The sequence below is a fragment of the Helicobacter cappadocius genome (assembly GCF_030688855.1).
Classification (GTDB): domain Bacteria; phylum Campylobacterota; class Campylobacteria; order Campylobacterales; family Helicobacteraceae; genus Helicobacter_J; species Helicobacter_J cappadocius.
The window spans coordinates 115,344-173,014 of record NZ_JAUYZK010000001.1; the positions used below are offsets into that span (position 1 = coordinate 115,344).

57 protein-coding genes and 1 pseudogene (2 of these 58 cut by a window edge) are annotated in these 57,671 nt (G+C 33.8%); 13 read left to right on the plus strand and 45 right to left on the minus strand.

What is annotated here, in order from left to right; genetic code table 11:
- The 5 genes in view from bamA to Q5I06_RS00555 are tightly spaced (at most 10 nt apart) and all read left to right on the plus strand, a layout consistent with a single transcriptional unit that may run on beyond the window.
- Nucleotides 1-280, plus strand: partial view of an outer membrane protein assembly factor BamA gene (gene bamA, locus Q5I06_RS00535; protein ID WP_305516248.1) — the 3' end only. The gene continues 2,150 nt to the left of window position 1, outside the view; only the last 280 of its 2,430 coding nucleotides appear in the window; its start codon lies off the left edge, out of view; it ends in the stop codon at nucleotides 278-280.
- Between the two features lie 10 nt (nucleotides 281-290).
- Nucleotides 291-1,337, plus strand: coding sequence for a dehypoxanthine futalosine cyclase (locus tag Q5I06_RS00540; protein ID WP_305516249.1), 1,047 nt, complete (start codon nucleotides 291-293; stop codon nucleotides 1,335-1,337).
- Nucleotides 1,338-2,657, plus strand: coding sequence for a M16 family metallopeptidase (locus tag Q5I06_RS00545; RefSeq protein WP_305516250.1), 1,320 nt, complete (start codon nucleotides 1,338-1,340; stop codon nucleotides 2,655-2,657). It abuts the gene before it with no gap.
- A complete protein-coding gene (gene gatB / locus Q5I06_RS00550) occupies nucleotides 2,654-4,081 on the plus strand; it encodes an Asp-tRNA(Asn)/Glu-tRNA(Gln) amidotransferase subunit GatB (RefSeq protein ID WP_305516251.1) in 1,428 nt (475 codons plus the stop codon). Before Q5I06_RS00545 ends, gatB begins: the two co-directional genes overlap by 4 nt.
- The gene (locus tag Q5I06_RS00555; RefSeq protein ID WP_305516252.1) at nucleotides 4,082-4,417 is read left to right on the plus strand and encodes a YnfA family protein; all 336 of its coding nucleotides are present in this window, start codon (nucleotides 4,082-4,084) and stop codon (nucleotides 4,415-4,417) included.
- Between the two features lie 9 nt (nucleotides 4,418-4,426).
- Here Q5I06_RS00555 and Q5I06_RS00560 read toward each other — a convergent pair whose 3' ends face one another.
- The 37 genes and pseudogenes from Q5I06_RS00560 to ribD form a co-directional block, all read right to left on the minus strand.
- Nucleotides 4,427-5,617 (minus strand): type II secretion system F family protein, encoded by a 1,191-nt coding sequence (locus Q5I06_RS00560; protein WP_305516253.1) that lies wholly within the window; start codon nucleotides 5,615-5,617, stop codon nucleotides 4,427-4,429.
- Nucleotides 5,617-7,218, minus strand: coding sequence for a GspE/PulE family protein (locus Q5I06_RS00565; RefSeq protein WP_305516254.1), 1,602 nt, complete (start codon nucleotides 7,216-7,218; stop codon nucleotides 5,617-5,619). The genes Q5I06_RS00560 and Q5I06_RS00565 overlap by 1 nt, the downstream gene beginning before the upstream one ends.
- Complete coding sequence (locus tag Q5I06_RS00570) at nucleotides 7,202-7,777, minus strand: hypothetical protein (protein ID WP_305516255.1); 576 nt, start codon at nucleotides 7,775-7,777, stop codon at nucleotides 7,202-7,204. Before Q5I06_RS00570 ends, Q5I06_RS00565 begins: the two co-directional genes overlap by 17 nt.
- The gene (gene mshL, locus Q5I06_RS00575; protein WP_305516256.1) at nucleotides 7,774-9,273 is read right to left on the minus strand and encodes a pilus (MSHA type) biogenesis protein MshL; all 1,500 of its coding nucleotides are present in this window, start codon (nucleotides 9,271-9,273) and stop codon (nucleotides 7,774-7,776) included. The genes Q5I06_RS00570 and mshL overlap by 4 nt, the downstream gene beginning before the upstream one ends.
- Entirely contained in the window at nucleotides 9,273-9,662 is a 390-nt protein-coding gene (locus Q5I06_RS00580) for a hypothetical protein (protein WP_305516257.1), read from the minus strand. The genes mshL and Q5I06_RS00580 overlap by 1 nt, the downstream gene beginning before the upstream one ends.
- Nucleotides 9,650-10,207 carry a hypothetical protein gene (locus Q5I06_RS00585; protein WP_305516258.1) on the minus strand — a complete coding sequence of 186 codons (558 nt, stop codon included), beginning with the start codon at nucleotides 10,205-10,207 and terminating at the stop codon, nucleotides 9,650-9,652. The genes Q5I06_RS00580 and Q5I06_RS00585 overlap by 13 nt, the downstream gene beginning before the upstream one ends.
- A complete protein-coding gene (locus tag Q5I06_RS00590) occupies nucleotides 10,197-11,465 on the minus strand; it encodes a hypothetical protein (protein WP_305516259.1) in 1,269 nt (422 codons plus the stop codon). Before Q5I06_RS00590 ends, Q5I06_RS00585 begins: the two co-directional genes overlap by 11 nt.
- A gap of 75 nt (nucleotides 11,466-11,540) precedes the next feature.
- Nucleotides 11,541-11,921 (minus strand): hypothetical protein, encoded by a 381-nt coding sequence (locus Q5I06_RS00595; protein ID WP_305516260.1) that lies wholly within the window; start codon nucleotides 11,919-11,921, stop codon nucleotides 11,541-11,543.
- 43 nt (nucleotides 11,922-11,964) lie between these two features.
- Nucleotides 11,965-12,462: a hypothetical protein gene (locus Q5I06_RS00600; RefSeq protein ID WP_305516261.1), complete on the minus strand. Its 498-nt coding sequence runs from the start codon at nucleotides 12,460-12,462 to the stop codon at nucleotides 11,965-11,967.
- Complete coding sequence (locus Q5I06_RS00605; protein WP_305516262.1) at nucleotides 12,449-12,769, minus strand: hypothetical protein; 321 nt, start codon at nucleotides 12,767-12,769, stop codon at nucleotides 12,449-12,451. Before Q5I06_RS00605 ends, Q5I06_RS00600 begins: the two co-directional genes overlap by 14 nt.
- A complete protein-coding gene (locus tag Q5I06_RS00610) occupies nucleotides 12,750-13,421 on the minus strand; it encodes a hypothetical protein (protein ID WP_305516263.1) in 672 nt (223 codons plus the stop codon). The genes Q5I06_RS00605 and Q5I06_RS00610 overlap by 20 nt, the downstream gene beginning before the upstream one ends.
- 41 nt (nucleotides 13,422-13,462) lie before the next feature.
- Nucleotides 13,463-14,059 carry a hypothetical protein gene (locus tag Q5I06_RS00615; RefSeq protein WP_305516264.1) on the minus strand — a complete coding sequence of 199 codons (597 nt, stop codon included), beginning with the start codon at nucleotides 14,057-14,059 and terminating at the stop codon, nucleotides 13,463-13,465.
- A 124-nt stretch (nucleotides 14,060-14,183) separates the two neighbouring features.
- A complete protein-coding gene (locus Q5I06_RS00620; RefSeq protein ID WP_305516265.1) occupies nucleotides 14,184-14,384 on the minus strand; it encodes a DUF4006 family protein in 201 nt (66 codons plus the stop codon).
- 10 nt (nucleotides 14,385-14,394) lie between these two features.
- A complete protein-coding gene (ccoP, locus tag Q5I06_RS00625; RefSeq protein ID WP_305516266.1) occupies nucleotides 14,395-15,309 on the minus strand; it encodes a cytochrome-c oxidase, cbb3-type subunit III in 915 nt (304 codons plus the stop codon).
- Between the two features lie 10 nt (nucleotides 15,310-15,319).
- Nucleotides 15,320-15,529, minus strand: a complete 210-nt coding sequence (locus tag Q5I06_RS00630; protein ID WP_305516267.1) for a cytochrome c oxidase, cbb3-type, CcoQ subunit — start codon at nucleotides 15,527-15,529, stop codon at nucleotides 15,320-15,322.
- 10 nt (nucleotides 15,530-15,539) lie between these two features.
- Nucleotides 15,540-16,223, minus strand: a complete 684-nt coding sequence (ccoO, locus tag Q5I06_RS00635; protein WP_305516268.1) for a cytochrome-c oxidase, cbb3-type subunit II — start codon at nucleotides 16,221-16,223, stop codon at nucleotides 15,540-15,542.
- 14 nt (nucleotides 16,224-16,237) lie between these two features.
- Nucleotides 16,238-17,704 carry a cytochrome-c oxidase, cbb3-type subunit I gene (gene ccoN, locus Q5I06_RS00640; RefSeq protein WP_305516269.1) on the minus strand — a complete coding sequence of 489 codons (1,467 nt, stop codon included), beginning with the start codon at nucleotides 17,702-17,704 and terminating at the stop codon, nucleotides 16,238-16,240.
- A gap of 111 nt (nucleotides 17,705-17,815) precedes the next feature.
- On the minus strand, nucleotides 17,816-18,847 hold the full coding sequence (tilS, locus tag Q5I06_RS00645; protein ID WP_305516270.1) for a tRNA lysidine(34) synthetase TilS: 1,032 nt from the start codon (nucleotides 18,845-18,847) through the stop codon (nucleotides 17,816-17,818).
- 3 nt (nucleotides 18,848-18,850) lie between these two features.
- A complete protein-coding gene (rimO, locus tag Q5I06_RS00650; RefSeq protein ID WP_305516405.1) occupies nucleotides 18,851-20,173 on the minus strand; it encodes a 30S ribosomal protein S12 methylthiotransferase RimO in 1,323 nt (440 codons plus the stop codon).
- Nucleotides 20,167-20,628: a phosphoribosyltransferase gene (locus Q5I06_RS00655; protein WP_305516271.1), complete on the minus strand. Its 462-nt coding sequence runs from the start codon at nucleotides 20,626-20,628 to the stop codon at nucleotides 20,167-20,169. Before Q5I06_RS00655 ends, rimO begins: the two co-directional genes overlap by 7 nt.
- 8 nt (nucleotides 20,629-20,636) lie before the next feature.
- Complete coding sequence (locus Q5I06_RS00660) at nucleotides 20,637-21,746, minus strand: pyridoxal-phosphate-dependent aminotransferase family protein (RefSeq protein WP_305516272.1); 1,110 nt, start codon at nucleotides 21,744-21,746, stop codon at nucleotides 20,637-20,639.
- Nucleotides 21,747-22,224: 478 nt separating this feature from the next.
- On the minus strand, nucleotides 22,225-23,772 hold the full coding sequence (locus Q5I06_RS00665) for a class I SAM-dependent methyltransferase (RefSeq protein ID WP_305516273.1): 1,548 nt from the start codon (nucleotides 23,770-23,772) through the stop codon (nucleotides 22,225-22,227).
- Between the two features lie 169 nt (nucleotides 23,773-23,941).
- On the minus strand, nucleotides 23,942-25,072 hold the full coding sequence (locus Q5I06_RS00670; protein ID WP_305516274.1) for a glycosyltransferase: 1,131 nt from the start codon (nucleotides 25,070-25,072) through the stop codon (nucleotides 23,942-23,944).
- Nucleotides 25,065-25,523: a PaaI family thioesterase gene (locus tag Q5I06_RS00675; RefSeq protein ID WP_305516275.1), complete on the minus strand. Its 459-nt coding sequence runs from the start codon at nucleotides 25,521-25,523 to the stop codon at nucleotides 25,065-25,067. The genes Q5I06_RS00670 and Q5I06_RS00675 overlap by 8 nt, the downstream gene beginning before the upstream one ends.
- Nucleotides 25,516-26,436 carry a tRNA 5-methoxyuridine(34)/uridine 5-oxyacetic acid(34) synthase CmoB gene (gene cmoB, locus Q5I06_RS00680; protein ID WP_370690897.1) on the minus strand — a complete coding sequence of 307 codons (921 nt, stop codon included), beginning with the start codon at nucleotides 26,434-26,436 and terminating at the stop codon, nucleotides 25,516-25,518. The genes Q5I06_RS00675 and cmoB overlap by 8 nt, the downstream gene beginning before the upstream one ends.
- A 10-nt stretch (nucleotides 26,437-26,446) precedes the next feature.
- Entirely contained in the window at nucleotides 26,447-27,448 is a 1,002-nt protein-coding gene (locus Q5I06_RS00685) for a hypothetical protein (RefSeq protein WP_305516277.1), read from the minus strand.
- A gap of 1 nt (nucleotide 27,449) precedes the next feature.
- A pseudogene (metG, locus tag Q5I06_RS00690) lies at nucleotides 27,450-29,363 on the minus strand (methionine--tRNA ligase); the annotation flags it as partial.
- A 34-nt stretch (nucleotides 29,364-29,397) separates the two neighbouring features.
- On the minus strand, nucleotides 29,398-30,546 hold the full coding sequence (locus Q5I06_RS00695; protein WP_305516278.1) for a glycosyltransferase family protein: 1,149 nt from the start codon (nucleotides 30,544-30,546) through the stop codon (nucleotides 29,398-29,400).
- Nucleotides 30,546-31,262 (minus strand): pilus assembly FimT family protein, encoded by a 717-nt coding sequence (locus Q5I06_RS00700; RefSeq protein WP_305516279.1) that lies wholly within the window; start codon nucleotides 31,260-31,262, stop codon nucleotides 30,546-30,548. The genes Q5I06_RS00695 and Q5I06_RS00700 overlap by 1 nt, the downstream gene beginning before the upstream one ends.
- An 8-nt stretch (nucleotides 31,263-31,270) precedes the next feature.
- The gene (locus tag Q5I06_RS00705) at nucleotides 31,271-32,554 is read right to left on the minus strand and encodes a glycosyltransferase family 39 protein (protein WP_305516280.1); all 1,284 of its coding nucleotides are present in this window, start codon (nucleotides 32,552-32,554) and stop codon (nucleotides 31,271-31,273) included.
- Nucleotides 32,554-33,765: a threonine ammonia-lyase gene (ilvA, locus tag Q5I06_RS00710; RefSeq protein WP_305516281.1), complete on the minus strand. Its 1,212-nt coding sequence runs from the start codon at nucleotides 33,763-33,765 to the stop codon at nucleotides 32,554-32,556. Before ilvA ends, Q5I06_RS00705 begins: the two co-directional genes overlap by 1 nt.
- On the minus strand, nucleotides 33,766-34,173 hold the full coding sequence (locus Q5I06_RS00715; protein ID WP_305516282.1) for a CoA-binding protein: 408 nt from the start codon (nucleotides 34,171-34,173) through the stop codon (nucleotides 33,766-33,768).
- The gene (locus Q5I06_RS00720) at nucleotides 34,166-35,074 is read right to left on the minus strand and encodes a DMT family transporter (RefSeq protein ID WP_305516283.1); all 909 of its coding nucleotides are present in this window, start codon (nucleotides 35,072-35,074) and stop codon (nucleotides 34,166-34,168) included. Before Q5I06_RS00720 ends, Q5I06_RS00715 begins: the two co-directional genes overlap by 8 nt.
- Before the next feature lie 284 nt (nucleotides 35,075-35,358).
- On the minus strand, nucleotides 35,359-36,114 hold the full coding sequence (locus Q5I06_RS00725; RefSeq protein ID WP_305516284.1) for a HugZ family heme oxygenase: 756 nt from the start codon (nucleotides 36,112-36,114) through the stop codon (nucleotides 35,359-35,361).
- Nucleotides 36,115-36,239: 125 nt separating this feature from the next.
- On the minus strand, nucleotides 36,240-38,627 hold the full coding sequence (locus tag Q5I06_RS00730) for a heavy metal translocating P-type ATPase (protein WP_305516285.1): 2,388 nt from the start codon (nucleotides 38,625-38,627) through the stop codon (nucleotides 36,240-36,242).
- Nucleotides 38,624-39,379 carry a tRNA1(Val) (adenine(37)-N6)-methyltransferase gene (locus Q5I06_RS00735; protein ID WP_305516286.1) on the minus strand — a complete coding sequence of 252 codons (756 nt, stop codon included), beginning with the start codon at nucleotides 39,377-39,379 and terminating at the stop codon, nucleotides 38,624-38,626. The genes Q5I06_RS00730 and Q5I06_RS00735 overlap by 4 nt, the downstream gene beginning before the upstream one ends.
- Nucleotides 39,361-40,374 carry a bifunctional diaminohydroxyphosphoribosylaminopyrimidine deaminase/5-amino-6-(5-phosphoribosylamino)uracil reductase RibD gene (ribD, locus tag Q5I06_RS00740; RefSeq protein WP_305516287.1) on the minus strand — a complete coding sequence of 338 codons (1,014 nt, stop codon included), beginning with the start codon at nucleotides 40,372-40,374 and terminating at the stop codon, nucleotides 39,361-39,363. Before ribD ends, Q5I06_RS00735 begins: the two co-directional genes overlap by 19 nt.
- Before the next feature lie 191 nt (nucleotides 40,375-40,565).
- Between ribD and Q5I06_RS00745 the strand changes: the two genes are divergently transcribed.
- Nucleotides 40,566-42,044 (plus strand): SulP family inorganic anion transporter, encoded by a 1,479-nt coding sequence (locus Q5I06_RS00745; RefSeq protein ID WP_305516288.1) that lies wholly within the window; start codon nucleotides 40,566-40,568, stop codon nucleotides 42,042-42,044.
- A gap of 34 nt (nucleotides 42,045-42,078) precedes the next feature.
- On the opposite strand, the gene gltS is transcribed toward Q5I06_RS00745, so the two are convergent.
- A complete protein-coding gene (gene gltS, locus Q5I06_RS00750; protein ID WP_305516289.1) occupies nucleotides 42,079-43,308 on the minus strand; it encodes a sodium/glutamate symporter in 1,230 nt (409 codons plus the stop codon).
- Nucleotides 43,309-43,465: 157 nt separating this feature from the next.
- Here gltS and Q5I06_RS00755 point away from each other — a divergent pair, with 157 nt between their 5' ends.
- The gene (locus Q5I06_RS00755; protein ID WP_305516290.1) at nucleotides 43,466-44,665 is read left to right on the plus strand and encodes a saccharopine dehydrogenase family protein; all 1,200 of its coding nucleotides are present in this window, start codon (nucleotides 43,466-43,468) and stop codon (nucleotides 44,663-44,665) included.
- Between the two features lie 26 nt (nucleotides 44,666-44,691).
- Here Q5I06_RS00755 and Q5I06_RS00760 read toward each other — a convergent pair whose 3' ends face one another.
- The gene (locus Q5I06_RS00760) at nucleotides 44,692-45,858 is read right to left on the minus strand and encodes a cyclopropane-fatty-acyl-phospholipid synthase family protein (RefSeq protein ID WP_305516291.1); all 1,167 of its coding nucleotides are present in this window, start codon (nucleotides 45,856-45,858) and stop codon (nucleotides 44,692-44,694) included.
- A gap of 157 nt (nucleotides 45,859-46,015) precedes the next feature.
- Between Q5I06_RS00760 and alaS the strand changes: the two genes are divergently transcribed.
- From alaS to Q5I06_RS00785, 5 genes are all read left to right on the plus strand, one after another.
- Entirely contained in the window at nucleotides 46,016-48,589 is a 2,574-nt protein-coding gene (gene alaS, locus Q5I06_RS00765) for an alanine--tRNA ligase (RefSeq protein WP_305516292.1), read from the plus strand.
- Nucleotides 48,586-49,137, plus strand: a complete 552-nt coding sequence (maf, locus tag Q5I06_RS00770; protein ID WP_305516293.1) for a septum formation inhibitor Maf — start codon at nucleotides 48,586-48,588, stop codon at nucleotides 49,135-49,137. The genes alaS and maf overlap by 4 nt, the downstream gene beginning before the upstream one ends.
- Nucleotides 49,134-49,355, plus strand: a complete 222-nt coding sequence (ccoS, locus tag Q5I06_RS00775) for a cbb3-type cytochrome oxidase assembly protein CcoS (protein WP_305516294.1) — start codon at nucleotides 49,134-49,136, stop codon at nucleotides 49,353-49,355. The genes maf and ccoS overlap by 4 nt, the downstream gene beginning before the upstream one ends.
- Entirely contained in the window at nucleotides 49,339-50,298 is a 960-nt protein-coding gene (locus tag Q5I06_RS00780; RefSeq protein ID WP_305516295.1) for an NAD(P)-binding domain-containing protein, read from the plus strand. Before ccoS ends, Q5I06_RS00780 begins: the two co-directional genes overlap by 17 nt.
- Nucleotides 50,299-50,403: 105 nt before the next feature.
- Entirely contained in the window at nucleotides 50,404-50,628 is a 225-nt protein-coding gene (locus tag Q5I06_RS00785; RefSeq protein ID WP_305516296.1) for an HP1242/YdcH family protein, read from the plus strand.
- A gap of 22 nt (nucleotides 50,629-50,650) precedes the next feature.
- Here Q5I06_RS00785 and Q5I06_RS00790 read toward each other — a convergent pair whose 3' ends face one another.
- Both Q5I06_RS00790 and Q5I06_RS00795 read right to left on the minus strand, forming a co-directional pair.
- Nucleotides 50,651-51,073, minus strand: coding sequence for a thiamine-phosphate pyrophosphorylase (locus Q5I06_RS00790; RefSeq protein WP_305516297.1), 423 nt, complete (start codon nucleotides 51,071-51,073; stop codon nucleotides 50,651-50,653).
- Complete coding sequence (locus Q5I06_RS00795) at nucleotides 51,057-51,752, minus strand: Bax inhibitor-1/YccA family protein (protein ID WP_305516298.1); 696 nt, start codon at nucleotides 51,750-51,752, stop codon at nucleotides 51,057-51,059. Before Q5I06_RS00795 ends, Q5I06_RS00790 begins: the two co-directional genes overlap by 17 nt.
- A 151-nt stretch (nucleotides 51,753-51,903) precedes the next feature.
- On the opposite strand from Q5I06_RS00795, the gene gap reads away from it, so the two are divergent.
- On the plus strand, nucleotides 51,904-52,914 hold the full coding sequence (gene gap / locus Q5I06_RS00800; RefSeq protein WP_305516299.1) for a type I glyceraldehyde-3-phosphate dehydrogenase: 1,011 nt from the start codon (nucleotides 51,904-51,906) through the stop codon (nucleotides 52,912-52,914).
- A 62-nt stretch (nucleotides 52,915-52,976) separates the two neighbouring features.
- On the opposite strand, the gene Q5I06_RS00805 is transcribed toward gap, so the two are convergent.
- The 4 genes in view from Q5I06_RS00805 to Q5I06_RS00820 are tightly spaced (at most 56 nt apart) and all read right to left on the minus strand, a layout consistent with a single transcriptional unit that may run on beyond the window.
- Entirely contained in the window at nucleotides 52,977-54,524 is a 1,548-nt protein-coding gene (locus Q5I06_RS00805; protein WP_305516300.1) for a phospholipase D family protein, read from the minus strand.
- A gap of 56 nt (nucleotides 54,525-54,580) precedes the next feature.
- Nucleotides 54,581-55,327, minus strand: coding sequence for a fumarate reductase iron-sulfur subunit (locus tag Q5I06_RS00810; RefSeq protein WP_305516301.1), 747 nt, complete (start codon nucleotides 55,325-55,327; stop codon nucleotides 54,581-54,583).
- Nucleotides 55,324-57,309, minus strand: coding sequence for a fumarate reductase flavoprotein subunit (locus tag Q5I06_RS00815; RefSeq protein WP_305516302.1), 1,986 nt, complete (start codon nucleotides 57,307-57,309; stop codon nucleotides 55,324-55,326). Before Q5I06_RS00815 ends, Q5I06_RS00810 begins: the two co-directional genes overlap by 4 nt.
- A gap of 3 nt (nucleotides 57,310-57,312) precedes the next feature.
- Nucleotides 57,313-57,671 carry the 3' end of a fumarate reductase cytochrome b subunit gene (locus tag Q5I06_RS00820; RefSeq protein WP_305516303.1) on the minus strand. It continues 403 nt past the right edge of the window, so 359 of the gene's 762 nt are visible here — the last part of the coding sequence; the start codon falls outside the window, past its right edge; its stop codon occupies nucleotides 57,313-57,315.

The window sequence follows — 57,671 nt, forward strand, 5'->3', positions numbered from 1 at the left end:
AGAAGCGGCAAAAATGAGAATTTCTGCCTATTTTGACTATGGATTTTTAACTTACAAGGGCTATGATAAAGCAGGAAGACCTGATATTGCAGATTTTCAAAACTATGGGATACCCGGAAAAGGTATAGAACATTTAGAATGGAGAGCAGCAACTGGACTTGCCCTAGAGTGGGTATCTCCGATGGGTCCTATCGTGCTTGTCTTCCCGATAAAAGTTTTCAATAAACAGCCCGGAGATTACACTTCAAATTTTGAGTTTACGATGGGAACGAGATTTTAAAGGATAAAATATGGAACGAATATCTAATGAACAAATACTAGATATGATGAAAAATGCTTCACTTAAAGAACTAGGCGAGATGGCGAACCGCAAAAAACAAGAGCTTCACCCTGACAAAATCACGACTTTCATCGTCGATCGCAATATCAATTACACCAATATTTGTTGGGTCGATTGTAAATTTTGTGCTTTCAAAAGACGTTTGAATGAAGAAGGTGAATATATACTAAGCTTTGAAGAAATCGATCAGAAAATCGATGAACTTATCGCGATTGGAGGCACACAAATTCTCTTTCAAGGTGGCGTTCATCCAAAACTCAAAATTGACTATTATGAAGATTTGGTCTCTCATATTGCCAAAAAATATCCTGAAATCACAATTCATGGCTTTTCTGCTATTGAAATCAACTATATTTCTCAAATATCTAAACTGAGCATTCCTGAAGTTCTCACTCGCTTAAAAGCTGCGGGTCTTAGCTCTATTCCAGGTGCTGGGGCAGAAATACTGAGTGATAGAGTACGTGATATTATCGCTCCAAAAAAGCTAGATTCTGATGAATGGATAGAAGTGCATAGACAAGCCCACAAGCTTGATATTAAAAGTACGGCAACGATGATGTTTGGAAGCGTGGATACAGACGAAGATGTGGTGGAACATTTTGATAGAGTACGCAAACTTCAAGATGAAACTGGTGGATTTCGAGCCTTCATTCTTTGGAGTTTTCAACCTAATAATACTCCTCTTCAAAAAGAACTTCCAGATATTAAAAAAGCTTCTAGCAATCGTTATTTAAGATTACTAGCCTGTGCTAGATTGTACTTAGATAATGTCAAAAATATCCAAAGCTCTTGGGTTACTCAAGGTTCTCATATTGGCCAACTTGCATTGCTTTTTGGTGCAAATGACTTGGGTAGCACAATGATGGAAGAAAATGTAGTGGCCGCTGCAGGAGCAAGTCATTGTATGAACGAAGAGCAGATGATAAAACTCATCAGAGATATTGGTGAATATCCTGCAAAAAGAAACACTGCTTATGAAATCCTCAAAAGGTATTGAATGAAAAATCTAGTTCTTGTTTTATTATTATTTTTAGGAGTTCAAATGAATGCGAGTACGCCAAAAGATGCCATTAAGTTTTATGATATAAAAAATGTCAAAATTCCTGTTGTTTATGAACAATCCAATCTATTGCCTACAGGATTTGTTCAACTCGTATTTATAGGTGGCGGAAATGTGAATGATGGAAATAAAATTGGGCTTTCAAAAATAGCTTCAAGCATCCTAAATGAAGGGACAAAAGAACTTGGGGTAACAAAGTTTGCTGATTTGCTAGAGCAAAAAGCAATTAATCTCAATGTTCGCACCGGATTAGAAACGCTTAATTTTGAACTAGATTATCTCAAAGATGAGCAAAATACAGCTATCAATCTGATGAGCGATCTATTGAAATCTCCAAATCTCACAGAAAATGCCCTCAAAAAAGTTCGCACCCAAATCACTTCTGCACTGCTAAATAAACAAAATGACTTTGATTATATCGCTAGTGTGAATTTATCAAGTCTTTTGTTCAAAAATACACCTCTAGCAAATCCTGCACTAGGAACTATTAAAAGCATTCAAAATATCTCTTTAGATGATGTCAAAAAATACCTTAAAGAAAATCTAACCCTAAAAAGACTTATCATCATCTTAGGTGGAGATATGGATATAGATAAAACACTCGCACTTCTGAAACCCGTCTTATCTACATTGGAAGTAGGTGAAAAAGCACAAACCCATCACTATGAGGCCAATGATAAATCTCAAGAAAAAACCATCTACAAAGATACGCAACAAGCTTATATTTATTTTGGTAGTCCTTTTAGTTTAAATGACCTAAAAACAGAGGCTTATAAGGCAAAAGTGATGAGTTTTATATTGGGTTCTAGTGGATTTGGCTCAAGACTGATGGAAGAGATTAGAGTCAAAAGAGGACTAGCGTATTCAGCATATTTGAGAATCGCTACAAGCAATATTGCCAATTACACCACAGGATATTTACAAACCAAAATAGAAAATCAAAAAGAAAGTATAGAGTTAGTCAAAAAAGTCGTAGATGACTTTATCAAAAATGGAGCTACTCAAGAAGAGCTTGATAGTGCAAAAAGTTTCCTCTTAGGATCTGAACCACTTAGAAATGAAACTCTCTCTCAAAGACTCTATACAAAATTTTTCAATTTTTATTTGGGATTACCGCTTGATTTTGAAAAAATCCAACTCAATCAAATCAAAAATCTAACACTAGATGAACTCAATAGCTATATCAAATCTCATACAGAAATCAAAAATCTCACTTTCTCCATCGTCACTCAAAAAAGCCAAAAGGATAAGAAATGAGCGATTTTGAAACCGTTATTGGGCTTGAAGTTCATGTTCAGCTAAACACTGCAACCAAAATATTTTGCTCTTGTGCTACAAGTTTTGGTGAAGCTCCCAATACAAATGTTTGTCCAACCTGTCTAGGACTTCCTGGTGCTTTGCCAGTACTAAATCGCGAAGTGGTCAAAAAAGCTATTCAGTTTGGAACTGCTATCAATGCACAAATCAATCAAAATTCAATCTTTGCAAGAAAAAATTACTTTTATCCTGATTTGCCAAAAGCCTATCAAATATCTCAGTTTGAGATACCTATCGTAGGTAAAGGTAGCATAGAAATAGAAGTTAATAATCAAAAACGAAATATTGGTGTCACCAGAGCTCATATGGAAGAAGATGCAGGAAAAAATATCCATGAAGGGGATTATTCCAAGGTCGATCTCAACCGTGCCTGTACTCCCTTATTGGAAATAGTGTCTGAACCTGATATGCGTAACAGCGATGAAGCAATAGCGTATTTAAAAAAACTTCATTCTATTGTACGATTCATTGGAATCTCTGATGCAAATATGCAAGAAGGGAGTTTTCGATGCGATGCCAATGTTTCCATCAGACCAAAAGGTGATGAAAAACTCTACACGCGAGTAGAAATAAAGAACCTCAATAGCTTTAGATTTATTCACAAAGCTATTGAATATGAGGTGCAGCGTCAAATTGATGCGTGGGAAGAAGGAAAATACGAGCAAGAGGTTAAACAAGAAACTAGATTATTTGACACCGAAAAAGGTATCACAAGATCAATGCGAGGAAAAGAAGAATCTGCTGATTACCGTTATTTTCCAGATCCTGATCTTTTGCCTGTATATATTGATGAAGAACTATTTAAAGAAGGTAGAATCATAGCTGAACTTCCTGATGAAAAAAGAGCACGTTATGTCAATGAATTAGGCATCAAAGAAAATGATGCAGAAGTGCTCACGAGTGATTTGGAAATGGCAACTTATTTTGAGGAAATGATAGCACAAGGAGCTAGTGCAAAAGGTAGCGTTACTTGGCTTAGTGTAGAGTTATTAGGACGTCTTAAAGGTGAAGCAACTCTCCATAATTGTGGCATTAGCTCATCTACACTTAGTTTGCTAGTAAAACGCATTGATGAAGGCAAAATCAGTGGCAAGGGTGGTAAAGAAATATTAGATGTTCTTATTGAACAAAAAGACGCGGATGTAGATAAACTCATACAATCTCTAGGTCTAGAACAAGTCAATGATGATAATGCAATCATCCAGATTATTCAAGCTGTACTTGATGAAAATCCTGAAAAAATTGCTGAATACAAAAGCGGAAAAGATAAACTATTTGGATTTTTTGTCGGTCAAGTGATGAAAAACTCCAAAGGAGCTAATCCTACTCGCGTAAATGAACTATTAAAAGAAAAACTCGGTTAAATGCTTATCTTAAAGTCCCTTTTTATTTTTATACTCGCCTGTGTTTTTGAAGTGGGCGGTGGGTATTTGATATGGTTGTGCATAAAAGAAAATAAGCCATTATGGGTAGGCATACTAGGTGCGATAGCATTGATCATTTATGGAATACTAGCCACTCTTCAAGTGCAAAGTTTTGGAAGAGTTTATGCTGCTTACGGTGGAATATTTATCGCATTCTCTCTTCTATGGGCATTTTTTCTTGATGGATTTAAACCAGATAAATATGATATTATCGGGGCTTTTATCGCTATAATTGGTGCATCTATAATGATGTATGCCCCAAGAAATCTTAATTAGAGAAATCTTTTACAAAACTGCACTATTTAAATTCCACATCGGCATCAGTATGCCTAAGGCAAACCACAGAACAAGCAATCCAACAAAAACACTCATCAATGGTTCTAACCATCTGCTAAAGCTTTCTAAGCTTTGACTATATAAATGCTCATAATGCCTGTGAGCCATTTGGAGTATTTTTTCTAAATTTCCACTTCTCTCTCCTGAAACAATAAGTCCCTGCACCATAGTATCAATAATCCCTATCTTGCAAAGAGCACTACTAAGACTCTCTCCTTTTTCAATCCAAACCCCTACTTGTTCAAATTTTGTCTTTAAAAATACATTATTTACAGAAGAATGAGCATTTTTTAAAGATAATTTGATGTCAAGTCCAGCTTTTTCACAAAAATAAAACCCTAAAAAATACCGATATAGATCTCTATGCAAAAGTATTTTCCCCAAAATAGGAACTTTTAAAAAATATTGATGAGATTTTTCCCTGAAAACTTTGGATTTTCTAGGGAGTTTTTTCACAAAAAAACCCATACCTATCATCAAGAATAATACAGGAATACCCCATTTTGAAAAAAACTCACCACTAAAAATCAGAGCTTTTGTGCAAAATGGAAGCTGAACGGACATTTCTTCAAAAAGTTTTACAAATTCAGGCAAAACTCTAGCATTCAAAAATCCAAAAGCTAAAAATGTGCAAATAAATACAAGGCAAGGATAAAAAAGTTTCTTTTTAAATTCTATAAGTTCTTTTTGTTTTTGTGTTATTTCCTGTGCTAAAATCTCAAAAACCTCTGAAAGATTTCCGCTACTTTCCCCTATCCCTATCATTGCAACCCTTAAATCTCCTATAATAAAACTGAACTTCGAAAATGCACTGCTTAAAGAACTACCTTGAAGTAAAGATTTGAGAATATCTTCATACATTGATTTTATTTTCGGATGAGAAGAACTCATTATACACTGCTGGATGATTTCATCAATAGCAATAGCACTCTTAAACATAAAAGATATCTGCTGAAAACTCAAAAGAAGTTCTTGATCGTAGGAGAAAAGTGATTTGATACAAAAAGATTCTATAGGGGTGATTTCAATAGGCATTATGCCCAAAGTTTGTGCCTTGTGATGGGCTCGTTTTATGGTATCTGCTTTGATTGTTTTATTGATATGTTTGGAATTCCTGATTCCTGATATTTTGAACTTCATTATACTCTTGTCAAACGATAGATTTCTTCAACACCAATAACACCTTCTGCAGCTTTGCTCATGCCATCATCAAACATCGTTCTAAAACCAATCTCTTTTAAATAAAAGGGTATCTCTAAATGGTTTTTATTAATCATTTTTTTTAACTCAGGAGTGATTTCTAATACCTCCATCAATGCTTCTCTACCCAAAACTCCCTGCATATTACACTCCTTGCAACCGCTAGAAAAATAGGACTTTTCAATATTTTTTAAAGAAGAATCAAATTGGCTAGATACCTTTCTGCATTTTGGACACAGTTTTCGTGCAAGTCTTTGTGAAATAACACCAATAAGACTTGAACTAAGCAAATAAGGTTCAACTCCCATATTAAGCAACCTATCAATAGTGCTTATGCTATCATTTGTATGTATAGTAGATAAGACCAAATGCCCAGTTAGCGAAGCCTGTAATGCAAGTTGAAAAGTTTTTTGATCTCGAATCTCACCCACCATAATAATATCTGGATCTTGACGCAAAATCGCCTTGAGTGCTTCTGAAAAACCAAAACCATAATCAGGATTTATCTGAATCTGTGTGGCGAGATTGATTTGATATTCAATAGGATCTTCAATGGTAATGAGCTTTTTGTCATTTGATTTCAAAGCCTCCAACATAGCATACAAGGTGGTACTCTTGCCACTTCCAGTTGGTCCAGTTATCAGAATAATACCACAAGGGGCGTGTAATATTTTTTTAATGGTTTTAAGATTACTAGGCGTGAGATTGAGATAATCTAGGCTAATTACATCTGTACGTGTATCTAATATTCTTATTACAATGCTTTCTCCATATTGTGTAGGCATACAGGATATCCTAAGATCATAATTAACATTATTAACCAAAAAACTATAACGACCATCTTGAGGCAAACGTTTTTCACTGATATCAAGCTTGGATTCAAGTTTGATTTTATTACAAAGAGCATCAAAAAATTCTGTATGAATTCGAGCAATCTCTTTTATTTTCCCATCTTGACGTATTTTAAAACTACCATAAGAAGCTTTGGGTTCTAAATGTATATCACTTGCTTTTTGAAAAATAGCATTTTCTATGATAAGGGTATAAAGATTAGAAATTCCGTCTTCTTGATGATTGTAATGAATCTGACGATGTATCTGTTCTTGGATTTTTAGATTTTCCAAATGAGCATAAAAATCTTTTAATCCCGTGAGTGCGAACTCAATCTCACAAATAGGATACTTGTTTTTGATGAGTTCTTTGAGCAATTCAATATTTTTAGCATTAAATGGCTCTAGGGTAATAAGGGTTATTTTTTGTGTATCTACACAATAGGCAAATGTTTTAAGCTTAAAAGCCACTTCATAAGAAATAAGTGAGCAAGATTTTTCATCACTAATATAATTTTCTAAAGCAATGAATCTCATATTTGAAGCTTTTAAAATACCTTCATAGCATTCTGGAAACTCTATCAATGTCTCTTCAAAAGATTTTTCACAACTACGAATATAATCTATTAGCATCTTTGATTTCATATCAAAAGAACAATCATTCTGTGAAATCCCACGAGTTTTCAAAAAATCTTCAAAATCCTTTTTCATCTGTCCTCTTAGAAAAATAATTTTTGATTTGCTGCATCAGATATTGAGCTTTCTTTATTTCTTCATCCGTACCTATTTTTTCCAAACTTTTCGTATAAATTTCCCAACTTTTAATATCTTTTGGATTAATTTGGTTTGCTCTATATGCCCAAACCATAGCACTCTTGTAAGATTGTTTGTCATAGTAAGATTGTGCAATATCAATAGCGTGAGCATAACTTAGAGTGCCTTCTAATTTTGGTATATAAAGTTCTGGTTTCTCCATCAATGGCAACACACCTTTTGAGAGATTGGAATACAACCCCTCAAGTATACTGAGTGATTGTGATAGCTTTTGTATTTTCGCATTACTTTGTGTTGTGACCTGTTCATACGCTTTTGTATAGCCCTTATCATACCCTTTTGTATATCCACTACAATAAACGTCATGGAAAATTAGAATTATTTCTACACCTATAAGCATAAATGCGATCAACCTAATCAATCCTATTTTTATATATATCTGATGAAGCTTATTTGTAAAGATTTGTATTTTGTCCTTAAAAATAGGGGTTTTCATTTTTTATCCTTCTGAAAAGAATCATATCCCAGATCTTGCATATCTGGAGAAATAGATGAGATGATTCTTGGCGTAATAATAATCACCATTTCTTGCGTTTGTTTGAGTTGTTTTTTATATGAAAAAAGATATTTTAGTATAGGTATCGATCCTAAAATAGGGAGCTTTTTTTCAACTACAGAGTGAGTTTTATGAATAAGTCCTCCCAGAATGATTTTTTGATTATTTTGGAGTTTTACAATAGAAGAGAGTTGATTAGTAGATAAATTTGGGGGTGATTTTAAGGCATTGGGTTGGTTTTCTATTGTTGCATCTTTTGCACTTGTGATAGATGGATTGATTTTTAAAATCACATAGTCTTTTGAAATAGAAGGGGTAACATCTAAAAGCACACCTGAAAACACCGTAGGGAATTGTTCGCCAGTATTTTGAACGACTGCAGTATTAGTGCTATTTTGATAAACCAGATTTTGTGAATATCTCAATACATTACCCACAGAAATAATGGCGGGTTGATTATTGATGGTCAAAACTTTTGGATTTGAAACAGAACTAACCTTGCCATAGGTTTTTAGAAATTGCAAAATCTTTCCTATAGTGAGTTCTTGAGGAAAAATATTTACGCCATAAGTAAGACCATTTTGAGTTAATGAAAGAAGATTCTCGCCTTCTGATTTTATGCCTAGATTGTATATTTCTGCCCAATTTACACCTGCTGTATCAATATTATTGTGAGAAACAGTCAAAATATTGACATCAATAAGAACCTGAGCTTGTATCTTTTCATTCAAAGAATGAATATATTCTCCTACACGTTTGATTTGAGAAGGAGTAGCAGTTATGGTGACCAATCCTGCACCCTTGTTAATAATGATAGATTTTTTATTATTTTTGACAGGTTGATTAGAATCTACAAACCGATAGGTAATCGCAAAAAGCTCACTCTCAAGCTCTCCCCAAAAATTCAACTCATCAATAGAATAGATTTTAGTTCCACTTCTCCCGATATTGAGCTTGGTTTGATCTGTGCCTATAGAGAGTGCTTTTTGGTGTGCGTCATCTTGAAAGTCTGAATTTCCATAGAATTGATTTTGATAAAAATTCTGTGTATCTTGTGAAAAAATCACATCTGTATTGCTAGAACCTACTCGAGAGGTGGCAACATAGTCTATATGAAAAGTTTTGGTGAGAAATCTTTGAAATTTGATATAGCCATCTTTAATTTGATAGCCTACATCTACGCTATCAGAGAGAATATTCAGAAGTGCTTCTAATTTTTGAGATTTTATATTTAAAATAAGTTTTTGATTTTTTAAAAGTTCTTTGATTTGCGAATCTCCATAAACAATACTGAATGAACATTCATTAGCAACCTCTTCAATAATCTCTTGAGCAGACATATCTTGATGTGTAGAAAGGCTAAATTCCTTATCATTACATAAATCTAAGGCCGATGAAAATGACAATAAAAGTCCTAAAAATAAGATTTTTTTCATCACTCCCCTTTTATAATAGGATTTTTATTTATACTAAATAATGCTCTGCTGTTTTTATTTCTAGCGGATTGCACTTTAAAGAGATTAGATTTTTTGGGGTTAATATATAATCGCAAAACATCATTAGAGCTTTTAATCACAACCAAATCGTTAGCTATCTCAGATATTTTATATTTTAGAAAATAATCACCCTTTTTATACCACTTTCCATTAATCTTTGCCTTTTTGTTGAATATCATTTCTAAGAAAATTTTTTGAGTGATATTTGGACTAAAAAAATTCTGTATTTTTTGTGGCACAATCACAATAGCAGGAAGCTCAAACTCTTCTCCCGATCCAGCAGAAACACCGATCAAACACAAAATAAAAATATTTCTTAAAGATTCCACAATAAAGTTCCTAAATTTGCTAGATGAAGGGTGCAATCAATCCTTTCATTGTTGGGTTTGAGCTCAAGGTCTTGAATAAAAACAAAGTAATGCTCTTCAATAAGACGAATAAATTCGACAATATCTTCAAATTTTCCATTTATTGTAAATACAATATTCTTATCCTCTAAGATCATATCAGAGACAATATCTAGTTTTAGATCTTGAGTAAGTCTTGTAATAATACCGAGTATATCGTAGTCTGTTTTTGAAGCCTGTTTGAATACAAAAAGATTTTTTTGTAGGGCTTGAGTTTTACTAACAATATCTTCTTGAGATGCACTAGGAGATATTTTTTTAAGACGTTGGACATTTTGAGAAAAAATAAATTTTGCTTGTTCATAAGCGTTTTTTTTATTATTCAAAAAATCAGCGCTAGGTGGAATGATACAAAGATAAACGATACAAAACATAACTCCAATCGCACTAATCAAAATCAAATAAAGTTCTTTTTTTGTCCGTGCATCAAGAAATGCATCTAAGTATTTCAAAAAACTATAGAACATTTGAAATCCACACAATCTTTGTCATAAGTGCTTGATTGTTTTTAAAAATTCCATTGCTATATATTTTTTCATTTTGAAGGGGGGATTTTGTGTTCACTAAAATCAAAGGAGTATTGCTCAAGTCCTGCATAAAATCAACAAGATCTTGTTCTGACTTACTAGCAATATCAAGCTCTAAAACCTGAATATTTTCCACAATATCGCTTGTGAAATAAAATTTTTTTACAAAGATATCTTTCCCTGCCAAACGTTTGGATATCTCTGCAATTATATTATAACGTGGGGTATAGGAAGTCTGGATTTTTTGCAAAGAATGGAGATGATTTTGTAATTGATTTTGAGCTTTTGTTTGCTCAAAAACAGTCGTATTATTTTTACTAGAAGTATTTATGGATTGGAGAATTTGATTGTTTTGTAATTGGAGGGATTTAATTTGATGATTGAGATAAATTCCATAACCTATTTTGCCCAATGGCAACAATAACATCAATCCAACAAAACAAGCAATCTTTATTAGCATTGAAAATGTTTTACTTCCTTTTAGAGGATGATTATCCAAGCAGTGCAAAATTGGCAAATCTTGACTTTTTTGTTTTTGAAAATATTCAAAACAAAGATATGGCAATGGGTGAGAACTTTTGGTAATTTCGCTCAAGGAATATATCGGAATATCTGCCTCAAAATTCTTACTTCCATTGCAAACAAGTAGAGATATTTTTGAATAGATCGTTTGAATATAATGCAATGCCCTATCAATATCTTCTTGTCCGACAATAAAAGTATGATAAACAAAATTACCTTGATAATAAAAAACAAGACTATCTTCAAATAAAAATAGGCTCGATTCCCTATATTTATCTTCCAAAGCCATAGGCAAAAAAATATCAGGAATAAAAAAACTAACTGGAATATCTAAGTCGTGTTTGATGGTATTTTTCTCATATCTAATTTCTTGATTTTTTGCATAGATATGATAGATAAACTCTAAGGACTTTTCTTCTACAATATAACTAAAAATATAGTCTTTTTGTGGTTGAAAAAAACCTTCTTGAATACATTTAGCATATAAATAGTCTCTTATATTTGAGACTTTAAATAAGTCAGTTTTTTTGATATTTAACTGATATTTTAAAAGCTCTCTAGCCTTTATGTCGGTGATAAAGACATCATTTTTAGAAATTTTCGCAGGATTTAAGTCAATATCAAAATATAAGTTAGTTTGTTTTTCTAGATAAATAATATTACTTTTTTTATTCATAGGAATCATTATGATAATACCTTATAATAAAATCAATTCAGTATTATTTCAATTTTTTACTTAAAAATATATATTTTACAAATCTGGTTTTTTCTCTGTAAGTAAATACGTTCTAGCCAATGTCCTTTGGACTTGTGATGTTCGGAGATTTATAGCTTGTATATAAATATGTATCTCATAGCCATCATCTATGTCAAAAAGATTGTATCCTCCCTTATATTCTTTATCAAATATAAACTCATCATTATCACATTGTTCTTTGGTCAAAGTCTTTAGACATAATTTTGCCATTTCTAAAATACTTTGAACATAAAGGGATGACTGATACTTTAAATGTGAATTACTCATAGCATCTATACGTACTCCTTGCATTCTTAGTGAAGCCGTAGAAATATAAGCAACTGCCAACAAAACCATCAAAGCATAAAAAAGTCCTTGTGCCTTTGAATATTTCAAAAAACCTCTTGAATAAAAAAATTTCTTGAATAATTTCATTTCTTCAAAAATAAAGCAATCGAATAAATTTGTATCTACACAATGTTTTTTTCTTTGGCTTTGTACACAATCTGATTTTAAATATATTATCCATCCGCATAATTTCAAACTCATCTACTCCATCAAGCATCAAAAATCCATCAAAATACAAAGAATTTTGATTCAAAGTTAATGTGTGAGAAGTTTTAAGTGAAGATCCTAAGGTATCTTTCAAAGAGGGTTTTGAATCCAAAAAATCACTATCCCAAGACATAAAATTTTTGCCATAACTGATAGAGTTTTTTGACGCTTCCAAAAGATAAGCCTCTAGTGCATCAAGAGTATTGTTCATTTGCAACTCAAGACTTAGAGCACGTGAATGCTTTATATTGTCTTCTTGGATGTAAAAAAGTATTTTTGCACTCAAGATCAAAACCACTCCCAATACCATAAGACCAAGCACAATCTCGACCAAAACAAAAGCACCACGAATTCCTGTAGATGCCCTATCATAGATTATCATTTGTTTTCTCTAAGATAATATTAGGAATAAAATACTGATAGGTTATACCTATTGTAGGTGATTGTATCAAAACCCCTTTATAAATATACCCATTTTTCGACTCTATTGAAAAATCATTTGCATTGGTTTTTGAGATAATAGCTTCTTCCATCAGTTCTTGTGCTTGATACAAAGGGCTCTGATTAAAGACATTATTTTTGATTCTTTGCTGATAAATCTTATAAAATAAATTAAATCCTATACCTAAAATAACAATAGCCATCAACAATTCAATAGTAACATAGGCTTTATGGATGTTTTGCTGCAAAGAACTCTTTTTCCAGAGTGATTGTTTTATCCACTCCATCTTGATTATATGATATTTCTAAACTCACACGCCATCTACCCTCCAAAATCTGCTTAGAATCTTTTGAGAGTGTGAGATTAAAATCCCTGCTCACACAACTCATTTTATCACACTCCAACTCCCCTATATCCATTTTTTCTTTAGCATAATAACGTTGCAAAAAAACTATTGTTCTTATATTTGAAATAGGAGAAGATGAGAAGTCCCCAGATGTAGAATTTTTAGAAGACTTTGATACCGCTTTTGGAACAAAATCTACATAGATTTTATTGGGCTTATCAGTAAATAACTGTGCTTTTTGATTTTTCTTTTCATCAGCAAGTCTTGAACCATTCCCTTTTATTTCATAATTCATTAGTGGCTGATTTTCCAATCTAGCTAGAGGCTTTTGATTTACATCTATGTAGATAGAATATTGAGCCTGAAACGCTTTAGTATTCTTTATGATTGGGTTAATATCTTTTTCAACCTGTTGATATTTTTTTCCACCATAAGCAATTTCTTCAAGATCTGGATGCCCAGAAGACAAAACCACAAGTCTCACCAATAAAACCACACCAATAACAATCACTGCCAAAATACCAAAAGGCCATAAATTAAGTTTCTTTTTCATTTTTTCCTCAATGAATGAATTTTAACACAAAAAGCAAAACTTCAAGTTTTTTTCTTTGTGCTACCAAAAAAATAAGCCCACGCAAACAAACCAATCAAGGCAATCAACATTGCCCATATGATATAATGTACTATCTCTCTAGATTCATCTTTGGGAAAATTTTCATCAAATTTTATGCCATATTTATCGCTGATTTTATCAGCAATAATCGAATACACATTCAAAATAGCTGCAGAGATAGAATTAGGGGTAAATTCAGAATCTTTCTTGGGGTCGGGTAAAAGAGGAGCCATATATTCAAAAAACATTTTTTCAGTATCAAAAGTAGATCTAGCATCATCACTTAAAACTATATCAACTTTTTTTGACTTGGCAAAAAAGAATATAACACTATAAGGAGGAGTTAGTTTTGAGAGAATATGATCTTGATATTCCATCCTATCTTTTTTTGTAGAAAGTTCAACCGTATCAACCACATCTACATACAGAGAAAAGCCCGTTTTATGCTTTATTTCAGTGGAAAGCTTATTGACAAAATCTACTGATTTTGGAACAAAAAGACCACCCTGATTATCTAGAACAAAGACTTCCCCCATAAGAGGGAAAAGTAAAAAACAGACGAGCCAAAATATTTTCACTTGTTGCTATACCAAGAATAAAAATAAATTTGGGACAAAAGGAATGACGATTGCCATAATAATGGTTAAAACAATAAAAAAGGCTAAGATTTTTTCAAGTCCTGTGAATTTCATCATTTACTCCTTATTGCTCTATTTTGTAATGATTGACATTTTCTTTGCTTTTCATCTTAATACTGGCTTGATTGTCAATTTTATAATAGTTGGTAGCTTGAGATTTTTGAACATTTACTGCCGCATAACCAAGTCCAACGGCTAAGCCTACAACCAAAAGAACAGCGACTATATACCCTAATAATCCATTGATTCCAAATAGTCCATTCATCATTTACTCCTTACTCATCACTTAAAGGTTGCAAAGAACCTATATAAGCAGCAATTGCCTTTATCTGTGTATCTGTAAAATTTCGATACGCAAAAGAAGGCATTTCGCCTATATTTCCTTTTTTGCCGTGTTCTAAAACATTTTTAACAAAATCAAAAGTTCCATATTTTCTCAAATCAGCCGCAAATCCATCGATTCCATTGGCATTTCCGCTACCATCAGGTCCATGACAACTCGCACAATTATCATCAAACGCTTTTTTGCCTTTTTTAATTTCATCTTGAATGGCTAATTTTTTATCAGAATCTTTAATGTCATTGATATTTTTCTTCTTATCAGAGAGTACATTCATCACATAAACAGCTATAGCTTTTGCATCTTCTTTGCTAATAGCTCCTTCAAAAGATGGCATATCTCCTGCCATATATCCCAATCCTGCACTTCCATGCTCAATGGTGTAAATAATGCCTTCTTCCTTGCCCCATCGATGAAGATTTTGAGCCTTCCCATGCATTCCTTCAGCATCAATGCCATGACACTGAGAACACTGAACCAAAAATATACCTTCACCCATTTGCACAAGATCGGTATTATCTAGATTTTGCCATTTTTCTTCAAACTTTTTGTTATGAGCATCAACCTGTTGATTATAATCCCCAATCTGAGAATAAGAATTCAAAGGATACCCCACAAATATATACCAAAAACCCCAAACAATCAAAGCTAAAAAGCACACAGCCCATCCAACAGGAAGATTGTTTTTAAATTCTGCAATCCCATCCCATTTATGATCTGTTAGCTCACCTTCAGCCTTTGAGTCACGCATTTTCTTTATCAACGAACCAGCGATAAATATGGTTAATACCAAAATAACTATCGCGGCAATTAATGCAAATAAATTTACATTATCGCTTAACCATCCCATAATGTCTCCTTTAATTGTTTTGTTTGTTTTCCCTTGGCTCTATCAATTCATCATCCAAGTTATCTTTAAGTGCTAAATCTGCATATCTCTCATAATCTACAATACCCTTTTTTTGTTTGACATACATACTTACGATATATGTATATAAAAATATTACAAGCAAAATAGTAGCCACAAAATATGCAATAGCCCTTATAGACTCAAGAGATTCGAGATTCATCACATTCTCCTTATTTTTTTATCCTGGACTGACCAAGACTATTGAGATAGGCTATAAGTGCAACGATTTCTTTGACTTCACCTTTTTCATAAGCTTCTTTGACTTGTTGGTTTTTCATATGACTTACAATATCACCTGCTTCTTTCATAAACTCTTCTTTTGCTTGAGTAATATTGCCCAAAGGAACACCATTTTCAGTATCATAAGGAACTCCAAATACAACTTTTTGTGTATAAGCTTCAGCATAAGCTGTATCAAAATCCACATCTTTTTTAAAGAGATAATGATATGCAGGCATAATAGAACCCGGAACTACGCTCGTAGGCTGCCACATATGATTTTCGTGCCAATCTGTTGTCCTACTATCGCCCACTCTATGGAGATCAGGTCCTGTTCGTTTAGAACCCCATAAAAAAGGTCTGTCATAAGCATATTCACCACTAAGGCTATAAGCTCCATATCTATCAGTCTCTGACTGAAAAGGTCTAATAAGCTGTGAATGACAATTGTAACATCCTTCAGAAATATAAACTTGTCTTCCTGCAGTCTGCAACACGGTATAAGGTTGCAAACCTTCTATAGGTCTTGAAGATTTCATAAAATCAGGCAAAATCTCTACCAATCCAGCTACAGAAAATACCAGCAAAAACGCCACCGTAAAAAAGAATGGATTTTTTTCTAACCAACTAAACATAATTTACCCCCTTATCAAGAAGCCATAGGTGAGGCATAATTTGGCTCACGATCTAGCTCTTTTGATGCAGTGATAGTCATCACAACGTTATAAATAAACATAATAAATCCTAACAAATACATCGTACCTCCAATACTTCTTATCAAATAATAAGGATGTAATTCTTTTACGGTATCAATGAATTGATAAGTAAGATTTCCATATTGATCCACATCTCTCCACATCATTCCTTGAGTGATACCAGCTATCCACATACTAGAAAAATAAAGCACAATACCAATGGTCATAATCCAAAATTGAATATCCATAATTTTTTTGGAATAAATCTCTCTTTTATACATTCTAGGAAGCATATGATAACAAGCTGCGATAATAGTAAATCCTACCCAGCCCAAAACACCGTCATGAACATGTCCAATAATCCAATCAGTAAAGTGTGCCAAAGCATTTACAGATTTGATAGCTTGAATAGGACCTTCAAGAGTTGCCAACATATAGAATGTAGAGGCCAGAACGAGGAATTTAATCAATGGAGATTCCTTAAGTTGATGCCACTGACCTCTCATTGTCAAAAGCATATTGATAGCTGTTCCCCAAGAAGGCAATATCAAAATAACAGAAAATACAGATCCAAGAGTTTGAACCCAATCAGGAACGGTTGAATAAATAACATGGTGACCACCAGCCCAAATATAAACAAACATCAAACTCCAAAATGAAAATAATGTTAGTTTATAAGAAAAGATGGGCTGACCTGATTCTTTTGGTAAAAAATAATAAATAATACCGATGATTCCAGAAGTCAAAACAAATGCAACTGCGTTATGTCCCCACCACCACTGAATCATCGCATCATTACTACCTGCATACATTGATATAGAATGCCAAAAACTCCCCATACCTGCAACAAAATAAGTTGGAATAGCGAGGTTGTTAAATATATAAAGCACGGATATAGCAGTAAATGTAGCGATAAAATACCACAAAGAAATATAAATGGTTTTTTCTCTTCTCACACCCATACTCCCGAACATGCTCACGCCCCAAAGTACCCACACTACGACTACTAGAATATCTAAAGGCCAGATAAGTTCAGCATATTCTTTAGATTGAGTAAGACCAGCTAAAAGACTTATAACAGCCAATATAAGTAGCACGATATAAAGCCAAAAATGCAAGTAGCCTATAAATTTTAAAAATGGGTGTTGATGATAGGTGATCTTAAGAACCCTCTGTCCCAAATAATACCAAGCCGCCCATATTCCACTCAATGTAAAACCATAAATAACACCATTGGTGTGAAGAGGTCTCAATCTACCAAAAATCCCATATTCTCCCGCGATATAGTTCAAATCCGGAAATGCCAATTCAAATGCCAATACAACACCAATTAGCATACCTATAAACCCAAATGCCATCGTTGAATACAAAAACAACTTGGCAATAGAGTAGTCATACTCCAAAGTAGCACTATTTTGCATCTATTCTCCTTTTTGCTTTGTCCTATTAGTTTAGAACCAACCTTTTAATTTTAACCTTTTAACTTAATTTGCACCTTAAAAAAAATCAAATAGCAACAAAATATAAATAGATTATTGACAATGCCTTGATGATTGGATAAATTTACCCTCCAAGTAATAATTCATATCATTAAATGGTATATTTTCGCTCTGCATATGGCTGTAAATTTCCATTCTGATTCGCTTAGGAATAGCGTTTTTACGGGCAATATCTTTGAATTTTTTGGGCAATATCAAATCATGAGTGTATATTTTTGAAACAAATATATAATTTTTATTATTATCTATGATATACCTACCTGCAATCTCGCAAGAAAAATTTCTCTTTGAAATTTCTCCTCTCTGCGAGGCTGAAAGCACATATCCCATCTTTTTCATAATTTTGTCAATCTGATAGAGATTTTGATGTAAAAAAGACTTTTGAAAATAAGCAATTTTGCCTAAGTAAAAAACCTCAGAATCTTCATACAGGAGTTTTTTTTCCTCCTCCAGATATTCAAAAGATTTAGTGATGCCCTTAGCATATTTTTCTATCAAATCATTGGCATAAAAATGCCGGAATTTATTGCGTTTATAACCATTGTCTGTGTTGGTTGAATCTTCATAGAATTTATAGTTAGAGCAATATTTATAAATCTCCATTTTTGTAGTATTTATAAAAGGTCTTATAATTTGATAGCCTTCCCTTTGTTCTATTGCTTGAAATCCTAAAATCGTATTCAGCCCCGAACCCTTTGTGAGTTGCATCAAAAACCATTCTAATTTATCATTAAGATGATGGGCTAAAATCAAATTATCATAACCATTTTTAGCAATCACATCTTCAAAAAAATCATACCTTATTCTTCTCGCTTGAGATTCAAAATTAGATCTTATTGCTGGTGCTTTGAATATAAAACACTTTTTATTATATGTTTGACATAAACTTTGTGCATAATCACTCTCTTCATCGCAAGTATCTCTAGTGCCATAATTTACAATCGCTATATCAAATTCAATTCCTGCTTTCTGCAGGGAAAAGAACATAGCCACAGAATCTACTCCCCCTGAAAAAGCCAAAAGATTTTTAGCCTTTTTAAGTACATCAAGAAAGTACAGCTCCATTGTTTAAATTTTACTCATCACTTTTCCAAATAAAAAACCGTCTTTAAGCTCACTCAAAACTGCTTGATAATAGCCTGGTTTCAAAACCATATCATCTAAATCACTATCATTAATAAGTATCTCTCCATCAACCTCAGGTGCCCATTTCACATCTCTAGCACTATAAAAATATTCACTAATCTGACTTTTACCTTCCAAAATAACCTGATGGGGTTGATGCAACATTTGATGTTTGATTTTTTTCTGTTGGGAATTGATGATTTTGTTGATAATATTGATTCTTTTGTTGATAATTCTAGAAGGAATTTTATCTTCCATATTGTAAGCTGATGTCCCCTCTTCAGCAGAAAATGCAAAAATATTAAGTCTATCAAAAATAAAATTTTCTAAAAAATCACACAATTCTTGAAATTCTTCTTCGCTCTCGCCTGGATGTCCTACAATAATGGTACTTCTTACAAAACTTCCTTCAATATCCCTCATTGCTCTTAATAACTCAATATGTTTTTGCTTATTTGCTCCGCGCTTCATTCGCTTGAGCATTGCATCGCTGATATGTTGGATAGGCATATCAAAATAATTTTGAAAGATTTTAGAATCCTTGATTTTTTTGATAAGTTCTAAGCTTGTGCTTGAAGGATAAAGATACAATATCCGTGCAGTTTGAGCGAGATTTTGTGCATCAATGGATTCAATAAGCTCTATGAGTCCTTGATTGTTTTTTTTATCTCTTAGATACGAGCTAGAATCCTGTGCAATAAAAGTAAAATCACGATAACCTTGAGAGCTCAGATTTTCAATCTCTCTGAGAACAGAATCGACATTTCGGCTTTGTAATTTTCCCTTAAAACTAGGAATGGCACAAAAACTACAGTTTTGATTACATCCTTCAGAAATTTTGATATAAGCGTGGATATTAGATCCTGTAATCACTCTTTTGTTAGACTCATCAGCTAGAAAGACTGATGGGGTTAGTTGATTGTTTTTAGAATGTAACATCTCATCAATCCTATCAAAATCCCCCACCCCTGCAATAATATCAATTTCAGGGATAAGCTCTTTAAGCTCTTCTTTGTAGCGTTGGGTGAGACAACCACTAGCAACCAATAAAGCACCCTCTTTACGAGCAGAGGCAGCATTCAGGATTGTTTGTATGCTTTCTTCTTTTGCTGACTGGATAAACCCACACGTATTCACAATGATAACATCAGCAAACTCGGGAGTATCGATTATTTCATAATCTGCCAATCTCCCTAACATCACTTCAGAATCTACTAAATTTTTAGTACAACCTAATGAAATCAAATGCAATTTTCTACTCAAGATCGTTTCTCCAACATATCTACTTCCCAAAAGAAATCAATCCACTCTAATGAGGGGGGTTTGACATAAAAATCAGCAAATATTTTTGCATTCGTTCTTTGAAAAATAACAGCAGAGTAAAATTCGGCTTGTGGATTTCCGCTTCTTAATTTTTGCAGGATTTCTTCCAAACTTTTTCCACTATCAACAATTTCATCAACAACTAAAATTTTTTTGTGTTCTGGCTTAATATTGGGCATATTCTCGATAATCAAAGAACTCTGAACATTTTGATCGCTATAGGAGATCGCATTGAGCGTGTATATAGAACGTAGATTCCAAGCCAAAGAAAGCATATGACTCATTACCATCCCCCCTCTAGCAATGCAAACAATCGCATCAGGAATGCCAATGTTTTTCTCAACCTTTGTCCTTAAAGCTTTTAAATCCTCTAAAAAATCAGCATAAGAATAATACATTACCTCTCCTAACTATAATAAGACTCTAAAAATCTAATATTCGCACTTCCATCAAACTTCCTAACACCTAATCTATCTAAGATTAATTCAATAGCATTTACAACCCACAAAGCTTCATTTACAGGTATAACTCCCATATGATTGATACGAAAAATAGAAGTTTTGAGATGATCTTGTCCACCGGCAATATTGACATCAAAATCACTTTTTAAAATCTTACGAATACTACTAGCGTTAGCCTCATCAATAATGGTTGTCATAGACAAAGCAGGATTTTTAGGATAAATCTTAAGCCCAATAGATTGTAGGGCTTTTTGCGTAGCGATTGCTCTTTTTGTCGTTTGCCTATAAATCTCACTGATTCCTCCAAGTGCTTGAACAATCTCAAAATATTTCACAAGCCCAATAATGATGGTAGTAGGAGCAGTCCAAGCGGTAGTATTGGCGATTTGATTTTTGAGCTCTGTTTTGAGATTAAAATAAAACCCAATATCTCTAGCATTAATCAAATCAACTGCCTTTGTACTCAATCCGATGATACTCATACCCGGTGGCAACATAAATGCCTTTTGGCTTCCTCCAATAAGGGCATCAATATGACGAGTATCTATATCTTCTACCCCCATTGCAGTAATCGCATCTGCGATAACAATAATCTCTGGATTATAAGCCTTGATAGCTTGGGCAATTTTCTCTACCGGATGACGCAACCCTCCTGCAGATTCACAAATCTGTATTGCTATAGCATCAATACCGCTATCACTTTTTATAATCTCTAATATCTCTTCTACTTCCACAGGAGTATCCCAATCGTGCTTTATCTCTATATTTGGAATATTATATGCCTTTGCGATTTTTCCAAATCGCTCTCCAAACTTACCGCTATTGACACTCAAAAGCTTACTTACACAAAATGTCCTCACACAAGCTTCCATTGCACCAGTGCCACTACTTGAGAGCATCAAAACCTCAGGCATTTTTAAAAGATCTCTCAACGATCTTCTTGCACTCGCAAAATACTCTTCAAACTCAGGAGTTCTGTGATGTATGGTAGGCTTTGCCATCTGAATGCGAATATCTTCTGGAATAGGTGTAGGACCTGGAGTGAAAAGCAACATTTTGTTCTTCCTAAGGTTTAAAATTGATCATATTATACAACAACGGCTTTTAGAAAATAATAAATCAGTAGTTGTAGTCTTTTCTTCTTATTTTTCATTGCTGTGATGCGTAAATTTATCAGTAGCTCTATGAAAGAGAGTAATGATTTTGTTTGAGGCTTTGATTGAATCCTTTATTGGCTACATCTTGAATTTTAATAGATATATTGAGAAAAGCATCAAACACTGATGGCTCTTTTTATCTTCGTTCTGAAGAAGAGAAGCTTCTTTTAGGGTTTGATTAGCAAGAGAGGTTCTAATTAACTATAAAGGATTAAAATTTAGTATTATAAAATCATAATTATTAAAAATAAATAACCAACATTTGAGAGATTATTGTGAATACAGTATTCACAATAATAAATTGAGATTAGAAGATAAGCTTATAGCCTAGCATTTAGATCAAGCTCTATAAATTATAAATGTGTAAAACCCTTTTTCAAATCCCTCTTAATATTTTAAGATTTTTCAAAATAGGAAGTTTTTTTTCAAAATCTCTTACTAATGCCTCGATTTCCTTAATATTATCTTCCTCGCTTTCTATAACTTCACCCTTTTTAATTATTTTTTGATTTTGAGACTTTAGTGTTTCCCATATAAATTCAATATATTCTTTAGATGTCTTTTTTCCCTCTAAAATGGATAGTAAAGCTAACTGTTCGAGTCGATTAACTTGAATCCCTTCACCCAAAAGAGCACTTGCAAGTACAGAAATTTCTCCTTTTGACTTGGCTTTTTGCAATATTTCAAAGTTCAATCTATGTGTTTTGTTGATAGCAAGACTTACTTCTTCATCTGGTTGTGCATAATGAAGCACTCCTTTAATATCCAATACCGTGACAACTTCAATGACTTGTTTAAAATTATCAAGTTTGCCATTTGCATTTTGTTGAATCTCTGCAATCGTTTTTGGTTGATAATCACTCAAAATATCCAAAAAAGTTCCATAGAGTTCTTTTTGCAAATTAAATGTCTGTCCTATTCCAGCTGCGGAAAGCTCAAAAGAAAAATCTATCTTTTCTCTAGGTTCAATCAAAACAACTCTGATTTCTTCTAATAGCTTTTTTTGTTCTGCTTCACTTAAGGGTTGAGCACCTTTAATCCAATAGTCTTTTCTAAAACGATTATTATTGATTAAATCTTTGATATATTCTTGAAAATAAATATTATCTATGCCATCTAATAGCTTTTTTTGACTATCGGTATAAATCATATGCTGCCACATTGATTTAAAATGTGCTGGGAAAGCAAAATTAATTTTTGATCTTGATAATTCCTTATGAATCTGCAAAAAATCCATTATTTCCCAACTTTTATTCATAAATTCGTGTGCAAGATAGGATCTATCCAAATCTTTCATCTGTTGAACTTGAGATTTTAATGCTTCATTTTTAGCAATAAAAGTAGCGTCTACATTGGCAAGTTGTTCAAAAAATTCTAAACTATCATTTAGTTTAGAAATGGTACTTTTTGACTCAGGAAGCATAAAATCCGCATAATTTTTTAAAACATTTCTAAAAGGAAGCAGTTCAAGAAATCCAGGTAAAACATTATAACTAATATAAACTCCTCCACCAACCCTTAATTTTCTCTCAATAAAGTCACATAAATAACCTCTATTTTTTTTATCTACCCAACTATATATCCCATGAAGTCCAATAAAATCAAAATCTGGTAAATCTTTTTGATGCAAAAAATCCAAAAAAGAATCTTCATATATCTTTGATTCATTTTCAGCGACAGATGCAAATTGGTTCGCAAAATTTGCATGAGATGGATTAAAATCCGTTCCCCACCACTTCACGCTTGAGGCACTCGAATGAACATTGATACTGATTCCATTTCCATATCCCAATTCACAAGCTGAAGAAATTTTAGGGGGTTTTATTCCTCTTATCAAACAAGAAATCTTAAATGCAAGTGGAGAAAGTTCTCTATAATAGCCATAACTATAATTAACATCTATATTGTAACCATCTGTGTTCATTCTATACCTCAATATTATTTCTTTTATTATAGTGTAAAAAATAGATATCTAATATAAAATTTATTTCTATTTGGTAATATCTAAAAGTTGCTTGTGAATTCTGTATATAAGAGATATTGTATATATCAATAGAATATTTTAATAATGTTTAATTAATATTATTATTTATTTATTTATTAAAATATTCTATAACTTCTTGATACATTTTTTCTGCTTTCGCGATAGATTTATCCAACGTATAGTTTGAAGCACTTTGAGCATAAATCTTTCCCATTTTTTCTCGCTCATCTTGATTCTCTATCCAATAATCAATCTTTTGAGTCAGATCTTTCCAATTTCCTGCTTCAAACAAGGATCTGTTATCTAAAGCAAACTGACCTGTAGCAGATACCCTGCTATCAGAAATAATCGGAACAACGCCACAAGATATTGCCTCCAAACAAGCAATAGCTTCTCCCTCAACATCTGCACTATGAACATAAATATCTGTTTTATGCAAAATTTTTAACAATTCATTTGATGAAACAAAACCAAAATCAACCTCATTGGGCAGCATTCTAGCCAACTCTTGAAGTTTCTTTTCAGTAGGACCAATACCTTTTAGATGAAGTTTTATTTTTGAAACATAACGGCTATGTGCTATTGCTTTGATAAGAATATCTTGACGCTTTTCATTTGAATAGCGTCCTACCATTGATATGTGTATGAAGCCATCACCTATAGGCTTATTTATGGGTGGGGAATAAATCTTGTCAAATCCATTTGAAATAATATATTTTTTTGCCTTATAGCCATTTTTATTAATTTCATCAGCAATAAGCTTAGAAGGACAGTGAATATGATGGATATGACGATAAAATCTAAACTTGAACAACCAAAAAATAAACTTATTTAATATTCCTAATTTCTGAAGCTTTATATTATAAGTAATATGCTCTGGTTGCAAATGAAATGCTGCCATGTAAGGAATTTTCATCTTTTGTGCTATTTTCATCGCTACGATTTCTAGCTTGAATGGCAAAAATAAATGCACCACATCTGCACCCTCAAAGGCTTCCATCAAAACTTTTTTTATAGGTTTTCCAAAAATCATATGCTGTTTATGCGAAATCTCCGTAACAAGTGGAATATATCTCTCAGGGATATTATAGTATCCATCTCCATCAATATGCGGAGCTACAATTCTAACCTGATGACCTTTTTCCTTCAGAGCTTGAGCAAACCTATAAGCTGTCATTGAAGTACCATTGCTTTTATCTGCAAAACTATCTACCACTAACACAATGATTAATTTACGCATCCTGATTTTTATCCTTGAGCCTTAGCTTGAATAACTTTTTATCAAAAATCACCACATAAAAAGTTCCATCAAAAATCTTAATATCAAGCAAGAAACCTTCAACTTTTACTTCAGTTTTTTTAGACTCACTTTGAATTGCATTGGCTTGAAAAATAATTTCGTGTCCCAGCTCAATAGGTGCGAAAAATTTCACTTCAGATCCGATAATAATGCTATTTTTTCTATTAATGGCACAAAGCGCAGCATAAGAAGCGGCATTAAAAACAAATCCATTATGAATCATATTTTCATCTGAAATCATTGATTCTTTTGGAATAAAAACACTTTGGGCACTGTTTTTAGATAAGGAAGTCAATTCTCCGCACAAGGATGTATCAATTTTATTACAAACAATCCTTTCTTGGGCTGCATTCGTTGCGTTTTGTTCTGTTTCTGCAATCTGTTCATCCATTTTTTGTCCTTTTTACCCTGAAATATGCTCTTTTGGGAGCTGGATAACCCTCTATTGTCTTGGAATGATCCTCTGGATCCAAAAATGACTCCAAGCTCATTCCATCTATCCATTGCGTTTTTCGCTGTTCTAAAGGGGTGGTATCTTTAATTGCGAGTATTTCTATCTCTGCAAAACCAGCCCTAAAACACCATCCTTGTAAAGTTTTGATTGAAGGGATAAAATAAACATTGGGCATTTTAGCATAACTTGTTTTGGGACAAAGGGCTATATCTAAATCAGAATCAATAATAAGAGTATCTGCTATCAATTCACCATCTTTTTTTAGAGCACTATAAAGATATTTTAGAGCCACAATCGGATCGCTGCGATGATACAATACCCCCAAACAAAAAATAACATCAAATTTTCTATCATAAATCTTCAAATGTTCAATTCCTAAGAGCTCATAATGAATATTTTGTCGCAGGAAAAAATTAATAAAATCAAACTGGCATTTGTATAGACCACTTGGATCAAATCCCGTAAGGGTTGAAGGCTTGAGTTTTGCCATCTCAAACATATAGTAGCCATTATTACACCCCACATCTGCAACATCTTTACCCTCTATATTCACATAAGGAGCAATCAAATTCCACTTTATAAAACTTTTCCACTCACTATCAATAAATAAATCCCCTAAATAAAAAGGACCCTTTCTCCAAGGTTTAAGCTTAAATGCCAATTCTGTAAAAAATTCTAATGCTTGTTTCTGAATAGGCAAATCAAAATCAATCCTAATTCCCTCCACGCATTTATAACTGCACTTTATATCAGCAAATCTTAAAGATAAATCAGTGATAGAATTCACAAGAGGAACAACCGTCTTTGAAGAAAGCAACTTTAATGCTTCTTTTCTAGCAACTTCAAGCATCACAAACCAATCAAAATAATGGCAAAACAGGATCTAAATAAGGCGTGGTAAGTAAATCTATCAAAGCTGCATTATCCATTCCAAACACAAGGGCAAAATTATAATTTTGAGTCTTAAGTAAATGATCTAGATCGGTTTTATCTTTATAAATTTCATTCTGGGCTACCATATCAAAAACTCCTTCATAGCCCTTAGGTAAAAGCAAGATTAATTTTCCCCATTTAGCATGCATGGCGATATAAGTTGTGTATTTTTTAAATCTTTCTATATCTTTTTCGGTTATAACCACACGATCGGTTTGTCCATATTGTACGAGCTTGGCACGAATATTGATGAAATTTGGTTGCATATAAGAAATGGAAGAAAAATTTCTCAAATCAAAGGCAATTTTATTGCTCATAAACAAATCAATCACACTGGCAAGTTCGGGCAAGAATAAACTAGGTAGCTTTAGATTGTATTGTGAAATCTTATAGCTGATTTTAACATCAAACAATGTCCCAACAAGAACATCAAAGGGATAATTCTGAGGAACAATGGCTTGAACATATTCCAACGCGAGATCCAGAAGTGTCTTATCTTTGATAACAATCCCTCTTATATCTGGGTTTTTGGCCATAAAACTCAAAAATTCTGATAAGTCTTGATCAAAAAAACCTATGGATTCATCTATATTTATCTGGTGAGCAATCTGATACTCAACCTCAGAAGTAAAAAAAACTTCGATTTTTTCCCTCAAAAGCTTATATCGTATCAAACGAATCATTGCATCATAAATAGAAGAAACCTTTATCCATGCAATCTCCCCATCAATCATTTGGACATATTTATCATACACCACTCCATAAGCACCCAAAGCAACCGCACCATCAATTTCATCAGGATTTCTTGCGACAAAAAGACACCCTCTTTTAACTTCATCAATACGAGTGGCCACGCCATTAAAAGAGCTAATAGATGGGGTGCTGGCTAATTCCCCGTTGATAACCTCAACAGCTTCATTCACTTTCACTCTAGCTTACCTTACTTCCATTTTTTTTGGCTTTTTCTATACGCAAAAGAGAAAGCCCATTTTCATCTTTACTAGCAAGTATCATTCCCTCACTGACTTCACCCATCATTTTTGCAGGTTTTAGGTTTGCCAAAACACACACTTGGGATCCTATAAGTTCCTCTGGGGTGTAATATTTTGAAATCCCTGAAACAATCTGTCTTGGCCTATCTTCTCCTAAGTCTATTTGAAGTTTGAGCAATTTATCACTTTTGGGAATTTTCAGTGCTTCCACAATTGTGCCAATACGAATATCAAGCTTTGTAAAATCATCAATACCAATAAGGCTTTCTTCTTTCTTAGTAGGTTTTGAGACAATATCTGGCATTTTGAATTCTTCGATTTTTGGAAAAAGTGGCTCTATTTTTTTAATAACAAAATCCTCAAGTAACTGCTTATTTGAAATTAAATTATCAAAATGATTTGAATCCATACCTATGCACAAACAATCACCTATACATTTTGCACTATCAGGCATCACCGGATACAAAAAGAGAGAACCTTTTGCCAAAATATTTCCAATCAATCCCAAAATTCCCTGTGTTTCCTCAATTCTATTTTCTTTCATCAAATTCCAAGGCTCATATTTTGTAATCAATCCATTAGCAAAACTGAACATTTTCCAAAGTTCCTCAAGATATCTACTAGGCTGAATTTGATCCATAAACAAAGGAATTTTTTCTAAAATTTTTTCCATTTCATCAAGCTCTTTTTGATAAAACTTAGAAGTAGTTTTGGAACTGATTTTTCCTTCAAAATATTTTTCACTCATTCCAATAAGTCTATTTAAAAGATTTCCTAAATCATTGCTCAAATCAGAATTTATCCTATCTATAAGTGCTTTTTGAGAAAAATCGCCATCTTGGCCAAAGGGGACTTCACGCATTAAAAAATACCTAAGTACATCCACCCCATACGCATCGGTAACTTCTTTTGGATGGATAACATTTCCAATACTCTTACTCATCTTCACACCTTCTCTTGTCCACCATCCATGCACATAGATATGTTTGGGTAGCTCAAGTCCTAAACTCATTAAAAATGCTGGCCAATAAATGGCATGGAATCTCAAAATATCTTTTCCTACGATATGAGTAGCATTTTTCCAAAAATCCATTTTTGCTTCACTTGCCCCATAGCCCAAAGCACTCACATAGTTCAACAATGCATCAAGCCATACATACATCACATGATTTTCATCTCCAAAACTTTCAGGTAATCCAATCCCCCATTTAAAACTTGTACGCGTAATGGAAAGATCATTGAGACCATTTTGTACAAACTTTATGACTTCATTTTTCTTATGCTCTGGTTTGATGCACTCAGGATTTGAAGCATACCAATTTAAAAGCTTATCTTGATACTTGCTCAAAGCAAAAAAATAGCTCTCTTCTTTAAGGATATTTGTGTCCTTTCCACAATCAGGGCATTTTCCATTATTGATTTGCATTTGAGTAAAAAAGCTCTCACAACTCACACAATAATGACCCTCATATTCACCCTTATAAATATCACCTTTTTGATACATCACTTCAAATGCTTTTTTTACAGCAACTTTATGATCTTCATCAGTTGTTCGGATAAAATAATCATAATCAATATGAAATATATCCCAAAGATGTCTAAATTTTGCACTGATCTCATCAGCGTATTCTTGAGGTGTTTTTGATTTAGATTTTGCTGACTGCTCTATTTTCTGACCATGCTCATCAGTACCAGTGAGAAAAAATACATCATTGCCCCTTAAGGTTTGGTATTTTTTCAGCATATCAGCAATAAATGTAGTATAAGCATGTCCAATATGTGGGATATCATTGACATAGTAAATAGGAGTGGAAATGAATGTCTTCATCTTTCTTCTTTCATTGGAAAATTTGGTTTTATTATAACAAAACTTATACCTTAGATGTTTAGAATATCAAGCCCTCAATAATAGAGATAATTTTTGAAATATTCGTATTCATGCTCAAATCATAGGAAGCTTTAGACGCATTTTCCTTATAAGAGAAAATAGTTTTTTTGTCCATATTGTTCAGAGTTTGTACAATATCTTTTGCATCAAAACCCTCAGAAGTCCTTCCAATTTTATATTTATCAATAAATTTTTTGATTTCAAAAAGTGGTGTTGAAACCACACAAAGTCTTGATTGAATATATTCGAAAAATTTATTAGGCAATGCGTTGGCATTATTGAAGCTATTTGGTTGGAGAGTTAAAATACCAATATCGAATTGATTACAAAATGTAACAATATCTTTCATATCAACAGGAGGCAAGAACTTCAAATTAGTTATATCGTAAGCACTATGTTTGATATCCTCTAAATAATCTTTTTGATTGCTCAATCCCATCACATAAAGACAAAAATGTTTGTCCAAATTTTTTGCAATTTCAAGTAAATTATGAGAATGTCTATCAGGACTTAAAAATCCGTGATAAATAATCTTGATAGTATCTGTAAGTCTTGAGGGATCAAGAGATACAAAGGGAGGAAAAGAATAAAAAACTTCCACATCAATTCCAAAAACATTTCTGTATTTTTCCCCTATAGCTCCATTTACAACAATAGCCTTATCTACAAGAGGTAAATATTTTTGACAAAGATGTTCAAAAAATACTCCAAAGCTTTTTAGCCACAAAGAGTCTTTTTCATACTCAAGCGGATAATATTCTCTCAAATCAATCAATATTTTTGTGTTTGGGGAAAATTTGCGATACTCTATCGCAAAAGGTAAAAGAGCAATGTCTTCTATTACAATAACATCAAGTAAAGGCAAAGATTTAAGAATATCAAAAATGACCATCCTGTTTGGAGTATAAATCAACTTATCAAATTCCTTGTTTTTGCAATAATTTATGATGTCTTGGTTTTCTTTTTCAGTACGATCTTTAGATGTTTTTGGAGCAGGAAAACTAAAACATTGGATTCCCTCTACAAAAGAACATTCTCTTGCTATGGCACAAATATCATATTTATCTTTAAGCATCATCGCAAGACGAAAAGGTCTTGGTCGTTTGGCAATATCAAAATCTGCAAGTATTGCTATCTTTTTTTTCATTAGCAATTTCCTGTCTTAGAAATAAAAGCATATCCTGTTACCGGGAGCACACAAATAGTTTTTGTTGATTTATTTTTCTTCAAAGTAATTCTAAATGGTTTCGTGAGCTTTATTTTTGAACGGGTACAATAAGGTACACCAAATCTATCGAAATAAATTCTCATCCCCAAAGCAATCTCACAAAAACTATCTGCACTGATGTTGAATTCATCAATTCCATAAGCCTCATTTAATCTTACAAAAACACTTGAATTATTTTTACACTCATCAGAAATGTTTGTATTATTGTAGCCACTCAAGCAACGTCTATCGCTACCCTGCAGGGCTACAATATCGCCTGACATTGGTCTACCATCATAATGAGTGGTCAAAGAAAAACGAGGAGTGTCAATATAAATGCTATAACTGAACATTGTGTATTTACCGTTAAGATGGAATTGTATCTGCCACATCGGAGTTTCGTCAATAAGCCCTTGAGGATCTATACTTTTGAATTTATCTGTGAGGAATTGGGTTTGATTTATGTGGGTATAAAGTTGATTATCATTGAGTGCTAGATGACGAGTATAGAGAATATGCTCCAAAAGAGTATTTGTTGCTCTGCTTAATTGATGAGTTTTTTGAGGCAGTGCTAAAAATGCCAAAATGCCTAAAATAACAATGGAAATAACCATTTCAAGCAGACTAAATGCTGATTGCATTTCAATTTTTCTCATCTTGTTTCTCAAAGATTTTTTGAACCTGTCTTAATGATGTTGTATGATCTAATATTTCTACCCATATAACTAATGCCTATATCACCTTTAGTGCCATTTGGAATTTTAATAAGTCGATACTCTTTTCCATCTTTAATCCCATAAAATCGCAATCTCAAGGCAAGATTTTCATCTTTTGTATGAATGCTAGTAATGCCATATTTTTTAATAGCCAAGCTCAATTCTTTCGCTATATAATAGCCGATAGCAAAGTTATTTTTCGCACTAAAAATGTAAGTTAATTTGTTTGAAAACAAACAAAAAGTCTCCAAAAATACCACTGCAAAAACAACAAAAAATCTCATCTTGTAACGCGTTCTAAAACGTGGTAATCTCACTCTCATATCATGAAAAAAGCTTTTTACCATAATAGGCAACCCTGCGACAATCATAGGAGCAAATATTTCAGAATCTATATTTTGACGAAGAGATAGCAAAAGTGCGAATACTAAAGCAGTTACACTAATATAAACCATTAAATTATTTTGATTTTTTGTAATCGCCCAATAAAGCGTATAATTATAATAAATAAATAAAAAGGGAGAGAAAAGCATCGCGAATTCTCCCAAAATATCCAAAAAATGTCCCTGTGGTCTACCACCAATATCAAAATCAAATAAATTCATATTCAAAGCAAATCCACACAAACAATAAACAATTGTTTTTGGCATTTTATTTCTGATGGCATAAAAAGCCACTGCCAAAAACAATACACTTGAACTACTATCAATAAAAATACTCAAGAATAATGAAAGATAAGGAATTTTTTGATACCTCAAGTTAATATAACATATCCAAAGGGTGATCAAAATAATAAATCCGCTCTTTGTAACCAAAATACCACTAAAATTAATACCAGGCAACATCGCATACAAGAGAACTGCAAAAAGACTATCGGTTGGTTTTTTGAGATAAACCCTGCTGATAGAATAAAGTAAAATCATATTCAAAAAATGCACTATAACAAAAGGTAGTCTCAAAGCATAATCATTATGACCAAAAAGCTGAGTGCTCCACCTAGCTAAGTCAAATATAAAATTATATTCCTCAAAAAATCCATAAGCCTCCTTGTAACTGATAGAAATTTGCGAAATCATCAAAATTTGTATTGAGATACTTAAAACTGCTATCATCAAGAAAAAAATATCAACAACATCAAAAGGTCGTCTTGTTCGGCTATGTCTTTCTAGCCAAAATCGAAAATAAACCCAGATTTGATCAAATCTTGTATTTTTAACCTCCTGTGTAAGCATTAAAAGATCTCATTGAATTTATATCCATATTCTAAAAGTTTGAGCCTAATTTCTTCTTTATGATCTCTTCCTTTTGTTTCTAATGCCATTGTAACACTTGCATCCCCATAATCAAGACTTGTGCTAACTCTATCGTAATCAATCTGAACAATGTTAACCCCAACTTGTGTGAGTATGTCTGTAAGCTTTTGAAGGCTTCCGGGTTTATCGACCAATATAACTTTAAATTTCATCTTTCTGTCTGATTTGATAAGACCTTTTTCTATGATAAGATTAAGCATTGTTACATCAATATTTCCTCCACTCAATATAATCGCTACTTTGTCAGTTGGCCTAAGCTCTATCTTTTTATGTAAAACAGCTGCAACTCCACTTGCGCCTGCTCCTTCTACGACAAGTTTTTGATTTTCGAGTAAATACAATACCGCACTTGCAATCTCTTCGTCATCAACCTCCACAATATCATCTACACCTTCACAGATATATCGGTAGTTTTTTTCATTCACATCTCGTACAGCGATTCCATCAGCGATCGTTCGAACAGAATCCACCTTTTGGATTGATTTATTCTTGAAGCTATCTCTCATCGCTGGAGCACCTTTTGCAGTAACTCCAATAATCTTCACTTCTGGCTTGAGGCTCTTATATGCACTTGCAATCCCTCCAATTAATCCACCACCACCAATTGGAACAAAAACAATATTAACATCAGGCTCTTCTTCTATCATCTCTAATGCAATGCTTCCTTGCCCTGCCATAACCTCATCGTCGGCAAATGGATGGATAAAATGAAGCTTTTTTTCTTGTGCAAGTTTGAGAGCATAAGCATAGGCTTCATCATAGTTATCTCCAGCTAATATCACTTCAGCACCATATTTTTTGGTAGCTAAAACCTTCAGCAACGGAGTGGCTTCAGGCATTACAATCACTGCAGGAATGCTAAAATAACTTGCTGAATACGCTACTCCTTGTGCATGATTTCCAGCAGAAGAGGCAATCACTCCATTCTTGCGATCTTCTTTGCTCATACTTGCAATTTTATTAAATGCTCCTCTTATCTTAAAAGCTCCTATGACTTGGAGGTTTTCTTTTTTTAAATAAATCTGTGTGCCAACCTCATTGCTTAAACGAGGTGCAAAAGAAAGTGGGTTATTTTCTACAACGGGTTTGATTCTCGATCTAGCTTCTTGAATTTTTTTTAAATCTATCATCTATTCTCCTAATGCTTGATACTCTATTTTGATGCATTTATTCTCTATCACTTGAATTCCTTTGGATTCTAACATATCTTTTGCCTGTGTATTTGAAATACCCAATTGCATCCAAAAAACTTTTGGTAAGGTTTTTGCACTTAAAACCTCTAAAGCAATATCTACACAAATCTCAGATTTACGAAATATTACCAAAATATCTATATTTTCATTTTCCAATGCCTCTTTAACATTTCTATAAACCTTCTGTTCAAGTATCTTCTCCTCTTTTGGATAAATAGGAATAATCTTAAAGCCTTTTTGTTGTAAATACTTCCCGACTTGATTGCTATCTTTGGCAATATCTGGACTCAAGCCAACAATACCAATTCTTTTGGCTGTTTGTAAAATTTTTTTAATATCAGACATCTTTTATCCTTTTTATATCCCGTAGAAATACCGGTAATGCTATCAAGATTCCTGAAATTAAAATCAATAAAATACCTGTGATGCTCACAAAATCAGGAAATCTATCGCCTAAAAATAACCCTAAAATAACCCCCCAAACAATACGACTATAATCAATGGGTGCAACAATCCCTGCTGGTGCCAACATGTAAGCACGAGTGAGAAACTGTTGTCCAAAGGTTCCTGCTAGTCCCATCAACAAAACATAGATCCAATCAAGTCCATTAGGAATATGCCATCCATTAGATAGATGAGGAATATTGATAAACATTCCAACACCTCCAATAATGCTCATTGTAATACCAAAGGCAAACACCACGCTTCTCTCATCAAAATAGTCTCTCAGGCTTCTCAAAGTAACAAACGCCAATGCTGCAGCCACTCCGCTAAAAATCCCTGCAAACACACTCTTACCATCAAGTCCCCCAACACTAGGATTTGAAATACATATCACTCCAACAAAACCAATCGCAGTTGCAATAATAACGCCTATTTTTGGCCTTTCTCTTAAAAAAATGGCTGAAAAAATAACCGTATAAATAGGCACACTTTGTGCAAAAGCCGTAGCTGTCCCTAATGGAATAGTGGCAATATTATAAAACAAGGCCAACATACTCAATCCTCCAATAACCGCACGAAACAAAAGTTTTCCCCAGCCACCTTTCTTTTTGTTTTTTTTACTAGGTGGAGAGATTGCAAAAATGCCCAATACAAAAATCACCATCACAAAAGATCGAAAAAAAATATTTTCCATAGGAGATAATTGCGGAGAAAGAAGCTTTACAAACGCATTCATTAAAGCAAAGCTAAATGATGAGAGAGCCATATATATAATTCCAAAACTAGTCTGAGAATATTTCATAGATATCCTTGAAAAAAACTTGTTAAAAGTATAAAACAAATCTGATTTTTTATGCTTAAATTTACAATAAAATATTTTGTATGGATTTTATAAATTAATAAAAAATAAATGTCCGGGGAAACCCGGCATTTATTAAAAGGAAGATAATGCGAAATTAAAACAATGGGAGACATTGCTTTAACTAAAATCACGATTTACAAACTAAACAACCAAACTAAAGGAGACCCACAACCACAACCACACCTACTCTCCTTTAGTTTTTGAAACAACTAACAATTAGGAATTTATTTTTTAATTTTATGTGGATTGCCTGCACCTCCTATATAAGAGATTTCACCGTTGATAATATCATAAGCTTGACCAAATCCTTTGACAAACCTACCTTTAAGAAATTCAAGATGAATCAGATGAAAATCCATCATATCACGAATGGTCTTGATACCTCCGCTTTCTCCAACCTCACCAATAAAGCTATCAAAAATCTTATCAAACTCGCTCCCGCGTTCGATAAATTTTGCCCGTGCTCTGTATCGGAGACGTTTTCTCAAAATAACTGATTTTGCCTTTGACTCATCTTCAATAAACATAATCTCTAAATTATCCGGATTCTCACGCAAACTCCCATAATGTTCAGCCACTTCACTGACATAAATATAATATTTACCTTCACATTTCAAAAGAGGTGCATAAGAACAAACAACTTCCCCTGAGGAATTCAAACTTGAGATAATAATCGTATTCATCCCTTTGATAAAATCCTCAATTTCTTTTTTTACTGATACTGTATCTAATGTCTTAGGAACACTCTGACACAGCTCAATAATTGCATTTTTCAATCCATCTTTTGGATCGGTTACTTTCTGAGGAAATTCGATCCTAAGACTTTTTCCCTCATTATAAGAAATATCTAAACCTAGCATATCAACTTTTGTGAGTTTGACATTTTTTGGCTCATGTAGCTGTCCGAACTTCTTTAGAAGTCCAACAAGCTCTGAATGATGGTGTTCATTCATATGATTCAAAATGCTTTCTGTTTCCATAAACTCTCCTTTCGTTTTAATGCTTTAATTTATCATTTATTTTTAAATTAATGAAATTATAAATACTCTTAACTTAAAATAACATTAAAAATAATAATGATTATTATTTTATATAAAATTCGGCCTTATTTTCGAATTCTAAAGCTATTTCCAACCACCAAAAGAGAACTTAAACTCATAGACAAAGCTGCAAAAAGTGGGATAATAAATCCTAAAACCGCCAGAGGAATCATCAAAAGATTATAAATGACACTTAGAAAAATATTTTGTTTGATGGTTTTATAGGTAAGTGTGGCGATATCAAAAGCACTCCCAAGAGAAGTAAGGGTATCATCAAGAACCACTACATCAGAAGATGCTAGTGCAATATCGCTACCTGACCCCATAGATATACCTATATCGCTTTTGCTAAGTGCCAAAGCATCATTGATGCCATCTCCTACCATTATCACAACCTTACCCTGATGATGATATTGATCTACAATCTTTGCTTTATCTTCAGGCATAAGAGAATGATCAAAATTTGATATTCCAGCCTCTTTGGCAATACATGTGACTACCTCTGTTCTATCCCCACTTAAAAGTCTTATTTCAAGTCCCTTGTTTTTGAGTTTATTTATGAACTGCTTTGTGTCTTTTTTGAGCGTATCTCTGAGTAAAAATAAAGCTGAAAGTTTTCCATCTACGCTATAAGCAAAAATCATATCTTCACCTACTTTATCAATGGCTGAAACATCTACATTGTGCATTTTAAGATATTCCAAATTCCCTCCTAGCAATCTTTTGCTCCCTGATGTTGCCTCAATGCCCATTGAAGATATCTGAGCAAAATCATTGATAACCCCCTTTGCTTCTCCTAAAAATTTCTTGACACTTTGTGAGATAGGATGGGAACTAGCTGACACAAAAGAGCATAAAAGTCCTTTATCAAACTCTTCAAACTTTTGCATCTCTATGACCTCTGGTTTGCCTGATGTAATCGTACCTGTTTTGTCCAAAAGAACCACATCAGCTTTTGCCATCGTTTCTAAAAAGGATGCTTCTTTAAAAATCAAGGATTTTTTATATGCTTCTGTAATCCCTACAATAGTGGCAATAGGTGTTGCTAAAGCCAAAGCACAAGGACAAGAAATAACAATCACAGAAATAGCAATCATCAAAGAGTGTTCAAAAGTACCATCAATCCAATAATACCAACCCAAAAATGTTGCCATCGCTATACCTAAAACTATTTTTGAAAAATACTGAGAAAGTGAATTTGCTAGATTTTGTATACGTGGCTTGTGTGCAATACACTCCTCCATAAGCCTAATAAGCCTAGTCATCAAAGAATCTGCAAAAGGTCTGCAAACCTTATAAATGAAGCTCTTGTTCGTATTTACATATCCAGAAAAAATTTCCTTACCTTGCAAAAAAACAGATGGCAAGGATTCTCCATTGATGGCCTTAGTATCAAGAAGTGCTTCTTTACTCTCTAGTATTCCATCAAGTGCCAAACTTTCTCCAGGCAATATCTCTATTCTATCTCCCACTTTTACTTCTTGAGGTGTCTTACAAATTCTATTTTCTCCTTCTAAGACAATCACATTACTAGGAATTGTGGAATTTAGCTTATCGAGTGCATCTCCTGCATTTTTTTTGGACTTAACTTCCAAAAACTTTCCTACAAACACTATGGTGATAATCATTGCCACTGATTCAAAATAGCTCTCTCCCACCTTGCTCAAACTTGCATAAATAGAATAGATATAAGTTAAAGTTGCGCCCACACATACAAGCATATCCATTCCGAAAGTTCCATTTTTAATCCCAAAATAAGCACCCTTAAAAAATACTCGTCCTGTATAAAATAAAACAGGAGTTGCTAAAACAAACGAAACGAAGTTCAGCACATCTTTCATATCCCTTCCCATACCTAAAAAATACCCTGAATATTGTGCTACAGCTATCCACATAATGTTCATTGTGCAAAAAATTGCTATTACCATTGAAATATAATAATTTTTACGTTCTTTTTTTGATTTGATTTCTTGAATATATGGATCATAGGCATAAGCATCATATCCTATAGATTGAATTAATTCAATAATTCTAGAAAGCTTTATCACAGAGCAATCAAACACAATCCTTGCTTTATTGTTTGTATAATTAATACTTACTTCATATATGCCTTCTTGAGCGTTTAATATCTTTTCGTTCAACCAAATGCAGGCTGCACAATGGATATTTTCCAAAATCAGACAAACTTCACACAATCCATCTTTAGTGGAAATATATTTTTCAGCAAATGCTAGAGTGTCAAAGGAATCCAAGCTGTGATTGCGTATAGACATAGGTGGTGAAATTGCATTATCTCCTAACTTATCATAAAAACCATCCAGACCAGATTCTTTAAGCAAGAAATAAACTCCCTCACATCCATTGCAACAAAAATATAACTCTTTCCCATTATCTATATATTTTTTCAAGGCACTTTCAGGATATTGTAAATGACAATGCGAACAATTTTTCATAAAATATCCTCCTTCTCTTCAAGAGAAATATCTTTTGAATGCACCTTAATGCTATAGGTATTAGTATCTTGATAAATTTTTTTTACCTCATCAGTATTGTCTAATTGGCTATTTGAATAATGAGTGATAAGCGGGGGGAGTATTTTTATACTTGATTTGGTATTAATTCTTGCCTTACATAGCAAAAGACTTGCCTCTTTATCAATCCTGGGATGAACAAATTTGGTCACCTCAGGATTGAATCCCAAATCTTTAAGAATATGAAAAACTCTGTGAGATTCCTTTGCATCATAACAAAACACAAAACTTCCCTGCGATTTCAATAGTCTTTTTACCCTTGTACAAAACTCCCTAAATGGTAAAAATTCCTCACTTCTGGCAATTTTAATACGTCTGTTCTTTGCACCAATTATTCCTAGACGATAAAAAGGAGGATTTGAAATAATCATATCAAACTTTTTTTCACTATGAAAATCTAAAAAATTTTTGCAAATAATTTTTGCTTGAATTTTGGCAGATGCTGCATTTATTTTTGATAAAAATGCCATATAAACATCAATTTCTATCATTGTAAGATCTATATCAAACGCTCTAGCACAAAGAAGCCCTACAACCCCACTTCCTGATCCCACCTCTAAAACACAAGAAGATTTTTTGATAAACTCTCTAGCAAAATCATATAAAAATAAACTATCACTATTGTAACAATATCCATCATATAGCTGATATAACTTTAGGATTTTTTTATCCATAATAACCCATCATTTCCTAGTTTTTGGATATAGAGCAATTCTGCATTCCATTCAAAACCTTTTGATTTAATGTTTTGTTTGAGCGTAGGAGAAATATATACCAAAACCATATCCACAAAAGAATGCAAACTTTCAAACAAATCCCATCCGCCTTCAATAACATTAAATCCTTTTTGGAGTTTCAAATGCTCAATTTGATGACAAATATCCACCTTTCTACAAGGAACTTTAAAAAGTGGTGCGTCATAAAAAGATTTTTCTTTTGTAAGTATTTGTATATTCGGAGATGTATTGGCATACTCTTTTGTGCAATAGCGTACATCAAGCGTAGGTCTATCAACCCTTAAAGTCTTGCCTGATATAATAAGCGTATCTGCGACACATCGCTGATTGTGTGTAAATACCCTAGATTCCATTCCTGAGATCAATCCACTTTGGTAATCTCCATTAATTCTTTGAGCGATTTTAAATAAATTAAAATGCCCTCGCTCTTTTAAGCACAAAAATGGGTATAGCAAGGCATTGCACTCAAATTCTAAAACATTTTGCACAACCTCGATCCCAGAGTCTTGAAGTCTTTTTGCCCCTCCACTAGCTTGTTTTTGAATTTCAGATGAACCAATAACAACCCTTTTTGGACGAATAGTTTCTATAAGCTCTGCACAGGGTGGGGTTTTTCCATAATGGTTACAAGGTTCCAAAGTTACATAAATAGTGCAGTCATTAAAAATACCTTGATGATTGGCTTTGAGATAATGATGTATCTCTTTGGCATCTGCAAGATTGCATTTTTGATAGCTCAATTTCTCATAAGCATTTTTGAGTGCATTCACCTCAGCGTGAGCTGATCCTGCCTTTGTATGAGCACACACAGAAAGTATATTCCCTCCTCCATCTACAACCATCGCTCCAACAGCCGGATTAGGAAGTGTTAGACTCTGGTATTTCCAAGCTTCTTGAATACACAACGACAAAAAATATTCATCTGAACTCAACTATTTTCCTTAAATAACCAAATCTATCTAGCAAAATCATAACCTTATAATACTGTAATTATAAAATAATTTTATGAAACCTCCAAAAACACTCTTTATAAAGTTTTTCTTTCTATTGAAAAAATTTACCTTGATTATGAGATAATCGCATTTTCTAATACCTTTGATTATATGTTTTATAAGGAGACTTAATGAAGATTCCTCGCCCTAACTTCATACAAACCAAAAACGATATTCTTGCAGGAATGGTGGCATCTTTTGTAATGGTTCCAGAGGTCGTTGGTTTTGCACTTGTAGCAGGTTTTAACCCAATTATGGGGCTTTGGACTGCTTTTATCTTAGGACTTATTACAGCTCTAATTGGAGGAAAACCTGGTGCAGTTAGCGGGGCAGCAGGTTCTATGGCAGTGGTGATAGTGGGATTGGCAATCTCACATGGGGTTGGATATGTTCTTTGGGCTGGAGTTTTTGCTGGGATATTCCAAATACTTATCGGGGTTTTTAAGCTAGGGAAATTTATTCGTTTTGTACCTCAACCTGCAATTTTTGGATTTGTAAATGGACTAGCCATAGTGATTGCAATGAGTCAATTACAATTTTTTAAATCAGAAGGAGCGATCATATATATCCTTGTAGGCATTACAATGCTAATTATGTTTGTATTGCCAAAATTTACAAAAGCCATTCCTGCAGGTCTTGTAGCAATTATTGGACTTGGAACATTATCTTATACTTTGCATTTAGATACCAAGCTCGTTAGCGATTTGGGGAACATAAGTGGCACACTGCCTCATTTTTCAATCCCCCATGTCCCATTAAACTGGGAAACCTTAAAAATAATTTTGCCATACTCTATTATTTTAGCACTTGTTGGGTTGATTGAATCATTACTTACCCTATCTGTATTAGATGAAATTGGTGGAGAAAGGGGAGATGGAAACAAAGAATGCATCGCTCAAGGTATTGGAAATACAACTTGTGGATTCTTTGGGGCAATGTCAGGGTGTGCAATGATTGGTCAAAGTATCATCAATACAGCTTCAGGAGGGACTACTAGATTATCATCTGTAACTACCTCTATTTTGATTATTTTATTTGTAGTGAGCATTCCTGGTATTATTGGTGAGATTCCTATTGGTGTGCTAGTAGGAATTATGTTTATGGTTTCTATCAAAACATTTGAATGGGCAAGTTTATCAAGAATCAAATCAATGAGCAAACCCGATGCGTTCATATTAATTGCTGTAACACTTATCACTATTTTTGCGGATTTGGCAATAGCAGTTATTGTTGGTGTTATTATCTCTGCTTTAGTATTTGCCTATCAACAAGCAAAAATCAAATCTAGTACAAAAATCGAAAAAGATGGTACAAAAATCTATGAACTTGAAGGACCTTTATTTTTTGGTTCATCTTCAGATTTTATAAATGATATTTTTAATGTCAATACAGATCCAAAAAATGTAATCATAGATTTTAGCAAAACTCGAGTGATGGATAGTAGCGGGATTGAGGCAATCGACAAAATCACAAAAAAATATCTTCAAGCAGAAAAAAGTGTTAAACTCCGTCATCTTAGCGATGATTGCAAAAAAGCTCTACAAATATCTAAAAAGTTTTGCACCTACGAATTAGATGATCCTAACTACAAAGTCGCAAGAGATCTCTAGCTCTTAGTAACTATCACTAAGAGCTAAAAAGGGGTTAATGAAAGATCGGGAGATACAAAAATCCATTAATTACCGCAGAATTCACAAGATCAATAAAAAATGCTCCAACCAAAGGAACTATAATAAAAGCTGCGTGAGAATATCCATAATGATTGGTAACAGTCTGCATATTTACCATCGCTGTAGGAGTAGCACCAAGCCCAAAGCCACAATGTCCAGCGGCAAAAACTGCTGCATCATAGTCTTTTCCACAAAATCTGAAGGTTACAAATACCGCATAAAGTATCATTATCACCACTTGAGCTACCAAAATAACAAGCATTGGCAATGCTAGTGCAACTAGCTCCCATAGATTGATTGTCATTAACGCAAATGCCAAAAACAAAGACAGACTCACATTTCCTAGAACGGCGACTTCTCTATCAAAAACCTTGTGTATATTGAAAGCTGATAAAAAATTCCTCAAAATAACTCCAATAAAAAGACACCACACAAAAGTGGGCAAAGTATAATTTGTATACTTTGTCACCAAATCAGAAAGACTTGTTCCTATAAGTAATGCTACAGCAATTAATGCCAAAGACTCCACAAAACTTGAAGCGGTTATCAATCGCTCTTTTTTGGGTGACTCAAAACCTACTGGATCCACCTCTTCGTTTAATTTATTTTCAGATTTTGAAGGAGTTTTAAGCTTGTATTTTTTTATCAAATATCTCGCCACAGGACCTCCTATAATTCCTCCACTAACAAGTCCAAAGGTTGCTGATGCCATCGCTACTTCCATCGCTGGAGAAAAGTTATATGGAGCGGCTTTGAAAACCTCTGCCCAAGCAGCACCTGTTCCATGACCCCCACTCATCGTAATAGATCCTCCCAGCATCCCCATCAAAGGATTCACTCCCATTGCCTCAGCAATACCTATACCAATAAAATTCTGAAGAAATAAAAGTCCCACAACCACGACTAAAAATACACCTAGCATTCGCCCACCTTTTTTCAAAGAGGCAAAATCAGCACTCAAGCCAATAGATGTAAAAAATGCTAACATAAGTGGATCTTTCAAGGATGAGTCGAATTTTAATTCAACATTAGAAAATTTATAAACAATCAAAATAAAAATTGCCGCAATAACCCCTCCAACAACTGGTTCTGGTATATCATAATCACGTAAGAACTTTACTCTTTTTATAATCAAACGCCCTAATAACAAAACTGCTACCATGCACACTAAGGTAGCATAAATATTGAAATTCACTATATGCATTTTCTTTCCTTTTTTGCTTTGAATCTGAAATGAAACTATTCTATGGAACTTTAGCTTAAACTACCTAAAACGCTATTTAAAACCAAATCCTATCAAATCAAACAATAAGCATTTTAATCTTATAATTGCAAAAATTATCTCAATCTAGGAGTGTATTATGAATGCTGTATTGCAAATAGGAGCTGGAGGCGTTGGAGGTGTGGTCGCCCATAAATTGGCTATGAATAGAGAGGTTTTTGGCAAGATTATTTTAGCAAGCAGGACAATCAAAAAATGTGAAGAAATTGCAAAAAATATTGCCAAAAAAGGACATGGAGAGATTGTCTGTGAAACTGTAAATGCCGATAGTGTGAGTGAATTGGTAGCACTTATCAACAAATATAAACCTAAAGTCGTTATCAATGTCGCCCTTCCCTATCAAGATCTCACGATTATGCAAGCTTGTTTGGAAACAAAAACTCACTACCTAGACACCGCAAATTACGAACATCCAGATACTGCAAAATTTGAATACAAAGAACAATGGGCATTCAAAGATGCTTATAAAAAGGCAGGGATTTTTGGATTGCTTGGATCGGGCTTTGATCCTGGTGTTACAAATGTATTTTGTGCATACGCACAAAAGCATTACTTTGATGAAATCCACTCTATTGACATTCTTGATTGTAACGCCGGAGATCATGGTTATCCTTTTGCAACGAATTTTAATCCTGAAATCAATCTAAGAGAGGTCAGTTCAAATGGCAGATATTGGGAAAATGGCAAATGGATAGAAACAAAACCTATGGAAATCAAACAAGTGTGGGGATATCCTCAAATCGGTGAAAAAGACTCGTATCTGCTTTATCACGAAGAGCTTGAATCTTTGGTAAAAAATATCAAAGGTCTTAGGAGAATACGATTTTTTATGACTTTTTCAGAAAATTATCTCAACCATATGAGATGTCTGGAAAATGTAGGAATGTTGCGAATTGATGAAGTTGATCATAATGGACATAAAATCATTCCTATTCAATTCCTAAAAACACTTCTGCCAGATCCTGCTAGTCTTGCTGGTAGAACAAAAGGCAAAACAAATATTGGTTGTTATATGCAAGGAAGTAAAAATGGTAAGGAAAAAACCGTTTATATCTACAATGTCTGCGATCATCAAACCTGCTATGAAGAAGTAAATGCTCAAGCTATAAGCTACACCACAGGAGTACCTGCAATGATTGGAGCAAAACTAATATGCGAAGAAAAATGGGGAATTCAATCTATAGGAGCAGGGGTTTTTAATATGGAAGAACTAAACCCTGATTTCTTTATGGAAGAACTAAATAAACAAGGACTTCCTTGGGAGATTATTGAAAAATAATCTCCTCTTCTAGGACATTTAGGAATTTATTGATAAATATATTCTTTTGTTAAAGGCAAATCGTTATTCACATTGTTTGTTAGCAATAGTTGAAATAAATCCACACTACCTACGCGAAATGCCGAAGCACAACTATTTAAATATAATCCCCACATACGAATAAATCTCTCATCGTATTTCTGGGATATTTTATCCAAGTTTTCATTGAAATTTTTATACCAAATATCTAATGTTTTTGCGTAATGTATTCTCAAGCTCTCTGCCATTAAAAGATGGAAATCTGACTCGCTCATAATAGAAATAACCTCTCTTAAAGATGGCAAATAACCGCCTGGAAAAATATATTTATCAATCCAAGCATTGGTATCTCCTTCAAAACAACACATAATTGAGTGTAGCAAAAACATCCCGCCGGGTTTTAAGACTTCTTTTACTTTCTTAAAATAAAGTGGAATATTAGCCTTGCCCACGTGTTCAAACATACCCACACTTACAACTTTATCAAATTGATACAAACTGCCATCTAAATCTTGATAATTCAAAAGCTTAATAGTTATCTTGTCTTCTAATCCTGCATCTTTAACCCTTTGAGTAGCTGCCTTGTATTGTTCCTCACTGATAGTTATACCCAATACATCTACCCCATAAGTCTGTGCCGCCCTAATAGAAAGCCATCCCCATCCACATCCTATATCTAAAAGTTTTTCACCTTTTTTTAGGTCAAGTTTTTTGAGAGTATGATCAAGCTTTTGAAGTTGGGCTTGATGAAGCGAATCTTCAGGAGTCTTAAAATAAGCACAAGAATAACTCCAAGTTTCATCAAGCCAAATTGAATAAAAATCATTTCCAAGATCATAATGGCTTGAAATATTTGATTTTTCTTTAGCACTGCTTTGCATAGGTTTTGCATTATCGTGTTTATGTAAATTATCATAATTGCCATGTAAATATAAAACCCTTGCGATCTCATCCATTGAACCTTCTATATCAATGACTCCATCCATATATGCCTCTGCAACAGTTAAGGACATATCTTTTTTAATATCACTAAATTTCAGTGGTCTATTTATTTTGATTGTGAATTTGGGTGGATTAGAGCCATTTGTAATTTTATCTCCATCCCAAAAAACAACAGCATAATCACCCATATTCCATTTCTTGAACGCCATTTTTAATATCATTTTTGAAAACATTTCAAAGCACCTTGCATAACAAATTTGGACTATTATAACACTTTGAGTTTAAAGTACTTTAAACTCAAACCAAAACACCGATTTATTACTCGTTAATTAAAGGCGATTTTTGATAAAATTTCAATTTTATATCTCAAGCCAAAAAACTGAGGAAAAAATGAATACAGATATTCGAGATAAATTTTTAAATTTTTTCAAATCAAAAGGTCATCAAATCTATGAAAGTATGCCTTTAGTGCCTGATGACGCTAGTTTGCTTTTTACCAACGCAGGAATGGTTCAATTCAAAGACATATTCACCGGTAAAATCCCTACACCGACAACCCAAAGGGCAACATCCGCACAACTATGCATACGTGCTGGAGGAAAGCATAATGATTTAGAAAATGTGGGCTATACAGCTAGACATCATACACTTTTTGAAATGTTAGGAAATTTTTCTTTTGGAGATTATTTTAAAAAAGATGCAATTGCTTATGCTTGGGAATTTGTAACTAAAGAACTCGGATTTTCTAAAGATGTTTTGTATGTCACTGTGCATCAAGATGATGATGAGGCCTTCAATTTATGGAGTGAACACATTGATATTGACAGAATCAAGAAGATGGGGGATAAAGACAACTTTTGGCAGATGGGAGATACGGGTCCTTGCGGTCCTTGTAGTGAAATTTTTGTGGATCAAGGAGAAGAATTTTTTCACTCACAAGAGGATTATTTTGGAGGTGATGGGGATAGATTTTTGGAGATTTGGAATCTTGTGTTTATGCAATATGAAAGAAGTGCTGATGGAAAACTCCACCCACTTCCCAAACCTAGTATTGATACAGGAATGGGACTAGAAAGGGTTCAAGCACTTTTAGAAGGCAAAAGAAGCAATTTTGATTCTTCTATATTTATGCCATTGATTCAAGAGGTTTGCAAAATTACAAACCAAGCATACAGCTATGAAAGTGGCGCAAGTTTTCGTGTGATTGCCGATCACGCTAGAGCAGTAGCTTTTTTACTTGCACAAGGAGTGAATTTTGACAAAGAAGGCAGAGGTTATGTCTTGCGCAGGATTCTAAGAAGAGCTGTTCGTCACGGATATTTGCTTGGTTTGAATCAACCCTTTTTATACCATATCGTAGAAAAAGTATGCGATCAGATGGGGGGGCATTATCACTATCTCACACAAAAAAAACAAGCTATCTCACAACAGTGCAAGAACGAAGAAACAAGATTTTTTGAAACCATTGAATCAGGAATGGAAATGTTCAAAAAAGAACTTGAATCCCTTCCAAAAAATACTCCATTTAGCGGTGAAGTAGCCTTCAAGCTTTATGATACTTATGGTTTTCCGCTTGATCTCACACAAGATATGCTTAGGGATAAAAAAATAGCGATTGACATGGAAAAATTCGAATCTTGTATGCAAGAACAAAAAAAACGTGCTAAAGCTTCTTGGAAGGGTAGCGGGGATGAAATCAAAAATGGAGATTTTATAGAATTGTTAAATAGATTTGGTTCAAACCAATTTAACGGTTATGAGTACTCTAATTTTAGCAGTAAAGTTTTAGCATTGCTTGATGAAAACTACAAAGAAGTAAAAGAGCTTAACAATAGCGGCTACATCCTCTTTGAAACTACTCCATTATATCCTGAATCTGGAGGAGCAATAGGCGATAGAGGGGAGCTCTATAGAGGGGAGAAAAAAATAGCTGATGTTTTAGATACTAAAAAATACTTTGGCTTAAATATTTCTCAAATACATGCGCTAGACACGATAAAAGTCAATGAAATACTAGATATTGTTGTAAGTTCTCTTCGAGATGAAATAAGCAAACACCACAGTGCAACGCATCTTTTGCACGCAAGTTTGAGGAAAATATTAGGATCACATGTTTCTCAAGCTGGAAGTCTAGTAGAAGCAACTCGATTGAGATTTGATTTTTCTCACCCCAAAGCACTTAGTACTGAAGAACTTGAAATCATTCAAGAAGAGGTAAATCGTCTCATACTTAAAGGTATTGAAACAAAAACTGAACTTCTACCCATACAAGAAGCAAAATCAAAAGGGGCAATGGCACTTTTTGGCGAAAAATATGGTGATATTGTCAGAGTTATCAGTTTTGATGAAGATTCTTGCGAATTCTGCGGAGGAATCCATATAAAAAACACTGCCAACATAGGAAGTTTTTATATCACTAAAGAATCTGGGGTGAGTAGCGGAGTTAGAAGGATTGAAGCTGTGTGCGGGAGAGCTGGGTATGAATGGGGAAAAAACGCACTGAAAACACTTGAAAATGCAAGAGGAGTATTAAAAAATCAAGATATTGATGCAGGAATATTAAAACTCAAAGAGCAGATAAAAGAACTCAAAGAAAAAATTTCTAAATCAAGCTCTGTTGTAGATTTAAAACCTATTGAGCAAATAAAGGGTGTAAATATTATTATTGAAAAAATCCAATCAGGAAACATCAAAGAAATAATCGATATTGCAAAAAACAATAATGACAAAATAGCTATCCTCTTACTTCAAGAAGAGTACGGGAAAATCTCCCTAGCTTGTGGAGTTAAAAATGCTCCTTTAAAAGCTGGTGAATGGATAAAAGGGGTTGCTAATATTATGCAAGGACAAGGTGGCGGAAGAGATGATTTTGCCACTGCAGCAGGCAAAGATATTGACAAGATAAAAGAAGCACTCAAATTCGCTCAAGATTTTGCAAGAGAAAAGATCGAGGAAAGAGATTGATTGTTTTAGCTTCTTCTTCTCTTGTGAGGGCAAGATTGTTAGAAAAATTTGGGGTTGATTTTATACAAAAACCGGTTGATTTTGATGAAAATACCATTTACACCAAAAACCCTAAAGAATTTGCTTATCAAGCAACACTTGGAAAATTTAAAACAGCTATTGAAACATTGGGGATTAAAACTCCCTTGCTATGTGCTGATACAGTTATTAATACAGAAGGGATTTTACAAAGAAAAGCTGTGAATATTGATGATGCTAAAGCTATCTTAAGCCTACAAAATGGCAAAAATATTGAAGTATTAACCTGTATGATGTATAAATCTGAAAAATTAGAATTTATTGATATTTCATCCACTCAATACAAACTAGCTACTTTTAATATCAAAGCTCTTCAAAGGTATCTAGATTCTAAAAAATGGGAAGGAAAAGCTGGGTGTGTTATGATAGAAGGATTTCATAAAGACTATATTATTAGTCAAAAAGGGCTAGAAAGCACAGCTTTGGGTTTAAGTGTGGAAAAAATATTACCATTTTTAGGACTTATATGAACACAAGTATTTTAATTGTAATGCTTGTTACCTCAATTATAATAGGTTTTTTGGGTCTTTTGGCATTTTTATGGGGTCTAAAAACAGGGCAATTTGATGATGAAAAAAAAATGATGGAAGGTGTTTTGTTTGATGGTGTTGATGATTTAAACGAAGCAGCAAAAAAAGAACAAAAACAAAAAAACATTAAAAGGAGCAAAAATGAACAAAATTTATGATGTAGCTATCATTGGTGCAGGACCAGGCGGAATCGCTTCAGCCATTGAAAGCGTCGTTATTGGGATTAAAGATACGATTATGTTTGAAAAAGGCGAGGAACACTCTATGACCATTCGCAAATTCTACAAAGATAACAAACGCGTAGATAAAGATTATAAAGGACAAAAAGTAGAGCTGAATGGAAATATATTTTTTGATGATGGAACCAAAGAGAGTACCCTAGAACTATTTAGTGAAATACTCAAGAATCACAATATTGAAACTCACTTTAAAACAGAAATCGAATCCATCAAACAAAATCCCGATGGATTTTTACTGACTACTACAGACAATAAAGCTTATAATGCTAAATATATCGTAATCTCTATAGGAAAAATGGGACAACCCAACAAACCTGCATACAAAATACCAATCACATTACTAAAAAAAGTTTCCTATAACATTAATGATTGCAAAGAAGGTGAGAAAATTCTAGTAGTGGGAGGAGGAAACTCCGCTGTTGAATACGCTTGTTATCTTGCAACCATCACAGATACAACCCTCAATTATCGACGCACAGAATTTACACGTATTAATGATTCTAATGCCCAAAACTTAAAAGAAGTTCTCCAAGAAGGAAAACTCAAATCAAAATTTGGAATCGATATTGAAAGTCTTGAAGATGAAAATGGAAAAATCAAAGCTAATTTCAATGATGGTAGCTGCGAGACTTTTGATAAGGTGGTCTATGCTATCGGAGGAGTTGCTCCTGTAGATTTTTTAAAAAAATGTGGCATTACACTAGATGAAAACAATATTCCTATCTGTAATGACAAACTAGAGAGTTCAATCAAAAATCTGTTTGTAGCTGGAGATATTTTATTTAAATCTGGAGGATCTATTGCTACTGCACTCAATCATGGGCATCAAATAATCAAAGAAATCAAAAGCAGAATGTCCTAATTCATTGGAATATTCTGCTTAAAAAGATTGTTAATAAATTTATAAGTATTTTATTCAGAAAAATATCCTAAAATAATCTCGTATATAATTTTATAGGAGGTCAAGATGTTTCACGAATACCGAGATGAAATCTCCGCCTTAAAGGCAAAAAATGCTCATTTTGAAAAAATATTTGAAGAGCATAACGAATTAGATAAAAAAGTAACGAATGCTGAAAATGGTCTCAATCCCTTATCTGATATTGAATTAGACAAACTAAAAAAGCAAAAACTCAAACTCAAAGATGAAGTTTATGCAATGATCATGGAATATCGAAAAAATAGCCATTAAAAATAATTTTTGAGGGTTAGAACTATTTGCCCTCAAAATACTTCAAGATAAATTTCTTCTCAAGTTCGTAAAGTTCATACCTAATGCATTTAAAAACTTCACTTTCTCCAAATTCAAACAATTCTCTATGCTTAAGATATTCTTCTAGCACTCTTGAACTTTCCTGTGCTCGTTTGAAATTTGCTAGTACTATTTTAGATAATTCATCACGGTTAATTTCCGAAGAAATGGTTTTTTTTAAGACATCTTGTATGCTATCGCGATGACGAAGTAAAGAATTGAAGTTTTTTAGTTTGGCTTTATGTCGTAGATTCTTTAAACTTAAGGCAATATCTTCATCGTTGTGAAGATACCTAGCAGTATCTTCAACAACTCTTATTCCCTCTTTTAGACGGTTAAGGTTCGCATCAAGGATTCTATAAACTCCCTTAGTCGTCTCTTCCACCAAATAATCCAATAAGTTGCAAAATAGAAATAAAGATATTTAAAAAATCCAAATACAAACTAACAGCAGCATCTACTGGACTATCATATCTCCCTCTGACCATATTTTGAGTGTCATAAGCCACATAAACACTAAACAACACAGCACAAGCACCTGCGATGACTGCTTGAAAAATAGGTGAACCTAAGAAAATATTTACCAGCGAACAGACCACAACAACAATCAAAGCTATAAAAAGCATTTTTCCCATATTCGCCAAATCAGATTTAGTTTTAAGTGCAAAAATACTCATCACACCAAAAATAATGGTGGTCATTCCTAAAGCCTGCCAAATAGCTCCAGCCCCAGCTCTAGCAATCACATATCCCAAAAGTGGAACTAAAGTAACCCCTGACAAAAATGTGAAAATAAAGAGCATCATCACATTCAATCCAGGCTTACTCTTAGAAAACATCAAGCCAAACAAAGCTGCAAACTCAGCAATAAAAATTGCCCACTTATAAGCAATCACAGCTTCGAAATAACTAAACCCTACCAAAGCTCCAATCGTTGCAAAAAGCAAACTAGCGGCAAAAAATTTATAAGTTGTTTTTACAAAACCCACCAATGCTGTATCGCTCATTACATTGGCATACTCTTGAGTTCTGCTATTCATATAATTTCTATCATATAGTCCCATATCTAACCCCTTTTTTTGGTTTTACGAAAATGACGCTCAAATACTACTCTTTTTGTGTCAAGAAATTGTAAATTGAAATAAATCGCTTTTTATGAAACTATAAGATAAAATAATAGAAATATTTTATAGGCATTTGAAGGGAACTGAACTTATGTCCAAACTAAAAATTGCTATCAATGGCTTTGGCAGATTGGGTAGAAGCATTGCCAGAGTCATTACTAACAGAGATGATGTAGAACTTGTAGGTATAAACGATGCTAGTGAATGGGAAATCCTTTCTTATTTGCTTGAAAACGACAGCACTCACGGACATTTTCCAAAATCAGTATCATATGAAAATAACCAACTTTTCATAGACTCAAAACCTGTCAAAACTTTTTCCTATAGCAATCCTAATGATTTGGATTTTACCATCTGCGATGCAGATGTAGTCATTGAATCATCAGGAAAATTTCTAACACAAGAAGAAGTAAAGCATCACATCAAAAAAGGTATCAAAAAAGTCGTATTTTCAGCTCCTACAAATGATGAAACACCGACTTTTGTAATGGGAGTAAATCACCATCTTTACAATGGACAAAATATCATTTCTAACGCCTCTTGTACCACAAATTGTCTAGCTCCAATTTGTCAAATCATTCACGAAAATTTTGGCATACAAGCAGGTACGCTAAGCACTATTCACAGCTATACAAACGATCAAAATCTACTCGACAGTGCTCACAAAAGCGACAAAAGGAGATCTAGGGCAGCAGCAGTTAATATCATTCCTACAAGTACAGGAGCAGCCAAGTCTATTTATAAAATCCTCCCAGATCTTAAGGGAAAGCTTCATGGACATAGCATTCGAGTTCCTGTTATAGATGTGTCTATGGTGGATCTTAATCTTGAATTAAAAGAGCCTATCTGTGCAGATATTATCAATGATACGCTAATAAATGCTTCAAAAAACAGATACGCTGGAATATTGGGTATTGATGAGAAATATGGCGTGAGTACAGATTTTTTAAACGATCCTAGAAGCTCCATTGTGGCAAAAGATCTAACCTTTAGCATTGGAAAAATGGTAAAAATTATGGCGTGGTATGATAATGAATGGGGTTATTCCAATCGAATAGTTGATTTATGCGTGTTTGTTTCCAAACAATCAGGTATAAATTAGTCTCAGATATAAATATTTGTAATAACTATAAAATTCACCATATGCTAAAAATATTTCGTTAATCAAATTTGACCTTCCGGAAATATTTTTGCGAAAAAATTAATCATTCTAACAAACCAACTCGTGTCTGGAGAATGTTTTTTATCCACAGTTTCATCACCTTCTATCCCCTCCCATATGACTTTATTTTTCCTAAGCACTAAATGCCATGCTTTTTTCATTTCAATTTGCATCAGTTTTTTTGTTTCTTTTGCAAAATCTTCATTGTCAAATACCGCTACCACTTCTGTGTTGATATTTTCAGAACGTTGATCAAGATTAAAGCTCCCTACCCAAGTGATTTTATCATCAAAAACAATGGTCTTGCTATGCAAGGAAGCTCCTGAACTCCTTTTTCCGCGAATTTTAATTTTACCTTCACTGCGTTTGTATTCATAGACATTTGCACCCATTTTTACAAGTTTATCGCGATACCTCTCCCAAGCACTATAAACCACCAAAGCATCTGTAGAAGAGAGCGAATTGGTCAATATACTGATTTCAGTACCCTTATTTATGGCGTCTTTAAAATACCTTAGCCCTTTTTTTCCCGGCACAAAATACGCTGAAGAAATATAGATAGAATCTGTTGAGGAATTCCAAATTTCTTTAAGTGCAAGGGTTATTGGGCTAGGTACTTTTTTTTCTACTTTTTCAGGAGAATCAGCTATGAGTTGTGCATTGCCCCAATAAATTTCATTTTTTCTATTTTTGTATCTAAAAATAAAATTATCAATAGCCAAATTATATATTTTCCAATCCTCTGGAGATCCTTCGATTTTTTTGATATATTTGGAATAGTTTTTCATATATTTTTTCATCTTCGATTTAGAAGGCAAAAATCCAACCGGAATGGAGCGATGAAAATTCCAATACTCTCCAAAACTTCTATGAGCCTCCTGTGCAACCTCACCTAAGAAAAAAATATCTGTATCAGAAAAATTAACATTCAAGTTGTTGTCAAAATAATTATCTGCAATATTTCTGCCACCAATAATAAGAGCGATATTATCAACAATAAAAAGCTTATTATGCATTCTCTTATTGATTCTTGAAAAATCATAAACCATCTCTGGAAATCTAAGAAAATGGATTCTATTCCTGTAGGGATTGAAAATTTTCACACTAATATTAGGATGATTATCCAAAGCTATGACATCAGAAAAATCAGAATCAAGACCATTATCATCAATCAAAATTCGGATCTTAACTCCACGATTTGCAGCTTCCCAAATCTCATGCATTAAAACCCTTGAAGCAATATCATTCTTATAAATATAAGTTTGAATATCAATACTTTTTTGGGCCATTCTAGCCAAAGAAGCACGATGAAGGAGTGCATAAGAACCATCTTTTATAATCATTGCACCGCTCTGATTGGGAAAACTCTGAAGTTCCTTCAAATAAACCTTAGCTATATCCGTATGAAGCGGATCGAATTTTCTAGTAGTATCATTAAAAAGAGTATTTTCTTTAGAAATGCTTTTTGTAGAAGCAATGATAGAAGAGCAGCCCACTAGAACAAACAATGCCACACATACGACAACTAACACATTTGTTCCACTGAGCATACTCACCCTAATCAACGCTTAAAGACCTAATTGTTTTTAATTCCAATCCTCTGCATCTATTTCTTATATCCTACAGAAAGCATTTTTCTTCTCAAATACGCGATCTTTGTCTGTAATGGAAGTTCTTTTGGACAAGTATCATGACAAGCAATTAAACTCATGCATCCAAATACTCCATCATCATTTCCTACAAGTTCATAAAAATCATCATCTGTACGTTTATCATGCGGATCAATCATAAATCTAACCACACGATTCATTCCTGCTGCACCAATAAAATCTTCACGCATTAGTTTGGTAGCACAACTCGCTATACAACAACCACACTCAATGCATCTTTCAAGCTCAAATACTTCTTGGGCAACATCAGGCTCAATTCTTTCTTCAGGTTTAGAAATATCAAAAGTTTCGTTTGTATGTATCCAGCTCTCAACACGTTTAGCCATACCCGCAAACCACTCTCCAGTATTGACACTCAAATCCTTGATGAGCTTGAATGCAGGCAATGGCATCAATGTAATCACGCCATCAGGAAAATCTTTAGTAAGAGTTTTACAAGCAAGTCTAGGGCGACCGTTAATCATCATCGCACAACTTCCACAAATTCCTGCTCGACAAACAAAATCAAAACTCAAGTCAGGATCTTGATGCTCTCTTATCATATTCAAAGCAATAAAAATTGTCATTGAATGGGCTTCTTCTAGCTGATATTCCCTAAAATGAGGCTTAGATACCGCACTTTGAGGATCAAATTTTAAAACCCTGATTGTAATAATTCTTCCTTTATTTTCTTGAGCACTCATTTTTCATCTCCTAATCGTTGATTTTTGGCTTTATATCTAGGCAATAAATCAAATGGCATCAAAGCTTCTTGAAGTTGATATCTATCGCCTCCCTTGTTTTGAATCTCTTCTGTGATTTTTTTGATTTCTTCATCTCTTTTTTCCTTTAGAGGATGGGGTATAAAATTTCCCTTAGCTCCATAACCTCTAAAATCTGGGGTGAGTTCCATCTTCATAATATCTAAATCTTCATATTCTAAAGTAGGTAGAGTTTGATCGGGATTAGGCCAAGAAGCAAGTGTTCTTTTAAGCCATTTTTCATCATCTCTTTTGGGGTAATCTATCCTTGTATGTGCTCCTCTAGATTCTGTTCTCTCCAAAGCACCTTTTGCAACACAAAGAGCAATTTTGAGCATTCTTGGAACCCTATAAGCATCTTCAAGTTCAGGGTTGTTATGCATTTTTTTATTTTTTACATTGAGATTTTTAGAACGTTTATAAAGCTCTTCAAGTTCTTTGACAGCTTCTTGCAACAAAGGACCATCTCGAAAAACTCCAACTTTTTCATCCATAATGGTTTTCATTTTATTTTTAATTTCATACACATCTTCATTGCCACCATTGCTAAGCAAAGAAGCCAAATATTTTTCCTCTTTTTCCAAGAAAAACTCAATTGTTTTGGATTGAACATCAATCTCAGCATCGACACAAAATTCAGCAAAGTAGTCCCCAATAATCATACCTGCGACCACTGCTTCACTCACAGAATTTCCACCTAGTCGATTGAATCCATGCAGATCCCAGCAAGAAGCCTCGCCTGCACAAAACAATCCTTTTAAATGAGTGTGTCCCTGATAATTTGTTCTTACACCACCCATTGAATAGTGTTGCATAGGCTTAATAGGAACCCACCCTTTGCTTCCCTCATCAGCAGGATCAATCCCAGCAAAAGTTTTGGCAATATCTTGAACATCTCGTAAATTTCGTTCAATATGAGCTCGACCTAGTATTGAAATATCTAGCCAAACATGCTCTCCATAAGGAGATTTCACACCTTTGCCACTTTTGATATGCTCCAAAATTCTTCTAGAAACAACATCTCTACTTGCAAGTTCTTTTTTCTCAGGTTCATAATCAGGCATAAATCGATAACCATCTTTGTCCCTAAGCACACCACCATCCCCGCGACAACCTTCAGTCATCAATATTCCACTAGGCACCAAACAAGTTGGGTGAAATTGAACTGCTTCCATATTGCCAAGTTTAGCAACTCCTGTTTCCATAGCAATAGCAGCACCCACACCATCACATATCACAGCATTTGTAGTGTGTGCATATACACGACCATATCCACCTGTAGCCAACAAAGTACCTTTTGAAATATAAGCAGAAATTTCGCCTGTTATAAGATCCCTTACAATAGCCCCATAGCACTTGCCATTTTCGTGTATAATCGAGACCGCTTCTTTCCTATCACGAATATCCACACCATTTTTGTAAGCCTCATTAGCCACAGCATACAACATAGAATGTCCAGTCGCGTCAGCTGTAAAACAGGTTCTCCATTTTTTTGTCCCACCAAAATCTCTTGATTGGATATATCCATGCTTGCTAGCATCTTCTGTGATGGTGACATGCTCACCGTTGATAACTGCAGGTCTATCTCCTTGCTTGATTCTTGTCCAAGGAACTCCAAATCCAGCTAGTTCTCTAATTGCCTTAGGAGCTGTAGTAACAAACATTCTAGCTACATTTTGATCACATCCCCAATCGCTTCCTTTTACGGTATCCATAAAATGAAGATCTTCATTGTCTCCTTCACTCATCTTACCATTTCCAAGACTTGCTTGCATACCCCCTTGTGCAGCAGCTGAGTGGCTTCTACGCACAGGAACCAAACTCAAAACAATTACATTCAAACCTTTTTGTTTGGCTGAAACCGCAGCCCTAAGACCTGCCAAACCACCACCGATAATCAATGAATCGCAATATGTTACCTTCATAACTTATTCTCCCTTGCCATATATTTGTGTGTCAATATGTTTGTAATTTATGTTTGGATCTGTTTGGGTAAGACCTTTTGCTATATATGCGTAGTAGGTAAAAAGCCCCAAAACAATAAAAAACACGCTCATCGCCCACTTAACCCTTCTGAGATTAGCAATGCCTAATTTTTCAAACCAGCCCCACTTAATACATAATCTATAAAGTCCAATAGAACCGTGCAATTCAACAGCAAAAAGCAAAAAGATATAAAGTAACCAAAAGTGCTCACTCACGAATCTATATGCTGAGCCATTTGGCCCTATTGTATCAGGCTGTGTAAGCATTACAAACAAGTGAATGCTTGCTAAAAAGAACATTG

Bases quoted from the DNA above. Each gene is read 5' to 3' on its own strand.
- Q5I06_RS00660 (WP_305516272.1), bottom strand. From the start codon at position 21,746: ATGTTGCTTTTCACTCCAGGTCCTACACCTATTCCAGAAGATATTCGC.
- Q5I06_RS00705 (WP_305516280.1), bottom strand. From the start codon at position 32,554: ATGCTTACACAGGAGGTTAAAAATACAAGATTTGATCAAATCTGGGTT.
- Q5I06_RS00655 (WP_305516271.1), bottom strand. From the start codon at position 20,628: ATGTATTATTCTTATGCTGATTTTTTAGAGGATTTAAAAGCTTTAAGG.
- Q5I06_RS00570 (WP_305516255.1), bottom strand. From the start codon at position 7,777: ATGAAAACCCCTATTTTTAAGGACAAAATACAAATCTTTACAAATAAG.
- ccoS (WP_305516294.1), top strand. From the start codon at position 49,134: ATGAACACAAGTATTTTAATTGTAATGCTTGTTACCTCAATTATAATA.
- Q5I06_RS00545 (WP_305516250.1), top strand. From the start codon at position 1,338: ATGAAAAATCTAGTTCTTGTTTTATTATTATTTTTAGGAGTTCAAATG.
- Q5I06_RS00540 (WP_305516249.1), top strand. From the start codon at position 291: ATGGAACGAATATCTAATGAACAAATACTAGATATGATGAAAAATGCT.
- Q5I06_RS00560 (WP_305516253.1), bottom strand. From the start codon at position 5,617: ATGAAGTTCAAAATATCAGGAATCAGGAATTCCAAACATATCAATAAA.
- Q5I06_RS00795 (WP_305516298.1), bottom strand. From the start codon at position 51,752: ATGGGACTATATGATAGAAATTATATGAATAGCAGAACTCAAGAGTAT.
- ccoP (WP_305516266.1), bottom strand. From the start codon at position 15,309: ATGGGATGGTTAAGCGATAATGTAAATTTATTTGCATTAATTGCCGCG.
- Q5I06_RS00805 (WP_305516300.1), bottom strand. From the start codon at position 54,524: ATGCTCAGTGGAACAAATGTGTTAGTTGTCGTATGTGTGGCATTGTTT.
- Q5I06_RS00670 (WP_305516274.1), bottom strand. From the start codon at position 25,072: ATGCGTAAATTAATCATTGTGTTAGTGGTAGATAGTTTTGCAGATAAA.
- tilS (WP_305516270.1), bottom strand. From the start codon at position 18,847: ATGGAGCTGTACTTTCTTGATGTACTTAAAAAGGCTAAAAATCTTTTG.
- Q5I06_RS00555 (WP_305516252.1), top strand. From the start codon at position 4,082: ATGCTTATCTTAAAGTCCCTTTTTATTTTTATACTCGCCTGTGTTTTT.
- Q5I06_RS00665 (WP_305516273.1), bottom strand. From the start codon at position 23,772: ATGAACACAGATGGTTACAATATAGATGTTAATTATAGTTATGGCTAT.
- Q5I06_RS00620 (WP_305516265.1), bottom strand. From the start codon at position 14,384: ATGAATGGACTATTTGGAATCAATGGATTATTAGGGTATATAGTCGCT.
- Q5I06_RS00630 (WP_305516267.1), bottom strand. From the start codon at position 15,529: ATGAATCTCGAATCTCTTGAGTCTATAAGGGCTATTGCATATTTTGTG.
- ccoO (WP_305516268.1), bottom strand. From the start codon at position 16,223: ATGTTTAGTTGGTTAGAAAAAAATCCATTCTTTTTTACGGTGGCGTTT.
- Q5I06_RS00730 (WP_305516285.1), bottom strand. From the start codon at position 38,627: ATGAAAAATTGTTCGCATTGTCATTTACAATATCCTGAAAGTGCCTTG.
- Q5I06_RS00735 (WP_305516286.1), bottom strand. From the start codon at position 39,379: ATGGATAAAAAAATCCTAAAGTTATATCAGCTATATGATGGATATTGT.
- gltS (WP_305516289.1), bottom strand. From the start codon at position 43,308: ATGCATATAGTGAATTTCAATATTTATGCTACCTTAGTGTGCATGGTA.
- Q5I06_RS00780 (WP_305516295.1), top strand. From the start codon at position 49,339: ATGAACAAAATTTATGATGTAGCTATCATTGGTGCAGGACCAGGCGGA.
- Q5I06_RS00760 (WP_305516291.1), bottom strand. From the start codon at position 45,858: ATGTTTTCAAAAATGATATTAAAAATGGCGTTCAAGAAATGGAATATG.
- Q5I06_RS00815 (WP_305516302.1), bottom strand. From the start codon at position 57,309: ATGAAGGTAACATATTGCGATTCATTGATTATCGGTGGTGGTTTGGCA.
- mshL (WP_305516256.1), bottom strand. From the start codon at position 9,273: ATGAAAAAAATCTTATTTTTAGGACTTTTATTGTCATTTTCATCGGCC.
- Q5I06_RS00675 (WP_305516275.1), bottom strand. From the start codon at position 25,523: ATGGATGAACAGATTGCAGAAACAGAACAAAACGCAACGAATGCAGCC.
- Q5I06_RS00610 (WP_305516263.1), bottom strand. From the start codon at position 13,421: ATGAAAAAGAAACTTAATTTATGGCCTTTTGGTATTTTGGCAGTGATT.
- Q5I06_RS00755 (WP_305516290.1), top strand. From the start codon at position 43,466: ATGAATGCTGTATTGCAAATAGGAGCTGGAGGCGTTGGAGGTGTGGTC.
- gap (WP_305516299.1), top strand. From the start codon at position 51,904: ATGTCCAAACTAAAAATTGCTATCAATGGCTTTGGCAGATTGGGTAGA.
- gatB (WP_305516251.1), top strand. From the start codon at position 2,654: ATGAGCGATTTTGAAACCGTTATTGGGCTTGAAGTTCATGTTCAGCTA.
- Q5I06_RS00720 (WP_305516283.1), bottom strand. From the start codon at position 35,074: ATGAAATATTCTCAGACTAGTTTTGGAATTATATATATGGCTCTCTCA.
- Q5I06_RS00600 (WP_305516261.1), bottom strand. From the start codon at position 12,462: ATGATAATCTATGATAGGGCATCTACAGGAATTCGTGGTGCTTTTGTT.
- ilvA (WP_305516281.1), bottom strand. From the start codon at position 33,765: ATGATAGATTTAAAAAAAATTCAAGAAGCTAGATCGAGAATCAAACCC.
- Q5I06_RS00565 (WP_305516254.1), bottom strand. From the start codon at position 7,218: ATGAAAAAGGATTTTGAAGATTTTTTGAAAACTCGTGGGATTTCACAG.
- Q5I06_RS00725 (WP_305516284.1), bottom strand. From the start codon at position 36,114: ATGGAAACAGAAAGCATTTTGAATCATATGAATGAACACCATCATTCA.
- Q5I06_RS00745 (WP_305516288.1), top strand. From the start codon at position 40,566: ATGAAGATTCCTCGCCCTAACTTCATACAAACCAAAAACGATATTCTT.
- Q5I06_RS00785 (WP_305516296.1), top strand. From the start codon at position 50,404: ATGTTTCACGAATACCGAGATGAAATCTCCGCCTTAAAGGCAAAAAAT.
- Q5I06_RS00590 (WP_305516259.1), bottom strand. From the start codon at position 11,465: ATGAATAAAAAAAGTAATATTATTTATCTAGAAAAACAAACTAACTTA.
- Q5I06_RS00585 (WP_305516258.1), bottom strand. From the start codon at position 10,207: ATGTTCTATAGTTTTTTGAAATACTTAGATGCATTTCTTGATGCACGG.
- Q5I06_RS00695 (WP_305516278.1), bottom strand. From the start codon at position 30,546: ATGAAAAAAAAGATAGCAATACTTGCAGATTTTGATATTGCCAAACGA.
- cmoB (WP_370690897.1), bottom strand. From the start codon at position 26,436: ATGCTTGAAGTTGCTAGAAAAGAAGCATTAAAGTTGCTTTCTTCAAAG.
- Q5I06_RS00810 (WP_305516301.1), bottom strand. From the start codon at position 55,327: ATGAGTGCTCAAGAAAATAAAGGAAGAATTATTACAATCAGGGTTTTA.
- Q5I06_RS00700 (WP_305516279.1), bottom strand. From the start codon at position 31,262: ATGAGAAAAATTGAAATGCAATCAGCATTTAGTCTGCTTGAAATGGTT.
- alaS (WP_305516292.1), top strand. From the start codon at position 46,016: ATGAATACAGATATTCGAGATAAATTTTTAAATTTTTTCAAATCAAAA.
- Q5I06_RS00715 (WP_305516282.1), bottom strand. From the start codon at position 34,173: ATGTCTGATATTAAAAAAATTTTACAAACAGCCAAAAGAATTGGTATT.
- ccoN (WP_305516269.1), bottom strand. From the start codon at position 17,704: ATGCAAAATAGTGCTACTTTGGAGTATGACTACTCTATTGCCAAGTTG.